Below are 50,223 nucleotides of genomic sequence, written 5' to 3'. Positions count from 1 at the left end.
TCATAAACATTCATACAAAACAAGATAAACAAAGCCTAGATGAATATAATATCTTTATATCATTTTATGGTGTAATCTTACAAGGTGGGATAGAATCTAATAATGATTTATTGTTTGGTAATTTAGATTCCAATAATGAATTACTTGAATCTAAGCCTATTTATTATTTACAAGATTCAATAGATTCTAAAGATTCTACACAAACCTTGCAGGTGTTTTTAGATTCTAAAGTTTTAACGATATTAAATTATTCACTTTTAGAATCTAGTTTAAATATCAAGTTAGAATCTAAAAGCAAAGAAGCAAAAAAGATTCTAAGTAAAGAGTTAGATTGCCACGACTTTTTACAAAAGTCTCGCAATGACGAAAAAGTTATAGAATCTACAGCAATGCTTTGTCCTATCTTAGAAGATAATGAAATAAAATGTCCGCATAATGGAATAGTTAAATTAAAAAGTAATAAAGGTAAAAACTTTAAATCAAACAATAAATCAATGATTTTAGAATCTGATTTGCTAAACTCTCAAATAATAGGCTGTCAAAATACTATCTTAGGAGTGCCAACTCCTTGCAATCTTGTAAGCGTTATATTACCAAACGCTCGTGCGTTAAAAAAATATAATGATGATTATCCTATTATGCAAGATTTAGTATCTGGAAATATATTCACTGATAAAGGCTTCCCATTAATTGCTACACCAAAACCAAACACTTTTAAAATAAACTCACCAAAACCCACATTAGATTCTAAACAAAACTTAGATTCTATAGAATCTAGCATAAATCTAACTAAGCCAAAGCTAGAAATTATCACACCATTTTATGCTCTAGATGAATATTACCTTACTCCTAGTTATTATGAAAATAGAGATATTAATCAAAGTGGATTTTATAATACTTTTAAACAAATAGATTTAGATTTAAATATAGATTCTAATACTACAAAATCCCTAAATGAGATTATAGAATCTATTTATGATATTTATGATAAAAAATATTTTAAACACGCAATCATAAGCATTAGAATAGCTTATAGTATATATGAATATATCTTAGTCATGCCAAAGTATATACCAAAATTTATAGAATCTAAAATAGATTCTAAAGATTTAGAATATGGTTATGGAGACTTTATTGATTTAAAAAGAGATTATATAAGAGAATGTGATGATAAAGAAATAAATCTAAATATACAAGGTAAAATCTTATTAGCACCTAGTAATGCCAGGGTGGTTAGGGTAGTGGTTAAGTAGGGTTACTTAAGGTTACATTTTTTAAAATTCACTATAAACTTTTTCCCATCTTTTACCATTTTTAATAATTTTATGCTTAAATTTCAATTTGAAAATTAAAAATATCAACACGTAAGGATTTCAAATGTTTGGGTTTTTAAAGTCAAAAGGTGAGAGCAAGGGTGAAAATAAAGCAAAAAAAGATATGCTAAGCTTGTATCTTACAAACAATGTAAGTGAGCGGATAAATGACGCCAAAAAGCAAATGGATATTGCCCTTGCTATCGGGTATTCCCTGCCAAATGTGAATCTAGATTCTGTAAGCCGCGAAATAAAGTCAAATCTACCGCAAGATTCTACACTTATTATGGCAAGTTCCGCTGGGCTAATTTGCTCTCGTGATGGTAGCAAGGAAATGGGTAATTTCTATGGCTCTGCTAGTGTGGATAACGCAAGTAGTGGCGTAGCACTCCTACTTTTTTCTAAGCAAATGGTAGCAAATGTGCAAGTTTGCACCATTGACTTAGGGCTAAGTATTAAGGAAAAAGATAAGCAAATCGAGCATATTGCCCGTCAAGTGCGTAGTGTAAGTGTCCCCTTTCAAGTGCGAAGCCGCGATACGCTTGGCTATATGCTAATTGATGGGCTTTGTGGCTTAGAAAATCTTTTGATGGAAACGATTTATGATAATGGAAAGCTGCCCTGCCTTTATGTCGGCGGCTCTGCTGGGGGGAAAATGGATTTTAGTGCGACTTATATTTATGATAATAAGAGCGTGACGCAGGGAAAAGCGGTTGTGACTTATGTAAAACTTAATCCTAGTTATCAATTTGGAATCTTTAAAACGCAAAACTTTCAGCCTACAAGCACGAAATTTATCGTGCTAGATTCTGGTGAAAATAAACGCACACTTACGCAGTTTTTAGATTCTAAAACTTTTCATGCGACAAATTCCATTCAGGCTTTGGCGAAACACTTTAATTGTGAGCCTTCAAAAGTGCCTGAAATAATGGTCGATTACGCCTTTGGCATTAAGATAAAAGATGAGATGTATGTGCGTAGCGTGGCGAAATTTGATGCGGAAAAGGGCGCGATTGATACATATTGTGACATTGATAGTGGTGAAGAATTGATTTTGTTAAAACGCATTGACTTTGTAAATACCACAAGTAGCGACTATGCTAACTACTCGCGGGGCAAGGAAACGCCCATAGGTGCGATATTTAATGACTGCATTTTACGCCGTTTGCATAATGGAAATGAGCTTTCGCGTTTGAAAGTATTTGATAGCTTTCCAACGATTGGCTTTAGCACATTTGGTGAGCTTTTGGGTGTGAATATTAATGAGACATTGAGTGCGATATTTTTCTATAAACAAGCAAGTGGTTTTAGGGATGAGATTGTCGATAATTTCCACCTTTATTATTCACAATTTAAATCATATTTTCTATACAAACAGCTTAATCGCAGTGAGCTAATTAATGGTATAAACGCGCTTATGCTAAGTCAGGTGAAAAACTCTATGCCAACTTTTAAAAATGTAAGTGATACTTTGGCGCAAGCAAGCCATGACTTTAGCGGTATGGAATCTAGCCTAGATTCAGTAAATACGCAGTTTAGCGACTTTGTCAATCAGTTAGAATCTAAAATGCAAGCAGGCAGCCAAGATATGAATTTAGGAGAACAAATACATAATTTGCTAAATCAGATTCAGGATTTAAATAAGGTATTAGATATTATTTCTGGCATCGCAGAGCAGACTAACCTTTTGGCGTTAAATGCGGCGATTGAAGCAGCAAGGGCTGGAGAGCATGGGCGTGGCTTTGCCGTGGTCGCTGATGAAGTAAGGAAGCTTGCCGAGCGAACGCAAAGTAGTTTGAATGATACGAGTGCGTCAATAAAATATGTTATTGAAACCGTGCATAATATCGATAGTAGCGCAAAACACGCTAGCTCAAATATGCAAGATATTGAGGAGAAGTCAAAGTCGATTGCGGATATTATCACGCACATGATTACAAATGGTAAGGTTTTAAGCAAAAATATGAGTGATAAAACAGGCGTAAGCGAGCAAATTGACAGCGAACTAGAAAAGATTAGCACTTATGAAGAGGTGCTAGAAACACTGCAAGAGGGCAGTAAATAGGAGAAGAAAGATTTTAAACTCTATGATTTTATAACAAAATTCTTACAAACATTTGATATAATGCAATGTTATAAAAACTTAAAAGTTATAAATTTCCTAATTTTTAGGGGGCGAAAATGCAGAGTATAAACATCAATAATATCAATTTGCCAAGCAAAAAAAGCTTGCAAAAAAAAGGTATGAAAGCCCTTATGAGTGGGAATTTTAAGGACGCATTTGACATTTTTCAAAACGCATTTTGGCTTGATAGTAGCGATTTAGATTCTAAAATCGGGCTTTACTTGGCTGATATGGGCTTAGATTTTGGGCAGGAGGCGATTGGCATTTATGAGTTTTATCAAAGCGTTTTGGGCTGTGAGCCGCGTGGCAATCGCACTAAGGTGCAGAAAATGATTTTGGGTTTCATTAAGGCTTTTGATAATAAAACTCACGACCTTTCAAACGCTGCAAAGTCCAGCCGCGACGCTATTTTAGAAGGCTATGACGCGATAAATTATAGTGATATTCGCGCGCTTTTAAAGACCAAAAGTTTTAAGGAAGTTTATAGCGCCCTGCCCTTTAATGCGAAGCTTATGTTTGGCAAAAAGGCTGATTTTTACGAGTTTTTATCACTTTTGGCTGATAATGATTATATTGATACGCTTGTGAATTATATCGATTCTTTGCCTATTTACGACCTTGAGATTATGCCTATTATTGAGACTTTGACGAAAAAATTGCAAGAGAAAAATAAGCTAAATGGCAAGGATTACAGCCCTAAACATTTGGCTAACCCTGCGAAAGTTAAAGTTGTAAAAATTAGAACTAAATAATTAAAAAGTTATAAATAATGAAACTAGAAAATATTACAGATGACACTAGAAAACTTACAAAAGATTCTATATTTTTAATAACGCCACAAAATGAGAAGTTTATAGAATCTTTACCGCCGAATATCAAAACCATTACACGTGAAGATTTAAAAAAATACTTTATCGATACTATCGGCATTTCACGCATTAAAATCATCGGCATCACAGGCACAAATGGCAAGACTACGACCGCTGCTGCGATTTACTCTTCCCTGCTTGATATGGGCTATAAAGCCGCGCTACTAGGCACTCGTGGGATGTTTATAAACGATTCGCGTGTGCGTGAAAAGGGCTTAACCACGCCTAGTTTGCTTGAGCTGTATAAGGATATTGCGTTGGCTATTTCACGGGGTTGTTCTTTTTTTATTATGGAGGTTAGCTCGCATGCGATTAAGCAGGAACGCATTTTTGGGCTAAATTTCGCCGCTAAAATTCTAACAAATATCACAAGTGACCACCTTGACTATCATAAAACATGGGAAGATTATGCGAATACAAAGTTAGCTTTTTTGAAAGCGGACAATGATTTAGATTCTAAAAATACTAATAATTTATCTATAAAAATTATAAATATGGATGATAAAAGTGGAGCTAGTTTGCGATTTTTACCAAATGTTTTGGGTTATGGTATAGAATCTAAAAGCAATCTTTTTGTGAATGCGTATAGTTTGAATGATGGAATTTTCGCACATATTAATTTTAGAGAAAGTTCTAAAAATCATAACTTTAAAAATTTGGAAGTTAGCCCTAAAGATTTAGTAGATTCAAAGCAAAATACAAATTTAGATTCTAAAAATTTTGAACTTTCAAGTAAAGATTCTAAAAATACTGAATCTACTAACTTAGATTCTAATCAACTTTCAAAATCTAGCATTAATTTAAATCAAAATATCGAATCTGCTAACTTAGAATCTCCACTATTTGGTCTTTTTAATCTTTATAATTTACTTGCCACAACGCTTACTTTAAAAGCCATCACGCATAAGAGTTTAGAATCTATTTGCACCGCCCTTAGCAATTTTGGTGGCGTGGCTGGGCGAATGGAAATTGTCAGTCAAAAACCGCTAATTATCATTGATTTCGCACACACAACTGATGGTATGCTGCAGGTTTTTGAGAGCTTTAAAAATAAAAAAATCTATGTGATTTTCGGGGCTGGGGGCGATAGAGATGCTAGCAAACGCGAGAAAATGGGGGAGTGCGCCGCCACTTTTGCCACTAAAATCTACATCACAAATGATAATCCGCGAAGTGAAAATCCACAAAAGATTGCAGAGCAAATCTTGCAAGGCGTAGAAAAAATAGGGCGTGTGAAAAAAGATTCTATAAATATAATCTTAGATAGAAAAGAGGCGATAAAGCTTGCTATACACGATATTTTAAGCGATTTAGATTCTAAAAATTGCGTGCTTTTAATACTTGGAAAAGGTGATGAAACTTCGCAAATTTTCAAAGATAAAACGCTACATTTTAGCGATAAAGAATGCGTAATGGAGATTCTAAAAGATTCTAAAAACTAATCCAAAGTTTTAAACAAGATTCTAAAAAATTATGAAATTTATAACTATAGCATTTTGTGCAACTTTACAATAATAACTAGTAAGGATGCAAATTTAGATTCCATAAACAAATTTTGGCTACAATTTAACCTTAAAAACCAAACCAAAAGGGAGAAAAAATGCTAGTAAGTGGGATTGAGATTCTAAGCAAGGCGAATAAGGAAGGCTATGGCGTGGGCGCGTTTAACTTTGTTGATTTCGAGATGTTGAATGCGATTTTTGTCGCGGCAAATGAGAAAAATTCGCCCATTTTCGTGCAGGCAAGTGAAGGCGCGATAAAATACATGGGCATCGAAATCGCGGTAGCCCTTGTGCAAACGATGGCAAAAAAATATCCGCACATTCCTGTCGCACTCCACCTTGACCACGGCACGAGTTTTGAGAGCTGCAAAAAGGCGGTGGATGCGGGCTTTACATCCGTTATGATTGACGCGTCTCACCATCCTTTTGATGAGAATTTGGAGGAGACTAGCAAGGTGGTGAAAATGGCGCACGAGCGCGGTGTTAGCGTGGAAGCAGAGCTAGGAAGGCTTATGGGCATCGAGGATAATATTTCGGTGGATGAAAAGGACGCTGTGCTGGTAAATCCGGCTGAGGCGGAGAAATTTGTGCGTGAAAGCAAGGTCGATTATTTAGCCCCAGCGATAGGGACAAGTCATGGTGCGTTTAAATTTAAGGGTGAGCCGCGTCTTGATTTTGAGCGGCTAAAAAAGGTAAAGGAGCTAACCAAAATCCCGCTGGTGCTGCATGGTGCGAGTGCGATACCTGATTATGTGCGTGCGAGTTTTACGCAAAGTGGTGGCGATATAGGCGCGAGTAAGGGCGTGCCATTTTCCTTTTTGCAGGAGGCGGTAAAAGGTGGCATAAACAAGGTAAATACCGATACTGATTTGCGTATAGCGTTTATCGCGGAGGTGCGAAAGGTGGCAAATGAGGACAAGAGTCAATTTGATTTACGCAAATTTTTTACCCCAGCAATGAAGGCTATGAGCCATGTAATCGCCGAGCGGATGGATATTTTGGGGAGTAGTAATAAGATATAGTTATAACATGATATGTCAAAACATCTTAAATCTTTAGAGTGTTTCAATATATTTTTTTATATCGATACTTTGAATCTAGCCATAAATGTTGTCTTTGAAATTGTAATATTCAATCTTAAAATCGTTAAAAAAGGTAAATTATGAGCTATAAATCTAAAATCAATGCGTTAAAAAAGATTCTAAACGAAGGTTTGCTAGAAAAAGAGGAGGCGATAAGTTTGAGCCTACTTTGCCTTATAGCTGGGAAAAGTATTTTTCTTTATGGCTCACCTGGGAGTGCTAAAAGCCTTGTGGCGCGGCGTGTGTCAAGTGCCTTTAAAAATCATAAATTTTTTGATTATTTGATGAATCGTTTTTCTACACCTGAGGAAATCTTTGGACCATTGAGCTTAGAAAACCTTAGAAAAGATAAGCTAGTGCGGAAAACTTGCGGCTTTCTTCCATCGGCTGATTTTGCGTTTTTAGATGAGATTTGGAAAAGTTCTCCTGCGATTTTAAATTCACTTTTGACAATTATTAATGAGAAAAAGTTTCGTAATATCTTAGCTAGTGATAGTGAGCTTAATTCGCAAAATCTAAGTCAAGAGCAACTTGATAAAGTGCCGCTAAAAGGGCTAATTGCCGCAAGTAACGAGCTTCCAGCTAAAGGGCAGAGCCTAGAGGCGTTATTTGATAGATTTATCATTCGCCTTGTTGTGCCGCGTATTGAATCTAAGGCTAACTTTAGAAAGCTATTACAAATGCGTCCTGCACGCGATTTTATAAGTATAGAATCTAATCTTTGCTTTAGTGATAGCGATTTAGATTCTATAACTTTAGCGACAAAAAGTTGCGAAATTAGTAATGTGGCATTAGACGCATTAGTGAATGTTAAGGATAATATTGAATCTTATAATAGAAATATTTTAAAGAATGAGAGTAGCGATATAGAGAGCGAAAATGCCGAGCCTATCGATATTAGCGAGCGGCGATGGATAAATATTATGGAGCTTTTGCGTTTTAGTGCGATTTTGAGTGATAGAGAGTGCGTGGAGCTTGTGGATTTGGCACTTTTGCGGCATTGTTTGTGGAGTAATTTGGAGCAGATTCCTATTATAGATTCTATTTTGTCGCAATCTTTTGAGCCATTTTGCCCTAGTGTTGAGTTTGATTCTAATGCGTGTAAAAGGCTTGAGCGCGAGATTATCGATAGTGTGACCTTTGGGAAAATGCAGGATATTCCAAGCGATGATGCGTGGATTATGCACAATTGGGGCGATAAAAAGCCCATAAATAAGCACTTGCAAAAGATTTTGCTTGATGAATGTGAGAATTTAAAGGCTTATTTTGATGATACTTTGGAGAAATGCAAGGCTAAAAGGCGAACTTTTAAGGAGGAAAATTCTAATATTTTTATTAGTTCTAAAGATTATAATTTATTTTTCCAAAACTTAGTAAATATAGAATCTAATATCGCTCAAACGCAAACTAGACTACAAAAACTAAAACAAAATCTAAAAAAAGCTCAAATCGTAGGACAAGACAAACAAGGCGTATATTACAATGATGGTATACATAGCAGCTGGGGGGAATGAAATGCTATATGAAGGCAAAGAATGAAAAATAAAAAAATAAATTACGAGTTTAGCGTGGAGGAGTTGGCTAGTCGTGTGGATTATGACTTGCAAAAAGATGAGTTTAATATCAAAAATGAGCTAGATTCTAATATAGAAAAATATTATGATGATATTACAAAAATCCTGCAAAATGATAATGAAGAGCAGCTAAGATATTACAAATACGACTTGCATTATCGGCATAATGTGCAATCTAGTCCTAAGTATCTTAAGCAGATTCTAAATGATATTAGCTACTATAATGATAAGTTTGATATTCAAAAATATTTAGGACCTATAAATAGTATTGAATCTAGTAAGGTGATTTCTGGGATAGATTCTATAATTTCTAATTTAAAACTAAAAAAACGCGGATATTCGCAAGTTAGTAATTCATCACAAAATCAAGTTAATAATTCACCACAAAATAATCAAAATAACGAAATAGATTCTAAAAGTAAGCTTAAAAAACTGCACGCAGAATTGTTGCAAGAATGGAAAGAGAGTATAGAATCTAATTTGCATTCATGGAAAAAAAATCAGGTAAAAAAAACGCAAAATGCGACAATTAAGCGTGTCAAGGGCTATCTAAAGGCGATGAAAGAAGCAAAAGAGACGATGGAAGACACAAAAGAAATAAGCGAAATGTTTGAAGATATGATAATGGAGCAGCTGCGTGAGGGGCTAAAAAGTGGGCAGGATATAAAATCTTATATGAGCGGCGAGATAGAATCTAATGATGAAATTTCGCAAGATTCTATAAAAGAAATATTATTTGAAGTCCCGGAAATGACGCAAGAGGAGAGAGACGGATATTATTTCGAAACGCTACCATATCGTTTATACAATGAATATTTGATGACTAAGAATCAAAGAGAAGCACTTAGCGAGAATAATGAAAATACAGAATCTAAGGCGCAAAATACGCAAATTTCTATCCCAAATCAAATGCAAAATATCCCGCATCTAGGCTATTCTACAAGAATAAAACGTCCTAAGAAGAGCCTACACAAACGGCTTGTAAATTTCAATGAATTTATACGCATTTTGCAGAAAGATTCTATAAAAGAGCTTTGTGATATGCTAGGGCGGCTAGATGATGCGGATAATTTTGTGGAAATGAGCAAAGTTGATACACAAGACTATAATACAAAAATGCCGACAAAATACGCAAATGACGAGCTTAGCGGGCTGCATTTTGCAAGTCAAATTAGCAATATTTTGCCCCAAGAGCTTATGCTAATAAATGACAAAGATTTTAACATACTTTTTGATATGAAATATGCGGAAAATCGCCTGCTGTCCTTTGAAAAAGAGGGCTTTGAGAGTGTGATAGAAAAAAAGGAAATGCTTACAAAAGATAAGCAAAAAGGACCTATAATTTTGTGCATTGATACAAGTAGCAGTATGTTTAGTAGGATTAATGGTGTGAAACCTGCGGTTGTGGCGAAAGCGGTGACATTATTTTTGACAAAAAGGGCTAGGCAGCAGGGGCGAGATTGTTTGCTAATTAATTTTAGTGAGACATTTAGCACACTTGATTTAAGTGGGAAAAATGGGACTTTGGGGCTTTTAGATTTTTTATCAAGTGATTTTAATGGTGGGACAGATTCTATACCTGCCTTTAAATACGCGCTAAAGAAATGTCAAAATGAGAATTATAAAGCTGCAGATATATTAATGATAAGCGATTTTATTTTCGCTCCACATATTATGAAACATTTAAAAGAAATTATGAAAAATAAAGATAAGCAAATCAAGTGCAACGCCCTATACGTCGGTAATCTAAGCCCTGATAATCTAAAAGGCGCCCCCTTTGATAATAACTTTATTTACAACCCAAAAACTAGGAATATAGAATCTTTGGTGGGCGCAACACGCAAGATTTTGGGCTAGATTCTAAAAAACAAACTATTTTAATGCAATCTTAGCTCTATGCCATCACCTACTTTTTGCATATCATAGCAATATCTAATTTTTTGGAGTGTATTAATATACTTTTAGCGAAAAAAGTATTAAAAATAGTAGCTTTTGTATTTACTTCCATAAATTCATAACTCCATTTTAGATTTTTTGTCATTTTTTTAAAATTTTATTGTGTTTTTAGAATCTAAAAAGATACCATATAGTGTTAAGTCAATGGATTTATTGTGTTGAACCAAATAAATCATTTTAGGTAAATTATAGAATCTATTAACGCAAATCTACAAAATCACTTTAGAATACCAAAAAAAATAAAGGATAATAATGCAACCCAACAATATATTTAGTAAAATTACTTTTATTGCTAGTTTATTCCTTTGCTCCTATATTTTATTATTTCATTTTGTATTTAGTTTTGAGGATATTGGAGCTAAGTTACAAGAAATTTTGAATGAAGCTAAAAAAGCTACTTTAGAGCCTTTACCAGAATCTAATAAATTGCTTACACTACAAAAAAGTATGTTTGTGAAAACTCCTATTAATATGAGCAAGGAACAAATTGAGTTAGGCAAGATTCTATATTTTGATTCACGTCTTAGTGGTAATAAATTATTATCTTGTAATTCCTGTCACAATATAGCACTTTATGGTAGTAGCTTTGTGGATATTGGCAAGGAAAAATTAAATGCGCCTACTTTGTTTAATTCACTTTTTAATGATGCTGCACACTATAAGGGTGATATTTCTCGTTTTGATAAAGAAGATAGTGTTATTCCTGCTAAAAATGTCGTAGCAAGAGCCAGTCTGCATGCCTTAAGTGCGGAGAATGAAATGAATGCAGATACAAAAAAGATTGTTTCAATGATTACAGAATCTAGTGAGTATATGAGCTATTTTAAACGTGCGTATGGTGTAAAAGTTAAGGTAAATGCTGAGTTAATCGCACTTAGTTTATCTAGTTTTATCTTAACACTTAATACTTTTAGTAGATATGATGATTTTTTAGCTGGAAATCTTAGAGCTATGAGCGTAGAAGAAGCAGATGGGATGCGTGTTTTTATAAATCGTGGTTGTGTAGCATGTCATAATGGTGTAGGACTTGGTGGTACTATGCAGCCTTTTGAAGTAATGAAAAATTATAAATATTCAAGTATAGGTGGTATGACAAGCAATATAGATAAGATGTTAAAAGTTCCCACATTGCGTAATATAACACTTACTGCCCCATATTTTCACAATGGTGCAATACATAAGTTAGAAGATGCGATACAAGAAATGGGAAATATACAATTAGGTATAAATTTATCAAATAAAGAAGCTAAACAAATTATGATATTTTTTGAAACTTTAAGAGGGCAAGTAGAAATCACAATTCCACAATTACCAAAGTTATAGATAGATTCTATAGATTCTATTTTGCGGGATTTAGTTTTAGAATCTTTGGCACGCCTTTTGCTTAATTCCTTACATAAAGAATTTTAACACTAAGGATAGTGCCATGATGCGTTCATTATATACTGCTACGACTGGGATGTTAGGGCAGCAATTACAGATTGATACGACTTCAAACAACATAGCCAACGTCAATACGACTGGCTACAAGCGACAAAGGGCTGAGTTCAACGACTTGTTTTATCAAGCGTTGCAGTTTGCAGGGACACAGACGAGTGAAACCACGCTCACACCGACAGGTATCGAGGTCGGCGTGGGTGTGCGAACTGGTGCGATTAATAGAATCTTTTCGCAAGGCAGCCCAAAAGAGACTGAAAATCCGCTTGATGTGGCGATTATGGGTAAGGGATTTTTCCCTATTCAGCTGCCTGATGGCAACATCGCTTATACGCGTAGCGGGAATTTTAAGCTTGATGACCAAGGAAATATCGTTACAAGCGAGGGCTATCTAGTGCAACCGCAAATCACCGTGCCACCTGAGGCGCAAAGTATCAATATCGGTGCGGATGGAACCGTGAGTGTTACTTTAGGTAACGATGGACAAGCGCAAGTGCTAGGGCAAATCGAGCTTGTGAATTTCATTAACCCCGCTGGTTTGCACGGGCTAGGCGACAACCTTTATATGAATACGAATGCTAGTGGTGCGCCTATTCAGGGCATTGCTGGGCAGGATGGCTTAGGGCAAATTAGGGCTGGTTTTTTAGAGCTAAGCAATGTGCGTTTGGTTAGTGAAATGACAGACTTGATTACTGGGCAGCGCGCGTATGAAGCAAACTCAAAAAGCATTCAAACCGCAGATTCTATGCTACAAACGGTAAATGGCTTGAAACGATAGAATCTAAATTAGTAGTCTAGACACTCCATTTTACATTCAAAATTAGACTTAAGAAGAGCTATAATGCAAGTTGAAGTGAAATTTTTAAAGTTGGATAAGGATGCTAAGATTCCCTTTTTTGCGAGTGAAGAAGCGGCTGGATTTGATTTTCATTCTTTAGAATCTATTGAAATTAAGGCTGGAAAATCCGCATTTATTCGCACGGGTTTAAGCGTGGAATTGCCGCAAGGTTATGAGCTGCAAGTGCGTTCACGTAGCGGTTTGGCACTCAAAAATAGCATTATGGTGCTAAATTCGCCTGGCACGATTGATAGCGATTATCGTGGGGAAATTAAGATTATTTTAATGAATTTTGGCGATGCTGATTTTAGCGTGAAAGTGGGCGATAGAATCGCACAAGGCGTGGTAAATAAACTCCCAAAAGTGATTATTAAAGAAGTAGATTCTATCAGCGAGACAAAACGCGGCACTAAGGGCTTTGGCAGCAGCGGCGTGTAGGGTTTTAAAAGGGGCATTTATGAAAAAGCGCAATATAGATTCATATACAAATGTGTATTTGCAAAATGACTATAATTTTGAGAATGTAATGGTGGAAATTAGGCGAAAAGAGGTGCTAAAATTTTTGCAGCAATACAAGGCTAAAAACGTGCTAGAAATAGGCTGTGGGCTGCATTCGCTTTTTAATTTTTATGAGGATTTTGAAAATTTTGTCGTGGTTGAGCCTTCAAGTGAATTTGCCAAAAAAGCATTGCAAGATTCTAAAAATTTACAAAATACAGAATCTAAAATTACCATTATAAACGATTTTATTGAAAATCATATACAAACCCTGCAAAATACGCACTTTGATTTTATTATTTTAAGCTCGCTTTTGCATGAGGTGATAAATCCAAAAGATTTTCTAAGTAAGATTCTAAAAGTTATGAAAAATGAAACTATTTTACATATAAATGTCCCAAATGCTAACTCTTTTCACTTACTTTGGGCGTATAAATCCGGGCTAATAAAAAAGCTAGGAAATCTCACAGAAAGGGCAAAATCGCTTCAACAAAATACAACTTTTACATTAGAATCTTTGCAAAATATGCTCTTAGAATCTGCTAAAATTTGCGAAAATATAGAATCTAAAATCAAGATTTTACAAAGCGGCTCATACTTTATAAAGCCCTTCAACCACGCTAAAATGCAAGAATGTCTAAAGCTAAACATAATAGATTCTAACCTTTTAAGTGGCTTAGAAAAAATGATAGAATATATGCCAAATCTTGGGGCTGAAATTTATATCAATGCCACGTTAAAATAAATGCTATAATTTCAATTTCAACCACAAAATAAGGCTTTAAAAATGGCAAAAAAGAAAATAAAAATGCGTATTGTAGATGATTATCGCCCCGATACAAAAGAAGATTTTTATAATAATTCACTGATAAAAAGTCTGCAAGAAAAATTTGACATTGAGTATAGTAGCAATCCTGATTTTATTATTTATTCACAAGAGGGCTTTAAGCATTTAAATTATGACTGCGTTAGAATTTTTTACACAGGTGAGAATATTCGGGCTGATTTTAATGTGGCGGATTATGCGATTGACTTTGATTATATGGACTTTGGCGATAGGCATTTGCGGCATACTTTATTTGACTATAAAAGTGTGGAAAAATCTCGCCCACTAAGTGATAGTAATATAGAATCTAAGAGTAAATTTTGCTGTATGTTGGCTAGTAATTGTATTAGCACTGCATCATTTCGTGGTATTTTTTTTGACAAGCTAAATGCGTATAAAAGGGTAGATTCAGGTGGGGCATATAAAAATAATATTGGGCATAGGATTGAAAATAAAATTGAGTGGCTAAAAGATTATACATTTAATATTTGCTTTGAAAACTCAAGCTATCCGGGATATTTAAGCGAAAAGTTAGCCGATGCTTTTATAGCAGGATGTGTGCCGATATACTGGGGCGATACAAGCCTTAGAGTAGGTGTAAAGCACACAGAGCCTTTAGATTCTATAGAATCTAATAAAGAAGATTCTATGGAATCTAGCATAAACGGGGGGGGGGGGGGTAATGCCTACTAAAGATTCTAACTATATCAAAAATCCAACCGACTTTTTAAAAGAAGCCCAGCTAAACCCTAGCATAACGCATAATCAATATATAGAATCTGATATCTCAATAGATATGCGAGTGCCTGTTATCCCGCAGCATTTAATCCCTTTTAAAGTTAATCCAGCCTCTTTCATAAATGCGCATAATTTCCCAGATTTAGACGCATTAGTAGAAGAAGTAAAGCGAGTAGATTCTAATCCAGAGCTAATCAAAAAAATGCTAAAAGAGCCAGCACTATTAGATATAAATTATAATGAGGCAAGGGATAGTATGCTGCATTTTATAGAATCTATTCTCTCACAAGAGCCAAAAAAGGCGTATAGGCGAGGCAAAGGAATGTTTATACAAGGCTATGTCAATGAACTCACACGCCTGCCAAAAATGCGTAACATCGGCAACCTACTTCGCTACTACAAACTAGCATTATTTATAGAAAAGATTCTATCACAGCGAATGTATTTGCGAAATAAGCTAAAACACTTACGCGAGAAATTTAAGAAGAAATAGAATCTAGATTCTATATTTCCTAACTTTTACACCAAAAACCTAGAAATATCGATATTTAGCTATCACATACGATATAGAGTAAAGTTATAATTATATATTACTTGATTCTAATATTTTTACCCATTCTTTTTTTAGTTTGTCTTGTAAAAGTTTGTTGTTGTTTGCGTGATATAGCTTGTTTATTTTTTTTAATTTAAATGGGAAAGTAAAAATATTTAGTGGATTTTTGTATAGATTTAAAATCTCTTGGCTTAGAACTAAATCATAAGAACGCAGAAAATATGATAAATTAGATTCTATATTTTTAGAATCTATATCGCTAAAATCAAGCTCTAAAGCCAAAAGTCTTTTATTTTCGTTGTAAATTTTAAATAGCGTAAATGGCAGTTTTAATTTATTAAAAAAGCCTTTTTTATGAATACGATTATAGAATCTATATGCTAGAAAATTATTTATCTCTTTTGGTGGAGTTTTCACATAATCGCTTTGCGAAACTTCTATTGCATTATCATTTAAATGCAAGATTTTAAGCGACCAAAAATCAATCATTTCCTTGCTTGGATAATAGATTCTAAGATTTTTACAATGCGTTGAAATAACATCACAAAAGCCCGAACGCATCGATATTACAAACCTGCAAATTAGACTTAAGGCTATTGCATCTTTTAAGCTAAGATTAAGATTTATTGCATACTTACTATCAAACTCTTTTTTGGTGCTATTTAATAGAATCTTATAGCCTAGATTGTGCAAAACCTTGCATTCATTTTCAAAAATTATTTGGCTTAGACTATCTATTGAGTTTGCTTCTGGCAAATACAAAATGATTTTTTCTAATGGAGCAATTTTGCTTAGTTTTAGTTTTAATTCGTCGCTTAAAAGTGGCATATTGCTAGGTTTTTGCATTATAGAATCTATTTCTAGTAAATTTATATAGCTTTGCTTTATATTATTTTGCAAAAGATTATGTTTATTTAGCGGATGAAAGTGAGCTGGGAAAATATGTCCCTTTGTGGGCGTAAGGCAAACTTTGCTACTTTGCATAATCTTAGCCACATCCATATCTTCTAAAATGATGTATTTATCGTAGTTAAAACACTCTAATACTGCTTTATGGCTGGGTTTTATGATGAATATGAGATTACCCCCCCCCCCCCCCCGTATGTTGTGTATATTTTTGCGTAATTGCATTACTAAAAGATAACAAAAAATAAGTATCGCCAAGCCCACACATACTTAAAAAATAGTAGTTTTTAGAATCTAGATTCTGTAATAAAGTTTCTAATGTTACATTTTGTTGCAATATGAAATTGTGCATAAAATTTTACCTTTAAACTTCACACCTCGCGGATGTCTTCTTCTGGTTTTTTGGTGTTTAGAATTAGGCTTATGATGCCTAAAATGGCGGCGATTAGGGATGCGATAAGAATTGAGATTTTTGCTAAATCTACGGCGGCTGGGCTTTTATAAGCTAGATTTGCCACAAACATTGACATCGTAAAGCCGATACCTGCTAAAAATCCAACCGATAAAATGTGCATATTTGTTAGCCCTTCAGGGCGTTTGGCAAGTTTTAGCTTCTCACTTAAAAGCGTAAATAAGAAAATACCGATAGGCTTACCTAGCACAAGCCCCAAAATCACGCCAAGCAAGATTCCATCAATGCCCCAGTCAAGCCCAGAATCTATGCTAACCCCAGCATTCGCAAAGGCAAAAAGCGGCACGATAAAATACGCATTTAGCGGCTGCAAAATAAACTCAATTCGCACAAGCGGATTTTGCGCATATTTTGAATACTTCGCAATCGTATCCAAAATCTCGACACGTTCGTGCTCTTCGTGCATATCAATCTCGCGCTGCATATCACTTTTACCAACGATAAAGTTTTTTACATTGCGATACGCACCGACAAAAAAGTCCTTAAAACCATGCAAGATTCTACCGATAAGATTTGTCTCCTCGATGCTCTCAGCACCCTCAAACTTCGCAAAGTCCGCACGTGTTTTAAAATAAAGCTTGTTATATGCTTCTTTCAATCCCAAATAACTATGACGTGAAATCTGGCTTTTGCCCGGAATTGTAAGGGCGAAAAGCACCGCACCAACGGTCGCATGCACGCCACTTAAAAAAAAGCAAGTCCAAAGCAAGATTCCAACGGCAAAATAAAGCGAAATATATTTAATATCAAGGTAGTTAAAAATAATTAGCACCACAAGCAAAATTAGTGCCAAATAGATAAAAACCCAGTTTATACTAGCGGTGTAAAATATCGCAATAACGCTTATCGCGCCCAAATCATCGGCAACAGCAAGGGTAACCAAAAAAATCTTAATCACATTTGGAATCCGCTTCCCAAGTAGCAAAATCACCCCCAAAGCAAACGCCGTATCCGTGCTCATCGCCACGCCAAAGCCATGCTGACTACCTGTGCCATAATTAAAATAAATATAAATTATGCTAGGGACAATTAGCCCACCTATCGCGCCAAATACAGAAAAACTAACCGACTTAAAGCCGGCAAGCTCGCCATAAAGCACCTCGCGTTTCATCTCTAAGCCAACCATAAGAAAGAAAAATGACATCAAAACGTCATTAATAAAATGCAGCAAACTAATGTGAATGGGGTTAAAACTGCCTATTTTAAAGTCCAAATATGTCTCAAAAACTTCGTTATAAATGACACTAAAATTACTATTAGCAATAATCATCGCCATCAAAACGCAAAAAAATAGCAGCACACCACCAAAAGACTCATGCGTAATAAAGTTTCGCAGGGTGTGGTTTGTATGATTTTTACTAACTTCTATTGCCATTATATTATAAATTTCCTAACTTTTTAATTCTCTAATTTTTTCTTTTTGCTCAGGGTAAATTAGAAACCCTTTTATGTCAATTTTAGATTCTATATCCTTAGAATTTTGCGGTTCAATCCCATTGTTATGGGAGTTTGAATTAGAATCTTTAAACATATTTTTTGCAAAATTTATGTAATTTTCTAGCTGTTCTTTATGTTCTTTTTCTAATTTAGAATCTAAATTGATTGTGCTTTTAAATTCTAAAATATAGAATTTATTACTATCATAAATTACAGAATCTATTCTTTTTGATGAAATTTTGCCATTGTTATTTTGCAAAAATGACAATTCGCATTTTACCAAAGAATTTTTAAAATTAAACTTTTGTATTAAATCTTTTTGAAATTCTTTGCTTAAAAAATCTTGCACATCGTTATAAATTTTTTCAATTTTTTCATTGCTAAGATAGAATCCATACTTTGAAAGCACGATATTTTCGGCGTTTTCGCGGCTTTGTTTGTATCCTAAAAGTAGCTCAAACATTAAGTGCATTGCTAAGCCATCAATTTGCTTTTGCTTCGTTTTGATATCTTGCAAGATTAAATCATTATTTTCCTCTTGCGTTTCAAATTCGCTTTGGAGACCGCTTGAAGTTATAATATTTGAAATAATTTCGGGGTCAATATTAGAATCTTCATTACTTTTGTTATTTTCGTTTAAAGTAGATTCTACATCTCCTTTAGAATCTGCGTTTGTTAAATTTAGTGTTGTGGCTAATGTTGATTTAGAATCTGCCACAATATAAAGTCCCATTTTAGCACGCGTGCAGGCGACATACATTACATTTAGCTCTTCTTTTTTATGTTTTTTTTCAGCTAAAAGTTTTAAATTTTCTAACTTTTTGCTTAAAAACTTATTGCGTTTAAGGCGAATGCTATCCAAATAGATTCCATTATATTCATAAAATAATTTATTTTTATCATCAAACTCGCCAACATCAACATATATCACAAAATCATACTCCAAACCCTTGCTTTTGTGGATTGTAAGCATTGTTATTGCGTGTTCTTTTGCGTGTGTGCTTGTCGCAGATTCTAAGATTTCTAGCAAGGATTCAAAGTCATTAATTTGTGGATTTTCACTTGCTATTTGCAATAAATTCATACAATCTTGCACATATTCTTTATTGTAAAGCTTGTAAGATTCAATAATGTTTTTTATTTTTCTAGCTAATGTATCTTTAGAATCTAAATCTACATTTATTTTTATATCATCGCTGTAAGAATTTCCCATTAATTTATTCAATATTTTTTGTTGCAATTTTTGAAAGTTTTTAAGGCTTAAAATTCTATAATTTATAGAATCTATATTTATAGAATCTTTAGAATCTGCATTTATTTCGCTTAATAATTCCTGCGTTTTAAAGCTATCTTTTAATATAGAATCTAAGTTTTTCTTACTAGATTCTAAATATTGTATTTTATTATGATATTTGATATATTTAAAGATACAAGCTATGATTTTTGTAATTTTTTGATTTGCTAGATTATCAGCATTTTCTAAGTTAAATTCAACATTACAGCCTTTATTTCTAGCAGATTCTATCATAGATTCTAATGTGACTTTTTTTCTAGCTACAATTAGAATATCGCTAGTTTTTACGCCTTTTTGTAATAAATATTCTAACTTTTTTAAAGCCACATTAACGCAGTTTTCCTTTATTTCTTTCGCACTCCCATTAGATTCTAAAATATCCACATTTACAAAACTTTCTTTAATTTTTTCATTCTTATAATTTGGCTTTTTTGCGTAATCTTCTGTGTAATCTTTAAAAATCTTACATTTAAATTCCGCATTTTCCTTTAATTTTTCATAAAAATTTTTATGCACAAAGTCAATAAGATTCTTACCACTGCGATAATTATCAGGCAGATTCTCAATATTTAAGCCAGCTTGCGAAGCCCTAAAAACTTCGCTACTAGCCCCGCGAAACGCATACAAACTCTGCTTAGAATCTCCCACAAAAAACAGGCTTTTCCCACTATCTTGGCTCTTAAATTCATCAAAAAGCGGCTTAAAGATTCTATACTGAATAATGCTTGTATCCTGACACTCATCAAACAAAATATGCGAAATATTAGAATCTAGCCGAAAATAAAAATAATCCGCATTAAAATCTTTAGAATCTGCCTTAGAATCTGCACTCAAACGATTTGTAATAATATCAAAAACTTTGTGTTCTACATCTTTAAAAGTTAGATTATTTGTAAGTTTTTGGTTAGATTCTATCGTATTTTTATAATATTCTATAAGTGCGTGAATAGTTTGTAATTTTAAAGATTCTAAATAAGTTTCATAAATTATACATAAATCATTTAGTGTTTTACTTTCAAAATCAATACTTTGTCTAATTGCAGAATCTTTTATACTTTTGTCAATATGTCCGTGATTACTGCCACTATTTATTAAGGTTAGAATCTTATTATAATCATAACTTTTTAAGTTATTTATTATCTTTTCTATATTTTTATTTGGCTTTGTATTGATAAAATCTTGCAAAATTTTAGCTAGATTTTCCATAGATTCCATCATTTTATTTTTTATAGAATCTATATCGTTTTCAGCGAAATTAAAACCATTTTTCTCTATCAAATCTTTAGAATCTTCCAAAATATATTTACTACTCAACTTCTTATCAAAGTCCCTAGAATCCTTAAACTCAAGCGACTTATCATACAATTCTTCTAGCATATTTTCTAGATTCAATGTGTTTTTATAGCCACCATCTTGCAATTTCAAATCCAAATCTTGCTGTAAAAATCGCATAATCGTAATAAATTTAGAATCTAAATACGCCTTTTTCAAAAAATCATTAAAATTGTGTGCATTTACGTCGATTTCAAAATCCTTATTCATACCGATAAAAAACGCAAATTTCCGCAAAAGCATATTAAAAAACGCATCAATTGTGCTAATTTTTTTATCCGCACTTAAAAAGTCAAAATACACTTTTTCAATGTTAGCTTTTATGTAACTTTCACTTAGATTATATTCGGCTTTTTCTAACTCTTTTAGAATCTTTTCCTTATTTTCAATCTGCTTAGAATCTAGCGCACTTTTACCCTTGCTAAAATACAAATACAAGGCATACAAATAGTTTGTAATGCGGCTTTTCATCTCATTTGCCGCCTTATTTGTAAAGGTAATGGTTAGAATCTCACTCGCACTCGCCCCATTTAAAAGCAGCGAAATATAGCGACTACAAAGCTTAAAAGTCTTCCCACTCCCAGCTGAGGCATTATAAAATGTATGCCTAAACCTCACATTATTAGACTCCATATTTTTCCCCTTAAAAATTGTAAATTATCAAAATGATGATTAAGTCATATGAAATTTTATATAAAGAAAACTTTATTTTCAAGTTTTTATTTAAACTTCGCTTTTTTAGAATCTTCTACGGATTGTTTTGCGATTTGGGCTAGTTCTAGGGCTACTTGCGTGTTTTCTTGCACCATAGTATTGCTTTGCTCATTCATAGATTCTAAGTTGCTTATGCTTTCATTTGTGCTACTTATCTCGCTTGTTTGCGAACTTATAGAATCTGTTATTTCATTTATTGACTGCGTTAGGACGTTTATGTTTGCCTCGATTTCATTTAGCGATTTGCCTGTGCGTTCGGCTAACTTTCTCACTTCATCAGCTACTACTGCAAAGCCACGTCCGTGCTCTCCAGCCCTTGCGGCTTCAATAGCGGCGTTTAAAGCCAACAAATTCGTCTGGTCAGCGATGTCTTTTATAATATTTATCACATTTTTTATATCTTCGCTTTGCCCTAAAATCTCATGCGTCCTATCATTAATATTATTCATAGAATCTGTTAAGCCATTTAAAAGCTGGGTTACGCCATGCAACGCACTTGACTGCTCACTTGAAATCTCGGCTAACTTCTGCATAGAATCTTTTAAAATCTGGCTTTTAGATTCTAAGCTTATCCCAACATCCATTTGAGATTGCAAAATCTTACACACCCATTCGCCCACATGATTTACCCCATCAATTAGAAACTTAACCGTGCCGCTCACATCTGCGGTATCAGCGCGGTTTGTAAAGTCATTTTTAAGATAGCTATTTAGCACATTGCCGACCTTATTGATATTCCCACGGATAGAATCTAGTAGCTCGTTTAATAGCGTCTCAAGTTCAATCAGCTTAGGATTATTCGGCGACTTGTCAATCTTATTATTCAAATGCCCGCTACTAGCGCGTTTCACCACTTCAGTAGTCTGGCTAATCATCGCTTCATCTTTTTTCAGCCCCGTGCTAACCTTTTGTATCTGTGCGTTAAAAATACGCGCAATATCGCCAAACTCATCGCGTGAATTAATATCTATAGGATTTATAGAATCTTTTTCATTATTAATATACGCACAAAATGAGACGACCTCTTCGCCGATTTTCTTAAGCGGCTTTACAATGCTTTGGATAATGATAAGCGAACAAATGCTAAACACAATGAGCGACACGATAAGTAGTGCCACCATCACCTGCCCGATAAAGCTAAAGGCGTCATTTGTCTGCGTATTTAGCGTGTTTGCAAAGTCAAAAAGCATATCGCTAGATTCTTTACGCATTTGCGCGTTGCGTTTGGCGTAGTTATCCATACCGCTTACGCCTTGCTGCTGGCTGGCGTTTTGGCGGGCTATCATCGTCTCATTCAAAGCGTCTTTATAGTCGCTAAAAGCCTTAGTGACCTTGCTTAGATTTGCCCTGTCAGTGTCTTCCCAAAAAGTAGATTCTAACGCCTTTAAATCGCTAAGCATAGAATCTAGCGTGGCGATAAACTCTTTATAAGCTTGCTGGTTGCGATTATTTTGATAGAAAAGCTGTCCGCCGCGAAGGAATTTTATTTGAATCTGCGTTAGCTTTTCATTTTGCTCTAGGCGTTTTGATGCCTTATCGCTCTCGCTTTTAAAGATTCCATACACCGCCAAAAATATCACGATAAACGCCACAGGAAACAATATCAAACGCAGCCGCACACTCAAATTACTAAGCAAAGACATTTTTCTCTCCTACTTGCCTTTTTGGATTTATAATATTATAACAAAGTTTGAAATTAAGTTTTGAAAAAAATGTTGGAAAAATGTAAAAAGGCTTGCGGAATATTTCTAAAATTCTTTAATAATAAGATAAAATTCTTTGCAAAAATTTTTTAAGGAAGAAAAAATGTTAAAAAAAGTTATAGTTTTTCTAAGTTTGTTTGTTATGCTTTTGTGCGGAAAAGATTCTATAAATGGAAAAGATTCTATAAGCACAAAAGATTCTATAAATTTAAGCCAAGATTCCATAGAATCTAATAACGAAAAAAGCCAAAATTTTATAGAATCTATTAGCGATAAAGACTTAGATTCTATGGATGCTGCTAGCCTTAGCGAACTTATCGCAAGTCAGTTTTACACACTAAATTTTGACAGCAAAAACCCACATAAAAAGATAAATCACGCCAAAGGATTTTGCTCTAGTGGTGAATTTGCACCGAGAAAAAATATTACGCAAGATTTTGACATTCCTATGCTAAAAGAAAAAAACATCCCCGCTCTGGTGCGGTTTTCACTTAGTGGTGGCGATTTGAATGCGAGTGATAAAAGCAAAATTCGCTCAATGGCGTTAAAGCTCACAGGCACTGAAAGCTGGGACATTGTGATGACAAATGCTGAGATTAATTTTATTAATAAGCCGCAGGATTTATCGCGTTTTTTGGCGATAAAAATTGATGAAAAGCAGGGCAAAATTAGCGCGACTGAAGCCGCAAATCGCATTAAAAATATAGAATCTATCGCGCGATTTCAAAGCTATGAAAAGCGTGTGCCGCTTACTTCTAGCTATTCGCAGGCGAGTTTCCATAGCGCACACGCCTTTTATTTTAGGAATAAAAAGGGCGAATTTGTGGCTGCTAGGCTTAAGTTTGTGCCTTTAAATTCTAAAGATTCTAAGGGCATTTCGCAGGGCGAATTTGACAAACTTAGCAATGATTTTTTAGAATCTAATTTCAAAAATGAGCTAAAAAAGGGCGAAATTTCCTTTAAATTTATGCTTGTTCTGGCTAGTATTAACGATGATATTAACGATATTAACGCACTTTGGAGCGGGTTGCATAAAGAAATTGAAGTAGGAATCTTACGCATTAAAAAGTATGAAGGCAAGGGCTGCAATGGCGATGTTTTTATGCCAAATATTTTGCCAGAAGGCGTGGGTGAGCCAAGCGACCCCGTGTTTTTGGTGCGAAATCTTGTGTATGCTTTAACTTTTGCACGTAGGCAGTAGTTAGATTCTAAATCTTGCTTTCTAAGTATTCCTCATAAGTGCCGTGGAAGTCGGTTATTTTAACGCCTTTAGAATGTTTAGAAATTTTGGAATCTTTGGAAACGCCCTTAGATTCTATGGAATCTTTAGCGTGTTTAGAATCTTTAGATTCTATAGAATCTACTTCGCTAAGTTCTATGATTCTATTTGCAAAGGAGTCGATTAGCTCTCTATCGTGGCTTACGCAGATTATGCCGCCTTGATAGTTATAAAGGGCTTCGCCAAGTGCTATGATTGCTTCTAAGTCTAGGTGGTTTGTTGGCTCATCTAAGATTAAAAAGTTATTTTTTAAAATCATTAGTTTTGAAAGCATAATGCGGTGTTTTTCGCCCCCGCTTAGTGCGCCCACGCTCTTTTCTTGCTCCTCACCACTAAAAAGCATTCTACCAAGACTCGTGCGTATCTCATTAGAATCTATGCTCTTATCAAAGGCTCTTAGCCACTCATAAAGGCTAGAATCTCCCTTAATAATCTCGCTAGTATCCTGCGGAAAATAGCCCATCTCAATAGTCGCCCCCCACTTTACCACGCCAGAATCTGGCGACATAGATTCACTTAGAATCTTGCAAAGTGTGCTTTTGCCAACGCCATTTGCACCGATGAGCGCGATTTTATCCCCGGGCTTTATCATTAAATCCACGCCACTAAAAATCACCTTATCACCATACGCGTGGCTTAGATTCTCAACTGACAACACTTCATTGCCGATATTTCGCTTTATCTTAAAATTTATGCTAGGCTCGCGGCGACTTGAAACCTTTAAAGATTCCACATTTAGCTTATCTAGCTGCTTTTGGCGGCTTGTGGCTTGACGCGCCTTACTCGCATTCGCACCAAAACGCCTTATAAAATCCTCAAGCTCCGCCTTTTCCTTTAGCTTTTTGCTTCGCTCCATTTCCTGCTGTTTTGCAATCAAATTTGACGCGATATACCAGTCATCATAATTGCCGCTAAACTCACGCAAAGTTTTAAAATCAAGGTCTAAAATATGCGTGCAAACCGCGTTTATAAAGTGCCTATCATGCGAAATCACAACAAGCGTTCCTTCGTGCTTTTTAAGGTTATTTTCAAGCCACGCGATAGAATCTAAATCAAGGTTATTTGTCGGCTCATCAAGCAGCAAAATATCAGGCTTTGGAAATAGCACTTGGGCTAGTAAAATCTTAAATTTATCCCCGCCGGTAAGCGTTTTCATTAGCTCATTATGCGTGTCAGCTACAAAGCCTAAATCCTCCAAAATCTTTTCAATCACCACATCGCACTCATACATCGGGTCTTCTTCTACGCAAATCATTTCTAATTCGCTTAGTCTTTCATTTACTTTATCATCGCTTAAATCGGCTTCTGCATATAGTTTTTCTTTTTCTTTTATAGCATCATAAAGCCGCTTATTACCGATTAGCACGGCATCTTTAAGGCTTAAATCCTCAAATGCGTATTGATTTTGACTTAAAACACCCATTTTTAGATTAGATTCTATGCTAATATCGCCGCTACTTGGCTCAATCTCTTTACTTAGAATCTTAAGAAATGTGCTTTTTCCCGCACCATTTGCCCCGATTAGCCCATAGCGTTTGCCCTTGTCTAGCTTTAGATTTATATCCTCAAATAGCGTCTTGCTCGCGTATTTCATACTGATATTTGTCGCCTGTAACATACATTATCCTTTTTTTAACGTTGAAATTATAGAATCTTTAAGTCAAAATTGTATATAAAAGGTGCGAAAATGTTGCAGTATGTTGTTGATAGTTTTAGTGATAGAATCTTTGGTGGGAATCCCGCTGCGGTGGTGGTTTGCGATAGAATTTTGAATGATTGTATAATGCAAAAAATTGCAATTGAGAATAATTTGAGTGAGAGTGCGTTTTTGTTTGTGGGGGAAGATTCTAAGGATTTGGGGGCTAATTTGCGGAATCTAGATTCTAAGAATATAGCGGATTTTAAGGCGTTAGAAGATTCTAAAAATACCTTTGAATTGCGGTTTTTTACGCCAAAAAATGAGATTGATTTGTGCGGTCATGCGACTTTGGCGAGTAGCTTTGTGGTGATGAATTTGCTTAAGAGCGGCTTAAATAAAGTGCATTTTAGGACAAAGGGCGGGCTTTTGAGCGTGAGTAAAAAACATTTTAACAATAAAGAATTATTTGAAATGGATTTCCCTATTTTTGAAATGAGTGAAGTGGCTGAAATGACGCAAATTAGGGAAGCTTTAAAGCCTTTGAAAGTGCTAAAAGTGCTAAAGGGTCGTGATTTGCTCTGCATTGTGGATAATGCTTTGGATGTGATAGAATTTGTGCCAGATTTGGGCAAAATTGCAAAGCTAGATGGGCTGCTTTTGCATATTAGCGCGAGTTTGGATTCTCAAAATTATATGGAATCTAAGTTGCAAGATTCTATAGAATTTAATAATAAAGATTCTAAAATTTTGGGAAATTCTAATTTAGATTCTAAAAATCTTTTAACCGAGCTAAAAAATAAAAAAGTAGATTGCATTTCACGCACTTTCGCGCCAAAATGTGGGGTAAGCGAAGACCCTGTATGTGGAAGCGGACACTGCCATATCGCGCCATTTTGGGCGAAAATCTTAGATAAAGATTGCATAATTGCCTATCAAGCAAGCAGCCGCGGTGGCTATCTTTATACAAAAATGCTTTGGGCAGATTCTAAAGATTCCATAGATTTCATAGAATCTAACTTGCAAGATTCTAAAACCTTTATGGAATCTAAACAAAATAGAATCTTAATCTCTGGCGAAGCCACCCTTTTTAGCAAAGCCGAAATTTTTATTTAGCAAGATTACAAACATTAGATTCTATATTTTGATATAATTTTGCATTTAAATTACAATAAGGGGAATATATGACTATCAAAGAATACTTGCAAAAAGCAAAAGATGATGATGATTTTTCACCCGGCTGGGAGGCGATTGATAAGGCGTTTGGACAAATTTATGGCGACCAAAAGCCAAAGCACTACGCGACAAATCTAAAAACGCGCGCAAATCTAGGCGGCGACCAATATCTCGATGGCTACAGCATTTATACTAGCCCGCATGGCTATCAGCACATCGTGACTTACGGAATGAGCGAGCTTTACGCAAATGAGGAGAGCTTTGGTGGGGCGTGGAGTGGCTGGGGGTATGAGATGACTTTTAAGCTAGCAGAACGCGATAGCAAGGCGTGTTTGTGGGCGTTAAACACATTAGCCAACCTTGCGTTTTTTACGAATACGCAAAGTAGCCACCTTGAAAATCTGCAGTTTATCGTAGGTGATGGGAAAAGCATTGATAGAAGCACAGATTCTAAGATTACAGGACTAATTATCACTTATGATACTGAGGTAAAAAGTGTGGAGACATTGCATGGGAGGCTTGATTTTATGCAGCTAGTTGGCATAACGCAAAAAGAACTTGAGTGGATAACGCAGTTTCAAAATCTAGAAGAAAATAAGCAAAAAATTCAAGAATTAATATACAAAATGCAAGATGATAATCCATATTTAGTAACTGATATGAAACGCGAAAAAAGTTATGTTTAGAATCTAAGCCTACTCAACCTTTACCCTTGCGATAAGGTAAGGGCGTTTGCGTAAATCAACGCCGTTATTAAAGGCAGCAAGGCGATTCCACTGCCCTAAAGTCACATACAAATAGCCATTTGCGTAAGCCAAACCATCAGGCCAGCCCATCCTAGAATCCGCCACCAGCGTGCTATAAACGCCCTGCCTATCGCGTTTTACCAAGGCTAGCTGCTCAAACGCGCTAAAATAAATATTCCCATTAGAATCTTCGCTCAAACCATCGCACGCAGGACGCTCGCCGTGGTATTTCACCGCCTTTTGTATCGCACTCTCGCTCACACTAAAATCGCTAAGCAAGCGCGACTCAACACTATAAAGCCCACGCCCACTTAGCGCGGTGTAATACACACGCCCATCACTCAAAGCAATGCCATCCGCCCCGCCGATAGGAAACCGCGGATTTGCCTTGCTAAAAGTGTGCGGCTGCCCTTCCAAAAACGCCATAAAATTCTCGTCATTTTTCGTGCTTTCGTGATTAATTAGAATCTCGCGCCACACGCCACTTTCAATATCCACGACAAACAGGCTAGGGGTCATCCCAAAGGATGAATTTGTGATAAAAGCCACGCCTTTTTTGCCCACGTTTTTATCCACACGTAAATCATTCAAATGCACATCATCACGCACGGGAAGTGCGATATTTGCGATGATTTTTTTTGTTTTTATATCAATGCCAACAAGTTTCGCCGCCCCATTTGGAATCTCTTTTATGCCACTGCGTTTGCCATCATCGATAATCCACAAATTATCATCGCTATCAAAAGTAATGCCATGCGGGGAAACAAGCCAAGTATTAAAGTTAGATTCTATGTTACTTTTTTGATTAAAAGTTTTAGAATCTATAACTTGTGTTTGGTTGATTGTTTTAGAATCTGTGGAGTTTGAGCTTTTAGATTCTATGGAATTTGCAATCGAAGTTTTTTGCTCTAAAGTTATAGAATCTGTAACTTCTTGCGTGGAACTTTTTTCTTGTAAAGTTTTAGATTCTATAACTTGTTTTGAGTTAGTGGTTTTAGATTCTATAACTTCTGGCGGATAAACAAACTCGCGATTTGGAAAGGGGATAAACTCACCATTTACAAGCTCTGCTAGGGCAAACTCGCTATGATTATCCGCATGTCTAGGAAAGCTAACAAAAATGCGATTATCGCTACTCACCGCAATGCCAGACATATCAGGCAGCGGCTCATTTAGCGCTGCAATAATCTCTAGCTTAGGACTTTCTTTTTGCGTGGCAAAACCATTTGCGGGGATTTTAGATTCTATATTTTGCGTGGAATTTGCGGATTTTGTATTAGATTCTATATTAGAATTTCTTTTAGAATCTAGTTTAGAATCTTGCGTAATTTGCACCTTAGATTCTATATTAGAATCCACTTTAGAATCTTGCGCAGATTCTGTGTTAGAATCGTTAGCATTATCACAGCCTATAAATATCGCAAATATCGCCATAAAAACATATTTTACACATTTCATATTCTCACCTTTTTTTATATTCACAGGTGATAATTTTACTATTTTTTTGTAAATTGTATTTTTATAGAATCTGGATTGTATATTTTATAGTTTTTTTGGAAATAGATTCTATAATTTGTAATGTCTGGGTTTGGTTTTGTAAATATTTGAAATTTTATTGACATATTTGATTTTTTATGATATAATATTTTTTTTTTTTGTTACTTAAGAGTTTATCAAAATTATCAAAAGGAGAAAAAATGTGGGGTGAGCAAAGGTTTTTTTTAAAGAGTTTTCAGGGGCTTTTTAAGTCGAAAAAGTGGCAGGATTTAAAATCGTATTTTTTAGATTCTTTACTCAATCTAAAATTGCAGGATTTGCGAGTTTTCTTTTTAGATTCTAAGAATTTAGTGAATCTAAAATGGCAGAGTTTAAAGTGTGTTTTTTTAGATTCTAAGCATTCATTGAAACTAGTTCAAAATAAAGATTCTAAGAAATTACAGAATCTAGATTCTATAAATTCACAGAATCTAAGAAATCACAAAATAGATTCAAAAGATTCCAAAAATGAGATTCAGAATCTAAAATTAGATTCTATAAACAAAACACAAAATTTGCAAAAGGCGTTTGGGTGCGATAAAGATTCTAAAATTGATTTAGTGAATCTAAAGGCGGATTCTAAAAATTCACAGAATCTAAATGGCGAGTTTCTACAAAATAAAGATTCTAAAAATTTATGGAATCTAAAATCGTGGAAGTTGGGAATTAAGTCCATAAATTCTAAGATTTCATTGAATCTAGTTTATGACAAAGATTCTAAGAAATTACAGAATCTAAATTACAAATTAGATTCTAAAGATTTAACGCTAAAGGAAAACAAGGCAGATTTTATAAGCAAAATACAGAATCTAGATTCTATAAATTCACAGAATCTAAGAAATCACAAAATAGATTCTAAAGATTCTATAAATAACAATTTAGTGAATCTAAATCACAAATTAGATTCTAAGAAATTACAGAATCTAAATCACAAATTAGATTCTAAGAAACCACAGAATCTAAAAAAAGATTCTAAGAAACCACAGAATCTAAACACCCTTATACTAACCCTATTTCTTACGCTAAGTTTTACCAACACCGCGTATGCGTTAAAAGAGAGTGAAAGTGGGCAAAGAAATGGCTATGTGGGCAATTTTATTTTAGGCTTTGACTATCTCCATCAAGCAAATAACGCATCCCTTTTTTCCACGCCAAATAATAATAATGCCTTGCTTAGCGGCGTGCGAAGTAGCATAGGCGCGGATGTTGGGTGGAATTTCTATGATTATGTCAAATTAGAGTTTAATATCTTGGCTGGATTTGCCCCTACGCGTGTGAATGGGAATTTTCTAAGCGGCTTTGATACTAACATCCTAAATCCAAACTACACAATTAAAGATATTGTTTATTTTAATATGAATATGGGCGGAAAAATCGGCTACAACCTTAGCTCGATTACTAAAAACTTTAGCCACGCGATATTTCTTAATCTTGGCGTAAGCTTTAATAGCGATACTTACGGCAGTGCAGTGATTTATGACGTGGTTGATAATGTGTTATTTTTGGAGATTGAAGGGAGTAAGAAGCTACCAAATCGATTTCGCCTTGAGTATGCGGGACGCATAGGCTTTAATGCTGGCACTCTAGCTATTACAGGCGATATAGGTAGCTATGCTAGAAATGCAAATAATGCCTTTAGTGGATATAGTCTCTTATGCTCTCTTGGCTTTTCATATCGCTTAGGCGATAGCTATAATATCGCCTTTTTTATGCGGCTAAATGTGCTGTATAGATATGTGGGTGGGGAGAAAAGCTCACGTGTGGTTACCACTCCAGCAGATAATACGGATAATGGGCTTTTTTTAGCAGGTGTTAGTAGCAATGTAACTTATCCTGCTACGCACTTGCTTTATAGCGGTGTGCATTTTGGATTTAAGTTTTAAAGGGGGTGGATTATGAAAAAGTTGCTATTAATTATTGCGTTTTTTGGCGTTATGAGTGCTGAATCTAGCCTTATGAAACAAGGCTTTTACTTTAGCATAGGGCATTCGACTAGCTATTTTAACTTTAATGAGTTTGATAAAACAAATAATGACGCCTTTATTATGCGAATGGATACTTTGGCAGTGGGCGTAAATGCTGGTGTGGGCTTTGTGGGGGCTAGTTTTAAAGCGGAGCTAAATATAGATTCTAATATCGGTGGTGGGCTTTATACAGGGGGCGATTACTATACAGGGGCAAGGAAGCGTAGCTATGATTTCCACTCCTTTCATCACGCAGATGTGATTTTGGGGTATAATGTTTTGCGTAGCTTTGAGCGTGTGAGTTTATATTTGCAAAGCGGGGTTAGCTATCTTTTTAGTCGTAATGAAAGCTCGACTTTAGAGCGCGTGCAAGGGTATTTGTCCATTCCTTTTGGCTTGGAAGGGCAAGTGAAGCTAGGAGAAACTTGGAGTTTTGATTATATGGGGAGATACAATCTATTTTTGCTAGGGCATCATATAAGTCGTGGTAATGGCTATGGAATGAATGGCGATTTAAACACACTGCAAAAAACAGGCTGGGGGGCTAAGGCGATGATAGGCTTTTCGCGTGTGAATAAAGATTCTAAAATCACAAGCTATCATTTAGTCTATGAATATTTCTATAAAGATGACTCGCCTGCGGCAAATCTATTTAGCTATGTAACAGGAGTGCCATCTAACCCCCGCGAACCCCGCAGCACACAGCACATTTTCACATTTGAATACACCTGGCGTTTTTAGAATCTAGATTCTATAATATTAAAAATCTCGGTTGTGTCGTAATTTTGTATCTTTTCTTGCATTTTGGCTAGGTAAGTATCGATATTTGCGGCATTTAGGATATGTTCACCTTTGGCAATAGATTCTATATAAATGCTATTCATTTGGCTGTTATGATGGACTACATCTTTGTAATTTGCGATATTATCAGCAAAGGACAGCAAGTCAAAGCCATAGATTCTAACATTGCTAAACTTTTCACACTCTAGCACAAACTCGCGGATAACAGCCGCCCACATACTAAAATACTCACGCCCACGCACAAGGTAATTTGTCCTATGAAACGCGGGGATAACAAGATAAAAATTCGTATCTTTATGCGATTTTATAAAACTAAAAAGATAATTATTTATAGAATCTTGGGAGATTTTTTTAAAAGATTCCATACTCATTTCGCTATGAATCTTAGTTTTTATTTGCTTTAGCTCGGCAATATTTGCTTTTTTTTGCAAGAAATTATTTAGCCCACCAAAATATTCATTACCCTCACTCCATTTCATTTGCGGAGTTTCATAAATATTAATCACTTCGCCCACGCATTTTGGGCTTTTACTCCAAATAATCGCACAAAATATATTTTTTGGATTCATATAAATTTTTAGATTTTTTAACGTTGGATTTTTATATAAAAAGTCGAAATCTTTTGTGTCGTCCGCGACATTAAAGCCATCGATTGAATAGATAATATTATCAATTTTTTTGTGATTAAAAAGATACTCCAAAATCACGGCGCGAGTTTTAAATGAGCCGCCAAGCAAGGAGAGATTTACCCATTTGTTTGTGTTTTGAGTGTGGATTTTAGATTCTATAGAATCTGTTTTATCCGTCATATTGAGCGATGGCGAAATATCTATGTTTGTATTCTTAGAATCTATAGAATCTAGTTTATTTTTAGTTAGATTTTTCGCTTCGCTCAAAATGACGTCTTTATTAGATTCTATAGAATCTATTTTATTCGTCATATTGAGCGGTAGCGAAATATCTATGTTTTTAGAATCTTTATTGCTAAATGTTAGATTTTTCGCTTCGCTCAAAATGACATCTTTATTAGATTCTATAGAATCTATTTTATTCGTCATATTGAGCGGTAGCGAAATATCTATGTTTTTAGAATCTTTATTGCTAAATGTTAGATTTTTCGCTTCGCTCAAAATGATATCCTTATTAGATTCTACATCTTTATTAGATTCTATAGAATCTAGTTTCCTATCGCCCGCCCACCACCCTTTTGTTGGGTTAGATTCTATAGAATCTTGCGACTTCAAGGGCTTTACCCCCCCCCCCCATTCTCATTAATACTCAAATTTGATAATAAAGCATTTGCCTCTTTTGGACTCATATTTACAAAGATTGATGAGCCTAAAATCACGGAATTAAAATCATAAAAATCAATCACGCCCTTATCTTGCAGACGCGAATCAGCCATAAATGAAACAGGACGCAAATAGGGCTTATGAAAGAGCTGTAGCGGGTCGTATAAATACAAAAGTGTGCAAAGTAGGGCGATAAAAATCGGCGGCATAATCACGGTTAATATCACAAATTTTTTATAACTTAGCATTTATTTTCCTGTGTTCTTATAGAGTGCATTATACCACGAATAACCAAAGAAATTATTATGCAAATTCGCAAAGCTAAAAGCAAAATCATCCTTAAGATTCCACAAATATTTTAAGCCATCATTTAGGCGATTTTTCATAGATTTCAATGATGTTTTGATAGGCTAAATCTAGGGGTTTTTCTTTGTTATTTTTATTAATTTGGCTGGGGCTAAAGGCGTAGTGTTTGCGTTTTACTTTCATTTTCTTTAATGCCGACAAAAAAGCTAACATCAAGGGCGATAAATTTGTCATTAATGCTTGGTTTATTGTGTTTAAAATTATTTAAAAAGGCGAAAATTATTACATAGATTCTATATTTTTTGCTTTAGATGTTTGGTTTTCAAATGCCTGATTTTTAAAGGTTTGGGAAAAGTCGCGGTTTTTTTGATTTTTTGGTTGAGATTCTATAGAAAAGTTTTGATTTTCTTTTGGCTCTTGCAAAGTTTCTAGTTTTCTAAGTGGTTAGAATCTATAGAATCTAAATCTGTCATAAGGCAGATTCCACAAACGCAATATCTTTAATTTCCATAAATTTTAAAGGTTAGAAAATAAAAGTCATAGATTCTAAAAAGTATAGAATCTTAGTCTTTTTGCATTCTTTGGTATGTTGGGATGTCTAGGACTTCTTCGGTTATTTCGCTGCCGCTGACCTTTTTTTCATAGTGGAAATTAAATAGATTTTGCGCTCCTTTTTGCTGTGGCTTTTGCTCGCTGCTAGATTCTATATTTGTTTGCATAACTTGTGCGTTTGTGTTAGAATCTGGCGTGGTTGGAATGGACTTTGGCACGCTAATGCCTTGCGATTTTTCAATGCCTGTGATAATGATTGAAACGCGCACCTTATTTTCATCAAAATTATCCTTAGGATTAGTCCCAAAAATGATGTCAGCATCATCACTCGCGGACTCCTCAATCATCTCCATAGAACTCATAATCTGCATCATCGGCATCTTAGAATTAAACTCAAAATACACAATCGCACCAAGCGAACCATTGATTGAAATATTATCAAATAGCGGAGATTCAATAGCACTCTTAATCGCCTGTTGCGCGGCATCCTCACCCTCGCCCTCACCGATACTCATTAACGCCAAGCCCTTGTGGCTCATTATGGTTTTTAAATCTTGGAAATCCACGTTAATACCCATACCTGAGCTTGTCAAAATCACGCTTGAGATTCCATTTACAGCGCGCGCGACAACATCATCTACATAGCTCATACTCTCCGCATAGCTCGTGTTTTTGCCTATCACGCTTAGTAATTTCTCATTTGGAATGACAACGATAGAATCACACACTTCATACAACGCCTTTAAGCCCTCATCGGCAAATCGCATTCGTTTGCTTCCCTCGTGTTTAAAGGGCTTTGTGACTACCGCGACGGTTAGTGCGCCAACTTCTTTTGCTGCCTTAGCCACGATGGGCGCTGCACCTGTGCCTGTGCCTCCACCTAGCCCGGCTGAAATGATAATTAAATCTGAGCCATCTAGTGCGCGTTTAATCTCTTCATAGCTTTCCTCTGCTGCTGCCTTGCCCTGCTCAGGTCTCATGCCAGCCCCTAAGCCCTTTTTGCCTAAGATTATTCGCTCTTTGACAGGGTTATTTAGCATGTGCTGCATATCGGTATTTGCAATAATTAGTCGAATGTTAGAAAATGTCCCGCTGCGAACTAAATGTCCCATTGTGTTGTTACCAGCGCCCCCTACGCCAACTACGCTAATCATAGGAGCGTGGCTTAATTCCTCTTGAATCTCTATTGTATTGTCCATAATTTCACCTTTAAATTTAATTAAAATAAATCTCTAGCAAATTGCTTGACACGCCCAAAAAAGCTTGTCTTTTCTTTTTCTTTATTAATTTGTTGCTCATCAGTTGGCGGCTTATTTTGACTATCAGGTTCATCCAAGTCCGTTAAGTCAATCTCAAAACCTGAGCTTTCTTTGGTATTAGATTCTATCATATTACTTAATGTATTATGTTTATTTAGGATATTTCCTTGTGAATCTTTTTCATAATTAGTAAATCTCCCAGCTCCATATAGAATTAGCCCTACCACAACGCTACTACTAGAATCTTTTAAACTATCAAAAAGCCCACCGATTTCTAAAGGACGTGCTAGTCGCACAGATAAAGGGCTAAACATAGCGGATGCAAATTCTCTCATTCCCTTTAGATTTGCCATTCCACCGGTTAGCACGATGCCACTTACATTATTTCTTAAGCCGCTTCGCTCAATGCTTCGCCCTAAAATCTCTAAAGTCTCTTGCACCCTTGCCCCGATTATAGAATCTATTAGATTTAATTGCACGTCAATTAGCTCATCTTCTTTAGGATTGCCATTTCTTGGCACTTCCAAAATCTGTGATTTATCCGCTTCGCTTGGTAGCAAGTTTCCATATTTTATTTTTATCTCTTCGGCAATGACAATTTTTGTGTTTAACACACGGGCAATATCATTTGAAATATTATTGCTCCCTACGCCCAAAAAGTCGTTGTATCGCATAGAATTACCATCATATATCATTAAATCGCTAGTCTCAGCGCCCATATCAATGCAAACTACACCTAGCTCTTTTTCATCATCATGCAGCACTGCGATACTAGCCGCATAGCTTGATAGCACGACATTTTCTACTTCTATACCTGCTAGCATTACAGCGCGTTTCAAATTCTCTAAACTTGCCTTTTGCACGGTTACAATATGCGCATCAACTTTAAGGCTACTGCCTGTCATACCGATAGGGTCTTCTACGAAATCTTGGTCATCAAGCTTAAATCTAAAGGGCAAAATATGCACCACTTCGGAATCTTTTGGGATACCAGCATTATGCTTTGCCACATCAAGGGCAGTGCTAATCACATCAATTGTCACTTCGCCACGCACGACATTTGCGATACCGCTGCTATTTGTGCCTTTTGTATGTGCGCCAGATAGCGAGATTATCGCCTTTTTAGGATTCACACCTGCCATTCGTTTGGCGTCTTCTAGGCTTTGTCTTATAGCCTTGCTTGCCTGCTCTAAGTTTGTGATTGCGCCCTTTTTTATTCCCTGCGACTTGCATGAGCCTGTGCCTATGATTTGCACTTCTCTATCACGTGTGCCTTTGGCTTCACGTGTCTCCGCAATGATGGAGCAAACCTTAGTCGAACCTATATCTATGCCTAAGATAATTCTACTCAATTTTGCCTCCTATAATCTATAATCTTATATTTACTTTTCGCATATTCAAACATCGCATTTTGCATATCTAATCGTTTTAATTGCTCTATTTCATCGCTTTGCTCATTTGTGATATTTATCATTTCATCAAAACTCGCCATTTTTTGATTATTGATTCTAAAAAATACAGCCTTAGAATCATCGACATACACGACATCTTGTGTTTTTGTGCTTTTTAGAATCTTGCTAATTAAATCGCGCATTTGAGAAATATCAAGCCCTATATTTGCCATTTGCGTATATGTGGCATTGCTAGAATCTCCTAAGATTCTAATACTATCAAGGCTAATTTGCCCTACATTTTCAAAATCATTTGGTTTTATCTCTTTCATTTCATTACTTACAATCGCCCTAAATTGCTCACTTTCTTTTTTATTTTTCAAATCTTGCTTGGCAGAATCTTTTGCATCATCATAGCTTAACTCAGCCTTTGGACTTTTTTCTAGCAAGTATGGAATTATCCAGATTCTAGAGCCATTTTCATAAATAGGGTTTATAAAGCCTTTTTGGCTACTTGGTAGCTTTGCTAGTAAATTTTGATACACCAAAAAGTCATTATCATCAATCTCTACAAACCCCACAGGGATAGAATCTAGGGCAATTTGCACATTATTATCCACCGCATTTTTTAGCGCATTTATAGAATCTTTGTTAAGATTGCTTAACACATTGCTATAAATTTTCTCTTTAGATTCTATATTTTTTTGCATACTTTGCAAATATGCAGACGCCATTTTGATATAGTCTTTTTTATAGTCTTCTATAATCTCATCTCTAGCGGTATTTAGGGCGTTTGCACCATATTGTGCCGCATTGTCATTATAGAATCTAGTTAGACTATTTTCATCAATATCTATATCATCGGTATTAAGGGCAATATAGGCTAGTTTGTAGCTTGCCGGACGCGTATATTTCGCCTTATTACTCTCCCAAAAATTTCGTACATCATTTTCACTTAAAGTTATCGTTACATTTTTTAACGCGCTATCTTTATCAAGGACTTTTAAGGCGACATTATCCTTAATTTTTACCGCGTTTATAAAGGCATTCATCTCCAAAGTACTAGCGGGGAAATTAGGGAAATTCTGCACCTTATTAAGCAGTATATTTTCACTAATATTCTGCTCGAAACGTTCAGCATTTAGCCCATTTTGTGCTAGGGCATTTTTATAAATCTGTGCGTCAAATTGATTTAGCTCATTTGAAAAATACTGCTTATACTGCCCATTTATAAGCTCATCTGCGACTTCATTTGGCGTTACCACGACATCAAATTCATTAGCCAACGCATTTAATAAAGCACGATTTACCACACGTTCAAAGGCTAAACTTTCAATCTCTTTAACACGTCCACCATCGACATTTAACGCGTCAAAATTAGGATAAACTTCGCTTATTCTTTTATATGTTTCGTTGTATTCATTATCGTATTCTTGCACGCTTATGTATTCTTTACCGACTTTTGCGACATTATTCCCACCACCGGTAAAATATGAATAAACATCAGGCAAGTAGAATCCAAAAACTAAGGCAAATGCGCTAATCCACACGGTAATAACAAGCCATTTTTTATGCCTTTGCATCCATTCTAACATTCTAACTTCCCTTTAGCTACAAATTTCAGTATTTTTCAACAAAAAGATTCTATAAAATCTAAGTTTATCCACAAATTAGATTCTATAATGAATTTAGAATCTTACAAAAAAAGTTTTAAGATTCTTAACAAAAACATTAATTTTTGCAATATTTGCAAAAAATTGAAAAAAGATTCTATAAAGCTTAACAATTAATAAAATAATATATCTATGGAATCTTAAATGTTTCATTTGTTTGCACGGCAACTGGTATTTGCTTGCCATTCCACCAGCCATTTTTCATGTCCGGGCAGTAGTCACAGGCTTTATAAAAATCTTGCGCATAAAACTCTAAATAACGCTCTTTACTAGCGTTTGCTAAATCGATAAAATCGCCACTAAACTCATCTAAGCCTTTAAGACGAGAAAGCGAGCTAGCAATAGGACATACAAATACCGCTCCCTTAGGTGCTAAGCTTTGCGTATCCACGCTTTTATCACCACTATCAACGCTCATTAAGCTCACGCATCTAAGCATACAATTTTTAAAATTTTGCCTTATTTCTTCTTTGCTTCTATTTCGCTTATATTTTTCCCCACCATCTACCCATAATTCATCATTTTGCAATGAAAAATAGTATCGAATTTTATAACTTTTTAACAAATTAATTATGGCTTCATGTTTTAAAGGCACTTTTAAATTAGGGCTACGTGTATAATCGCTTATAAAAATCATAGCCTTATGCGTATCTTTAAGGCTTTCTAAAAGCTCATTGCTTGGGATAATCGTGCCATTTGTAACGATATTAAACGCCTTAATTTTAGGATTAGAATCTAAAAATTTTACGACATTGACTATATCTTTATAAAGCAAGGTTTCTCCTCCTATAAGCCGCACAAGGCGTATAGAATCTACTTTATCTAACATCGCGTTTAAAGATTCTATAATATGCTCTGTGCTACAAGTATATTGATTTTTTGCATTAAAATAAGGGACCATAACAGCACAAGATTCACAACGCATTGTGCATTTTAGCGTTAAAACGACTTCGATATATGGAATATCAACTTTTCCAAACAAGATTCTAAATTTTAGATATTTCTTTATAAAAGAATTGTGAATACTATCTAATTTCTTATATTTAGATTCTAATTTTACTAATTTTTGATAAAAATAATATAAAAAACCCTGTTGTCTATATCGCTTAAAAGGCATAAGAAAACGAAATGGACTTTTAGTCTTATACTTGCTAGGGTTGTAGCCAAAAGGTATTTGTTTCATGTATCTTGCGGTTGTTTCCGCTCCAGAGCCTATTTCTATGTAGCGAGAAAAAAATGTATTATTTTTAAGTAGCTTTTTCCAAAATTTATATCTATGAACAAGGCGTGAAAAAATATTTTTAGGTTTTTTAGAATCTTTTGAGTGTTTAAAATCAGATTCTAAAGAGTGATGTAGGTTGTGCTTACCCCCCCCCCCCATTTCTACACTAGATTCCATATTTATAGAATCTATTTTGCTTTTATCTTTTAAATGTTGCATATTTTCTCCTTAAATATCATTCATCGCGAGTAGAAATTCATCGTTGTTTTTTGTGTCTTTGATTTTGGAATATAGGAAATTTAGGGCTTCGATGTCATCCATTTGGCTAATTACATTTCGTAACATCCACACTTTTGTAAGCCGCTCTTGCCCTAAAAGTAGGTCATCTTTTCTTGTGCCTGATTTCAAAATATCAAATGCGGGGTAGATTCTGCGGTCAGCGATGTTTCTAGCTAGGACTATCTCGCAGTTTCCTGTGCCTTTAAACTCTTCAAAAATTACCTCATCCATCTTTGAGCCTGTCTCGATTAGTGCGGTAGCAATAATCGTCAAACTCCCGCCATGCTCGATATTTCTCGCCGCTCCAAAAAATCGCTTTGGTCTATGCAGCGCGTTTGCATCCACGCCACCGCTTAGCACCTTGCCACTTGAAGGCGTTGCCGCGTTATACGCCCTTGCAAGTCGCGTTATGGAATCTAGCAAGATTACGACATCTTTGCCCACTTCGATTCGCCGTTTGGCACGTTCCAAAACTAGCTCGGCAACGCGAATATGATTTGTGCTTGGCAAGTCAAATGTGCTTGAGAATACTTGCCCTTTGACGCTTCGCTCCATGTCGGTTACTTCTTCAGGGCGTTCATCCACTAGCAAGACCATTAGCTCGATTTCAGGGTGATTTTCGCTTATGCCGTGTGCGAGTTCTTTCATTAGCTCCGTTTTCCCTGTGCGTGGTGGCGCGACAATTAGTGCGCGCTGTCCCTTGCCGATAGGGCTAAATAAGTCTAGCATTCGCCCTGTGATTTTTTGGCTGTTGTATTCGAGTTTGATTTGCTCTGTGGGGAAAAGTGGCGTTAGATTCTCAAAAAGTGGGCGATTTTTGATTTCTTCTAGGCTTAGATAATTTACCGCTTCTATTTTCAAAAGGGCGTAGTAACGCTCCTGGTCTTTTGGCGCGCGCACCTGCCCGGTGATAATATCGCCATTTCTAAGGGCGAAACGATGGATTTGACTTTGGCTCACATAGGTGTCGTGCTGGGTATTTGTGAAATTCTCATCAATGCTACGCAAAAAGCCATAGCCTTCATTTGTAATCTCAAGGATGCCTGAAATTAGGATAAATCCGCCCTGACTAACCTGCGTTTTTAGAATCTCAAAAACCAAATCCTGCCGCAAAAACTCTTGTGGATTTTCAATGCCAAGGCTTGTGGCAATTTTGGTTAGCTCCTCAATAGGCTTGCTTCGCAACTCCTCGATTTTATAGCCACTAACAGGCGTGTGCGTGCGTTTTTTTTCATATTGAGTTCGCTCATTTTGGTTACGCTCGTTGAAATTGTTAGAATCTTTATTGTAGATTCTATCGTTGTTGTAGCCATTGTGTGTGTTGTTGTGCGTGGCGTTAAAGTTGCCATTATGATTGCTGTAGCCATAGCCACGCTCGTGCGTCTCGCCATTTTGGGCGTTTCGCGTGTATGTGCGTGGTTTGTATGCTCGCTTTTTATTGTCATCATCTTTTTCAATCGACATATTTTTCTCCTAAGAATTAAGATTCTATCACGTTTTAAAATGATTAAGAATCTAGATTCTATTGTCACAATGGGAGATTAAATTTAAGTTTTAAAATATCTTTCTTTAATCTATTCCCACCCTGCTACCCTTTAAGGTAAGATATTTCGCAGAATCTAGATTCTATAAAAAATAAAATTAATGAAAAAAGTAGATTATTTTCGCTATTTAACCTTAGCAACAAGCGTAGAAAAAGCCTTAGGATTGCTATAAGCAATATCAGCTAGAATCTTCCTATCTAACGCAATATTCGCCTTTTTTAGCGCGTTTATAAACTTCGAATAGCTAATGCCATTTTGCCTGCACGCCGCATTTATCCGCACAATCCAAAGGCGTCTAAAATCGCGTTTCTTTTGCTTTCTATCACGAAACGCATAGCACAAACTTCGCTCTAACTGCTCTTTTGCCTTTCTAAAATGCTTTCGCCTAGCGCTATAAAAACCACGCGCCAACTTCAAAATTTTCTTATGTCTTCGCCGTCTAACGACACCTGTTTTAACTCTCATTTTTTATCCTTTAGTAACTTTACCTTTTTGTTGTTTTTAATTTTTTATCGCAAACTTTTGTTTAAAATGTTTGAAATAAAAAAATAAAATAACGCAAGGTGCAAACTTTATGTTTAATCTTGTCCTATTTTTTATCATTTTCAATCTAAAATAGGAGACTAAATATAGAATCTTTTTATGTTTAAAACTTAAGATTCTATAAACCTACATCCAAATGTTAGAATCTAGATTCTAAATTTCCTAACTTTAAAGCTAAAAAGTTATAGAATCTATAGAATCTAACAAACCATTTAAAGCAAGATTCTAAAATATAGAATCGCTTTAAAACGCACGATTTACGCAACGCTAACCACGACACATCAAAATTCTAATCGCATCAAGATTGCTCTCATGCACATAATGCGGAGAATTTAGTCGTGCTTTGCGTTTTGGCGACTTTTTAGTCAAAATGTGACTTTTAAACGCCGAGCCCCTTTTTACCGCATTCGCTTTCAACTTAAAACGCTTTGCAGCACCACGATTTGTTTTCATCTTAGGCATCCTAAACTCCTTTCAAATAAAATTAAAAGCTGAAATTATACCACAAAATTTCATATTTATTACTTTTATTTATCCCCTTTAAACAACATCTCATAAAGCCTATCATCGTTATTTAGATAATGCAAACTTTTGTGATAGTTTTCAATTATTGCTGGCAGGCGATTTGTGTAGTCTTGTGGCGTGCAAGCAGCCAAAATAGATTCTATATTATCCACATCATTTGGGCGCAAGGTGATAATTCCATCAGGGTTAAAAAACTCCGCGATTTTAGTCGCCCCGATATAAAGCGGCACAGCCATTGAAATAAAGCAGTTTAGAATCTTTTCAGTGAAATAATACTCGCTTTGCATATTTTCCACGACAATATGATAACGATAACTATCAAGAGCTTGAGATGTATAACGCACATAATTATTAACATAAGAGCCAAAAATATCGACACGTGCGTTACTTTTAAGCCGTGAAGCAATCGCATTTCTAACTATATGCAAGGGCGTAAAAGTTTTACCAGAGCAAATCATACTAATATCTTTGCTTTTTTTCTCATATTTAGTCGCACTATGAGATAAAGTATCGCCAGATTCTAAATAACACCACGGCGCAGCACCGCAAAAAAGCCGCGCATTAGGGAATTTCTCAAGCAATATAGAATCAAAAGTAATGATATTTTTAAACTCACTAGCTAGATTTTTCGCCTTGACAAAATCGCTATAAACTTTTTTATTAATCGTGCGTGGTTCGCCAAATAGCGCATATTTCGCATTCGGTTTTCCCATTGTTTGAAAAATATCATTATCAGTATAAAAATGAATGTCAAGCCCAAAATTATATCTATCCCATAAGAAATATCTACTATCATTATATGGACTATACCAAGTAGCCGAGCTACGCAGGAAAAATAGCTCGAGTGGTTCGCCAAACTCATTAAAAATACGTGGTTTTTTAAAGCTAAAACCTTGCTTTTTGCTGTAATATGGATAATAGCACTTGCCATAAATCTTGCTTTGGAAACTTAGGCGATTGCGTTTATTACGCACTTTGTCAATGAAATCTTGTAAGAATTGTATCCGCAAAGTTGCATCCTTGTTAGAATTATATTTGATATGATTCTATACAGCAAGTAAACACCAAAAACAAACGATACATTACCCTAATTTATATTCATTTTCTAGATATTTTGTGTAGATTTTGGATGCTAGAAAATCGGGGTTATCCATCATTTTTATGTGGAATGGAATTGTCGTTTTTATGCCCTTTATGCTAAATTCTTTTAAGCTTCGTTTCATTCGTGCGATTGCCTTTTGACGCGTCTCAGCCCACACGACTAGCTTCCCTATCATAGAATCATAAAACATAGGCACGCTATATCCCGCGTATGCGTGGGTATCAAGCCGCACATTTGCCCCGCCGGGCGCTATCCATTCAGTAATTTTGCCAGGACATGGATAAAATTTCTCTGGGTCTTCTGCTGTGATTCTACACTCGATGCTATGCCCTTTGAATGTGATAGAATCTTGACTAGGCAACTCCTCGCCCTCAGCAATGCGTATCATCCACTCGACTAAATCTAAGCCACTAACCATTTCGCTTACGGTATGCTCGACTTGCAGCCGCGTATTCATCTCCATAAAATAAAAATCTTTATTGTTAGAATCTAGTAAAAACTCAAATGTCCCAGCGCCCACATAGCCGATATATTTCGCCGCTTTTATCGCGGTCTCTAGGAGCTTCTCACGCACACTAGAATCTAGCACCACCGCTGGAGTTTCCTCAATCAGCTTTTGCTGACGGCGTTGCATTGAGCAGTCGCGCTCACCGATATGCAGCACATTTCCATGCTTATCAGCTAAGATTTGCACCTCGATATGCTTTGGCTTATTGATAAATTTTTCCATATAAATTGTGCCATCGCCAAACGCACTCAAAGCCTCGCTTTCAGCCGCCAAATACAAGTTTTTTAGCAGTCCCTTATCAGGCACCACACGCATACCGCGACCACCCCCACCGGCTGCGGCTTTTAATATCACCGGATAGCCGATTTCATCAGCCACTTTCAGTGCCTCATGGTAGCTTTTTAGCGCGCCATCACTGCCCACAATGACTGGCACACCCGCTTCTTTCATACAATCTTTCGCCTTAGATTTATCACTCATTAGCATCATCACTTCTTTACTAGGACCGATAAACTCGATGCCATGATGCTCGCAAATCTCGACAAAATTTTGATTTTCACTCAAAAAGCCATACCCCGGGAAAATCGCGTCAGCTTCGAACAAATCCGCCGCACTCATAATCGCCGGGATGTTTAGATAGCTCTCGCTACTTTTTGCCCCACCTATGCACACTTTGGCGTCTGCGACCTCTAAGTAATGCGTGTCTTTATCGGCGATGGAGCAGATTGCTATGGCTTGTTTGCCCATTTCTTGAATGGTGCGAATTGCCCTTAAAGCGATTTCACCGCGATTAGCAATTAGAATGCGTTGAATCTTTTTTCGCTCTACTTTTTTATTAACGCGTTTAGATTCTATAATTTTGATATTTTTAGTGCTTTTTGTTTTAGATTCTGTAACTTTTTTTGTTCTAGTTGGCTTTTTAGTTTGGCTTATAGAATCTTTAGAATCTGTTTTGGCGGCTCTTGCATTTTGGTATAACTTTTTGATTTTAAAGTTAGGATTTTTAGAATCTATTTTTTGCGTAGAATCTCTTTTAGAATCTCCCCGCATAGAATCTAAAGTTCTAGATTCCATAACTTTTTTACCACTTTTATTAGAATCTACTTTCACATTTTTCTTTTCCATTTTACACTTCCTTTTAAATAGATTCTATATTCGCTCGACCATCACAAGCTTCGTGCCATACTCGACTGGCTGGGCGTCATTGACCTCGATTTCAATGATTCTGCAATTAAATTCCGCTTCAATCTCATTCATAATTTTCATCGCCTCAACAATGCCGATAACCTGCCCCTTTTTCACACTATCGCCAACGCTTACAAATGGTGCTGCCCCCGGACTTGCCGAGCGATAAAATGTGCCGACCATAGGAGAAGTGATAAACTCCGCATTTGCCGCACTTTTAGGCTCACTGACAGGCGAAGTAGTGGCTACTTGCGGGGCTTGGGCTGGGGTAGATTCTATAATTTGTGTGATTTGTGGCGTTTGCGTTGTGGGTGCTGGGGGAGTAATTGGGGCTAACTTTTGCGTATCAAAACTTCTAGATTCTATAACTTTCCCCCCTTTATTAAGCTTAATATTAAAATTTTCACTCTCAATTTTTAGCGATTCTAGGCTACTTTCATCAAACATTTTAATAATTTCTTTAATCTCATCAATTTTCATATTCTCAACCTTTAAGCTTAAAATAACCTTGCTATAATACCATAAAAATTACAATTTTTGCAATTTGTGCGTTTTAAAATGTGGATTATAGAATCTAGATTCTATTATATTCCGTATAAATAGCGTTTAGGAAAAATAAAACATAAACTATGTTAAAATTCTATTTATTTTTAAATCTATATTGTTAAGATTCTGTAAAATTTACTTACGCATTCCTAAAGACTTAATTTATAAGCAATATTAGCTTGAGATAATCTAGAATTGATAATATGCTAACTTTTTTTCATTTTTATTATATTTTTCATAATATTTATAGAATCTATTTAAGGAAAATTTAAGTTTTTATGTGATAAAATTCCGCTTAAAATTTTAAGAAATTCTAGATTCTACATTTAGAGATTCTAAAAAAGGTCGAAATGTAAGAATAAAATTTACAAAGTGGAGAAATACTATGCAAAAAGTCAAAAAAATAACCTTAAGTTTGGTTTTAGTGGCTGGTTTTAGTGGCGTGGCTAGTGCGTATTGCACCACGAATGTGTGTAATAGCGGACTTGTGGCAATCGGTGGCAATTTTAATAGTTTGGGCGGCAGTGCGGCGAATATGAACGCGTATGGCGGGTATTTGCGGCTGGGCTATGAGTCTGTGTTTGTGCGGCGGTATTATGTCGGCACGGATGGCGTGATTGGCGGGGGCGTGAGTAACGCTAGTGGCGGCGTTTTGGGTGCGTTTAAAAAAAGTTCGCCTTTTGTGAATTTCGAGTGGAATCTGCGCGCTGGGCTGAATGTTTTTACCGATAATGCGCCGCTTTTTATCAATGCGCTCGTGGGCGTGGAAAAGTTTATGCGAAGTGGCGTGGAGCGGACGCTGTATTATGTCGGGGCTGAGGCGCGTGGGCAGATTCCATTCAATGCGGGCAAGGGAAATGTGCTGTATGGTGCGGGTTATAGCTTTGTGATTGGCGATTCTTACACTTTTAAGGACGCTGCAAGTAGCGTGAATGCGCCTATTTCTGGCTTTAATTATGGCATTCAGGCACATCTTGGAGTCGAGCATTTGATTGGTGAGCGAATTTCGTTTTTTAGTAAGATTATAGGGAAATATTACGCATTAAATAGTTCTAAAAATGCTAACTTTAATGGTGCAGATATTTCATATCCTGCAACTAATTCATATAATATTATGCTTGAGATTGGGATAAATGGGTTTTAAGATTTTTGTAGAGTTTTGGGATTTTGCAAATATCAAATAACAAGTTCGCTTGTATTCTTGTGTTAAAAAATGTGGATTTTACGAAATCTAATCTGCGTAAAAGATGTTATTTTTGTATAGATGTTTCCATTCGCCGCTACTAAATTGAATGGTTGAATGTTGCGGTGTTTTTATCTCATAAACGCGGTTAATATTTGTGTATAAATACACTACGATAGCCGAGATTAGCGTGGTTTCGCCACTTTCATTTACATAAAAATATTGCGGATAAATCACGCGCTGTAGCTTAAAATTTTTGTCATTTTTTATCATAGAATCTAGCTTAGATTCTATATTTTGCGGAATTTTTGCACTGATAGAATCTAGACTCGCACTCGGCACGTCATAGTATTTTAAGCCATTTTTAAGCTTTGGTGGAAACGCCTTATTTATAGAATCCACAATAAAAAGTCGCTTCGCATTTTTAGGATTTTTATAGCCGCTTAGACTAGCAGCGATATTTTCGAAACGCGCCTTAGAATCTAGCCAAAGTTGCGTGGTTTGCGAGTTTTTATTTTTTAAATTAGATTCTATATTCTTTTGCAATTGCAGTTTAGAATCTTTATTTTGGGCTTCAATTTGCGTGATTTCATCATAAAGATTTTTGTCAAAAATGTAGATTCCGCTGTAATTTTTGGCAATTTTTTTGGCTTTATAATAATTAGTATCAAAAAGATAAAAGGTGCATCCGCTAAGAAAAAACGCGACAAACACACTAAAAAAGATTCTATAAATTCGCATAAATTTCGCCTTAAAATCAAATTAAAAACAAAATAATAACACATAAATGATATAATTTTCGCAAAATTTTAAGGAGAAAAAATGAAAAAAATGGCTAGTTTTTGGGTTGGTTTGGCGATATTTTTTGGCATTTTTAGTGGGATTTTGCGGAGTGAAGATGCCTTTAGTGCGTTAGAAGAGGCGCGGCTGCGTGTGTTTGAGAGCCTTTATAAAGCCGAGCTAAATAGCGTTGAGAAAAAACGTGCGTTTTTAGAAAAAAACTTTGAATCCGCCACAGAACACGATATTTACACCTTTCCAAATGCCACGATAGCACAGGCTTATGAGGCGTATTCTAAGGCGAATTTGAACGCAAAATCTGGCTTTAGCCTGCCGCAAAGGGCGTTGCCTAGCGAGAATAAGGCGTTTAAGGTTGAGCCTACTAAGAGTGAGCCTGGCTATGTGATTTCTTACATTTGGGGTAATAATAAGAAAAAGTTGGTGATTACAAGCACGCAGATTGTGCAAAAAGATTCAATTTGTGCTAAGGAAGTGCTGGAATTTGAGCAGTTTGCAAAAAGCGTGGTGCTAAAGTCAAATTATGAGCAGTATTGTTTTGAGTAATTTTGTGGCTAAAAGGTTATGAAATGCCTAATGTTAAAAAAAGTAAAGTTGCGAAATTAATAATAGCGAAAACAAAAAATGAATTAGAAAATGCGCTAGATTCTAAAAAAGATTCTATAATATTGCAACGATTACAGAATCTAGATTCTATAACTAATATTAAAAAAAGTTCTAAAAATGATAATATAGAATCTTGCTTGGGTTCTAAAAATATGGATTCTAAATTTATGGATTCTAAAGATTCTAAAAGAGATTCTAACAAGGATTCTAAAGGGGCAATAAATTCTAATATCCATAACTTAGATTCTATAAAAGCTATAAATAACATAACTATCGGCTTATCTCCTACAATGGGCGCACTGCATAATGGGCATAAAAGTTTAATACAAGCAAATGTGAGCGAAAATGATATTTCAATCGTTAGCATTTTTGTGAATCCTACGCAATTTAGCGCGGGTGAAGACCTTGCAAATTATCCGCGCACGATTGAAAGTGACTTAAAAATGTGTGAGAGTTTGGGCGTGGATATTGTGTTTTTACCTGAAATTAGCGAGATTTATGAAGTGGATTTTTTGCAAGATTCTAAAAAAAATTCTAAAGTTGATTTCAAAATAGATTCTAAAGAGAATCTTAAGGGAAATTCTAAAACAGATTCTAAAGAGAATGTTAAAACAAATTCTAAAGATTCTAAAACAGATTCTAAAAGCAATAAAAAAAACAAAAACCCTTTTGAATCCGATGAAATCACCCTAAATCCACCTAAAAAAATGGGCTATATTTTGGAGGGATTCTACCGACCTACGCATTTTGCAGGCGTCATTCAAGTCGTTTTGAAACTCCTAAATCTAACACAGGCAAACAACGCATATTTTGGCAAAAAGGACGCCCAACAACTGCTAATCATTCAAAAAATGGCACGCGATTTGCGATTAAAAACGCGCATCATTCCCATTGACATTGTGCGTGATAGCGACACTTTAGCCCTTAGCTCGCGAAATGTTTATCTAGATTCTAAGACGCGACAAAAGGCGTTAGCCATCCCAAAAACAATCTTTCATATAGAATCTTTAATAAAAAAAAATGTGCGTGATATAGGCACTTTGAAGCGCGAAGCTTTAGCAATCTTAAGCGGTTTAGACATTGATTATATGGATTTTTTCACGCATAATTTAAGCCTTGCAAAAGAGGCAAAAAATTGCATTTTTTTAATCGCTGTGCGTTTCAAACTCCCGCAAAATAGCCACAAAAACGCTCCAAAAGAAGTGCGCCTACTTGATAATTTATGGATAGAATAAATGTTAATATACCACCACCCTAACCACCCTGGCATTACTAGGTGCTAATAAGATTTTACCTTGTATATTTAGATTTATTTCTTTATCATCACATTCTCTTATATAATCTCTTTTTAAATCAATAAAGTCTCCATAACCATATTCTAAATCTTTAGAATCTATTTTAG

General features: G+C 35.5%; 45 protein-coding genes and 2 pseudogenes. 23 read left to right on the top strand and 24 right to left on the bottom strand.

What is annotated here, in order from left to right:
• The 14 genes and pseudogenes from LS64_RS12550 to LS64_RS10150 form a co-directional block, all read left to right on the top strand.
• Positions 1–1,253 (top strand): annotated as a pseudogene (locus LS64_RS12550) (hypothetical protein); the annotation flags it as partial.
• Between the two features lie 124 nt (positions 1,254–1,377).
• A pseudogene (locus LS64_RS14030) lies at positions 1,378–2,547 on the top strand (FIST signal transduction protein); the annotation flags it as partial.
• Between the two features lie 183 nt (positions 2,548–2,730).
• Positions 2,731–3,378 carry a methyl-accepting chemotaxis protein gene (locus LS64_RS14025; protein ID WP_419879995.1) on the top strand — a complete coding sequence of 216 codons (648 nt, stop codon included), beginning with the start codon at positions 2,731–2,733 and terminating at the stop codon, positions 3,376–3,378.
• Positions 3,379–3,494: 116 nt separating this feature from the next.
• Positions 3,495–4,190 (top strand): hypothetical protein, encoded by a 696-nt coding sequence (locus tag LS64_RS10200; protein WP_064773715.1) that lies wholly within the window; start codon positions 3,495–3,497, stop codon positions 4,188–4,190.
• Positions 4,191–4,207: 17 nt separating this feature from the next.
• Positions 4,208–5,749: a UDP-N-acetylmuramoyl-L-alanyl-D-glutamate--2,6-diaminopimelate ligase gene (locus LS64_RS13400; protein WP_034571821.1), complete on the top strand. Its 1,542-nt coding sequence runs from the start codon at positions 4,208–4,210 to the stop codon at positions 5,747–5,749.
• A 158-nt stretch (positions 5,750–5,907) separates the two neighbouring features.
• Positions 5,908–6,831, top strand: coding sequence for a class II fructose-bisphosphate aldolase (locus LS64_RS10190; RefSeq protein ID WP_034571818.1), 924 nt, complete (start codon positions 5,908–5,910; stop codon positions 6,829–6,831).
• Positions 6,832–6,971: 140 nt separating this feature from the next.
• On the top strand, positions 6,972–8,405 hold the full coding sequence (locus LS64_RS10185; protein ID WP_052062478.1) for an AAA family ATPase: 1,434 nt from the start codon (positions 6,972–6,974) through the stop codon (positions 8,403–8,405).
• A gap of 21 nt (positions 8,406–8,426) precedes the next feature.
• Entirely contained in the window at positions 8,427–10,322 is a 1,896-nt protein-coding gene (locus LS64_RS10180; RefSeq protein ID WP_034571816.1) for a vWA domain-containing protein, read from the top strand.
• 351 nt (positions 10,323–10,673) lie between these two features.
• Positions 10,674–11,744 carry a cytochrome-c peroxidase gene (locus tag LS64_RS10175; protein WP_034571814.1) on the top strand — a complete coding sequence of 357 codons (1,071 nt, stop codon included), beginning with the start codon at positions 10,674–10,676 and terminating at the stop codon, positions 11,742–11,744.
• Between the two features lie 103 nt (positions 11,745–11,847).
• Positions 11,848–12,636 carry a flagellar basal-body rod protein FlgG gene (gene flgG / locus LS64_RS10170; RefSeq protein WP_034571811.1) on the top strand — a complete coding sequence of 263 codons (789 nt, stop codon included), beginning with the start codon at positions 11,848–11,850 and terminating at the stop codon, positions 12,634–12,636.
• A 63-nt stretch (positions 12,637–12,699) separates the two neighbouring features.
• Positions 12,700–13,134: a dUTP diphosphatase gene (dut, locus tag LS64_RS10165; protein WP_034571807.1), complete on the top strand. Its 435-nt coding sequence runs from the start codon at positions 12,700–12,702 to the stop codon at positions 13,132–13,134.
• 19 nt (positions 13,135–13,153) lie between these two features.
• Positions 13,154–13,939 (top strand): class I SAM-dependent methyltransferase, encoded by a 786-nt coding sequence (locus LS64_RS10160; protein ID WP_237416241.1) that lies wholly within the window; start codon positions 13,154–13,156, stop codon positions 13,937–13,939.
• 42 nt (positions 13,940–13,981) lie between these two features.
• On the top strand, positions 13,982–14,713 hold the full coding sequence (locus LS64_RS10155; protein ID WP_237416240.1) for a glycosyltransferase family 10 domain-containing protein: 732 nt from the start codon (positions 13,982–13,984) through the stop codon (positions 14,711–14,713).
• On the top strand, positions 14,703–15,251 hold the full coding sequence (locus tag LS64_RS10150; protein ID WP_034571605.1) for a hypothetical protein: 549 nt from the start codon (positions 14,703–14,705) through the stop codon (positions 15,249–15,251). Before LS64_RS10155 ends, LS64_RS10150 begins: the two co-directional genes overlap by 11 nt.
• A 90-nt stretch (positions 15,252–15,341) precedes the next feature.
• Here LS64_RS10150 and LS64_RS10145 read toward each other — a convergent pair whose 3' ends face one another.
• The 5 genes from LS64_RS10145 to LS64_RS13700 all read right to left on the bottom strand — a co-directional run bounded on the left by LS64_RS10145 (position 15,342) and on the right by LS64_RS13700 (position 23,109).
• Complete coding sequence (locus LS64_RS10145; protein WP_138127331.1) at positions 15,342–16,442, bottom strand: hypothetical protein; 1,101 nt, start codon at positions 16,440–16,442, stop codon at positions 15,342–15,344.
• The gene (locus tag LS64_RS12545) at positions 16,393–16,569 is read right to left on the bottom strand and encodes a hypothetical protein (RefSeq protein WP_160662245.1); all 177 of its coding nucleotides are present in this window, start codon (positions 16,567–16,569) and stop codon (positions 16,393–16,395) included. Before LS64_RS12545 ends, LS64_RS10145 begins: the two co-directional genes overlap by 50 nt.
• 19 nt (positions 16,570–16,588) lie before the next feature.
• Positions 16,589–18,064 (bottom strand): Na+/H+ antiporter NhaA, encoded by a 1,476-nt coding sequence (gene nhaA, locus LS64_RS10140; RefSeq protein ID WP_034571596.1) that lies wholly within the window; start codon positions 18,062–18,064, stop codon positions 16,589–16,591.
• A 15-nt stretch (positions 18,065–18,079) separates the two neighbouring features.
• The gene (locus LS64_RS10135) at positions 18,080–21,385 is read right to left on the bottom strand and encodes a UvrD-helicase domain-containing protein (RefSeq protein WP_034571593.1); all 3,306 of its coding nucleotides are present in this window, start codon (positions 21,383–21,385) and stop codon (positions 18,080–18,082) included.
• A gap of 86 nt (positions 21,386–21,471) precedes the next feature.
• Entirely contained in the window at positions 21,472–23,109 is a 1,638-nt protein-coding gene (locus LS64_RS13700; RefSeq protein WP_138127329.1) for a methyl-accepting chemotaxis protein, read from the bottom strand.
• 163 nt (positions 23,110–23,272) lie between these two features.
• Between LS64_RS13700 and LS64_RS10125 the strand changes: the two genes are divergently transcribed.
• Complete coding sequence (locus LS64_RS10125) at positions 23,273–24,370, top strand: catalase (protein WP_052062459.1); 1,098 nt, start codon at positions 23,273–23,275, stop codon at positions 24,368–24,370.
• Positions 24,371–24,377: 7 nt separating this feature from the next.
• Here LS64_RS10125 and LS64_RS10120 read toward each other — a convergent pair whose 3' ends face one another.
• A complete protein-coding gene (locus LS64_RS10120; protein ID WP_034571590.1) occupies positions 24,378–26,066 on the bottom strand; it encodes an ABC-F family ATP-binding cassette domain-containing protein in 1,689 nt (562 codons plus the stop codon).
• 69 nt (positions 26,067–26,135) lie between these two features.
• Here LS64_RS10120 and LS64_RS10115 point away from each other — a divergent pair, with 69 nt between their 5' ends.
• Both LS64_RS10115 and LS64_RS10110 read left to right on the top strand, forming a co-directional pair.
• Complete coding sequence (locus LS64_RS10115; protein WP_052062458.1) at positions 26,136–27,200, top strand: PhzF family phenazine biosynthesis protein; 1,065 nt, start codon at positions 26,136–26,138, stop codon at positions 27,198–27,200.
• Between the two features lie 68 nt (positions 27,201–27,268).
• Positions 27,269–27,946, top strand: a complete 678-nt coding sequence (locus LS64_RS10110; RefSeq protein WP_034571588.1) for a suppressor of fused domain protein — start codon at positions 27,269–27,271, stop codon at positions 27,944–27,946.
• A 9-nt stretch (positions 27,947–27,955) separates the two neighbouring features.
• Here LS64_RS10110 and LS64_RS10105 read toward each other — a convergent pair whose 3' ends face one another.
• Positions 27,956–29,464 carry an L-dopachrome tautomerase-related protein gene (locus LS64_RS10105; RefSeq protein WP_052062457.1) on the bottom strand — a complete coding sequence of 503 codons (1,509 nt, stop codon included), beginning with the start codon at positions 29,462–29,464 and terminating at the stop codon, positions 27,956–27,958.
• 239 nt (positions 29,465–29,703) lie between these two features.
• Between LS64_RS10105 and LS64_RS10100 the strand changes: the two genes are divergently transcribed.
• The gene (locus LS64_RS10100; protein ID WP_118988387.1) at positions 29,704–31,425 is read left to right on the top strand and encodes a hypothetical protein; all 1,722 of its coding nucleotides are present in this window, start codon (positions 29,704–29,706) and stop codon (positions 31,423–31,425) included.
• A 12-nt stretch (positions 31,426–31,437) separates the two neighbouring features.
• Complete coding sequence (locus LS64_RS10095) at positions 31,438–32,247, top strand: hypothetical protein (RefSeq protein ID WP_034569484.1); 810 nt, start codon at positions 31,438–31,440, stop codon at positions 32,245–32,247.
• Here the strand turns inward: LS64_RS10095 and LS64_RS10090 are convergent.
• Positions 32,244–33,437: a hypothetical protein gene (locus LS64_RS10090; protein ID WP_160662243.1), complete on the bottom strand. Its 1,194-nt coding sequence runs from the start codon at positions 33,435–33,437 to the stop codon at positions 32,244–32,246. The two genes, LS64_RS10095 and LS64_RS10090, sit on opposite strands and share 4 nt — an antisense overlap.
• A 1-nt stretch (position 33,438) precedes the next feature.
• Here LS64_RS10090 and LS64_RS12540 point away from each other — a divergent pair, with 1 nt between their 5' ends.
• Positions 33,439–33,582 carry a hypothetical protein gene (locus LS64_RS12540; protein ID WP_160662239.1) on the top strand — a complete coding sequence of 48 codons (144 nt, stop codon included), beginning with the start codon at positions 33,439–33,441 and terminating at the stop codon, positions 33,580–33,582.
• On the opposite strand, the gene LS64_RS10085 is transcribed toward LS64_RS12540, so the two are convergent.
• The 15 genes from LS64_RS10085 to accB form a co-directional block, all read right to left on the bottom strand.
• Positions 33,557–33,847 carry a hypothetical protein gene (locus tag LS64_RS10085; protein WP_118962156.1) on the bottom strand — a complete coding sequence of 97 codons (291 nt, stop codon included), beginning with the start codon at positions 33,845–33,847 and terminating at the stop codon, positions 33,557–33,559. The genes LS64_RS12540 and LS64_RS10085 overlap by 26 nt on opposite strands.
• Positions 33,848–33,985: a hypothetical protein gene (locus tag LS64_RS12535; protein WP_160659314.1), complete on the bottom strand. Its 138-nt coding sequence runs from the start codon at positions 33,983–33,985 to the stop codon at positions 33,848–33,850.
• Positions 33,966–34,139 carry a hypothetical protein gene (locus tag LS64_RS12530; RefSeq protein WP_160659313.1) on the bottom strand — a complete coding sequence of 58 codons (174 nt, stop codon included), beginning with the start codon at positions 34,137–34,139 and terminating at the stop codon, positions 33,966–33,968. The genes LS64_RS12535 and LS64_RS12530 overlap by 20 nt, the downstream gene beginning before the upstream one ends.
• 48 nt (positions 34,140–34,187) lie before the next feature.
• A complete protein-coding gene (locus LS64_RS12525; protein ID WP_160659312.1) occupies positions 34,188–34,328 on the bottom strand; it encodes a hypothetical protein in 141 nt (46 codons plus the stop codon).
• A 140-nt stretch (positions 34,329–34,468) separates the two neighbouring features.
• Positions 34,469–35,656, bottom strand: a complete 1,188-nt coding sequence (gene ftsZ / locus LS64_RS10080) for a cell division protein FtsZ (RefSeq protein ID WP_034571399.1) — start codon at positions 35,654–35,656, stop codon at positions 34,469–34,471.
• Positions 35,657–35,676: 20 nt separating this feature from the next.
• On the bottom strand, positions 35,677–37,068 hold the full coding sequence (ftsA, locus tag LS64_RS10075) for a cell division protein FtsA (RefSeq protein WP_034571402.1): 1,392 nt from the start codon (positions 37,066–37,068) through the stop codon (positions 35,677–35,679).
• A complete protein-coding gene (locus tag LS64_RS10070; protein ID WP_034571405.1) occupies positions 37,065–38,702 on the bottom strand; it encodes a SurA N-terminal domain-containing protein in 1,638 nt (545 codons plus the stop codon). The genes ftsA and LS64_RS10070 overlap by 4 nt, the downstream gene beginning before the upstream one ends.
• Before the next feature lie 208 nt (positions 38,703–38,910).
• Positions 38,911–40,221 carry a GTP 3',8-cyclase MoaA family protein gene (locus tag LS64_RS10065; RefSeq protein ID WP_052062441.1) on the bottom strand — a complete coding sequence of 437 codons (1,311 nt, stop codon included), beginning with the start codon at positions 40,219–40,221 and terminating at the stop codon, positions 38,911–38,913.
• Positions 40,222–40,230: 9 nt separating this feature from the next.
• Positions 40,231–41,745, bottom strand: coding sequence for a transcription termination factor Rho (rho, locus tag LS64_RS10060; protein WP_118949203.1), 1,515 nt, complete (start codon positions 41,743–41,745; stop codon positions 40,231–40,233).
• A gap of 203 nt (positions 41,746–41,948) precedes the next feature.
• The gene (gene rplT, locus LS64_RS10055; protein ID WP_034571407.1) at positions 41,949–42,290 is read right to left on the bottom strand and encodes a 50S ribosomal protein L20; all 342 of its coding nucleotides are present in this window, start codon (positions 42,288–42,290) and stop codon (positions 41,949–41,951) included.
• A gap of 217 nt (positions 42,291–42,507) precedes the next feature.
• A complete protein-coding gene (locus tag LS64_RS12520; protein ID WP_160659311.1) occupies positions 42,508–42,648 on the bottom strand; it encodes a hypothetical protein in 141 nt (46 codons plus the stop codon).
• Positions 42,636–42,830 (bottom strand): 50S ribosomal protein L35, encoded by a 195-nt coding sequence (gene rpmI / locus LS64_RS10050; protein ID WP_034571106.1) that lies wholly within the window; start codon positions 42,828–42,830, stop codon positions 42,636–42,638. The genes LS64_RS12520 and rpmI overlap by 13 nt, the downstream gene beginning before the upstream one ends.
• 65 nt (positions 42,831–42,895) lie before the next feature.
• Positions 42,896–43,903 carry a glycosyltransferase family 10 domain-containing protein gene (locus LS64_RS10045; RefSeq protein WP_034571104.1) on the bottom strand — a complete coding sequence of 336 codons (1,008 nt, stop codon included), beginning with the start codon at positions 43,901–43,903 and terminating at the stop codon, positions 42,896–42,898.
• Between the two features lie 72 nt (positions 43,904–43,975).
• Entirely contained in the window at positions 43,976–45,628 is a 1,653-nt protein-coding gene (locus tag LS64_RS10040; RefSeq protein WP_237416239.1) for an acetyl-CoA carboxylase biotin carboxylase subunit, read from the bottom strand.
• Positions 45,629–45,652: 24 nt separating this feature from the next.
• Positions 45,653–46,168, bottom strand: coding sequence for an acetyl-CoA carboxylase biotin carboxyl carrier protein (gene accB, locus LS64_RS10035; protein ID WP_034571102.1), 516 nt, complete (start codon positions 46,166–46,168; stop codon positions 45,653–45,655).
• Positions 46,169–46,619: 451 nt separating this feature from the next.
• On the opposite strand from accB, the gene LS64_RS10030 reads away from it, so the two are divergent.
• Positions 46,620–47,378: a hypothetical protein gene (locus LS64_RS10030; protein WP_034571100.1), complete on the top strand. Its 759-nt coding sequence runs from the start codon at positions 46,620–46,622 to the stop codon at positions 47,376–47,378.
• An 87-nt stretch (positions 47,379–47,465) separates the two neighbouring features.
• On the opposite strand, the gene LS64_RS10025 is transcribed toward LS64_RS10030, so the two are convergent.
• Complete coding sequence (locus LS64_RS10025) at positions 47,466–48,158, bottom strand: hypothetical protein (RefSeq protein WP_034571098.1); 693 nt, start codon at positions 48,156–48,158, stop codon at positions 47,466–47,468.
• Positions 48,159–48,239: 81 nt separating this feature from the next.
• Between LS64_RS10025 and LS64_RS10020 the strand changes: the two genes are divergently transcribed.
• Entirely contained in the window at positions 48,240–48,761 is a 522-nt protein-coding gene (locus tag LS64_RS10020; RefSeq protein WP_052062408.1) for a hypothetical protein, read from the top strand.
• Positions 48,762–48,784: 23 nt separating this feature from the next.
• The gene (locus tag LS64_RS10015; RefSeq protein ID WP_052062407.1) at positions 48,785–50,056 is read left to right on the top strand and encodes a pantoate--beta-alanine ligase; all 1,272 of its coding nucleotides are present in this window, start codon (positions 48,785–48,787) and stop codon (positions 50,054–50,056) included.
• Positions 50,057–50,223: the final 167 nt, after the last annotated feature.

Source organism: Helicobacter saguini (assembly GCF_000762875.2).
Lineage (GTDB): Bacteria > Campylobacterota > Campylobacteria > Campylobacterales > Helicobacteraceae > Helicobacter_A > Helicobacter_A saguini.
This window is presented reverse-complemented; position numbering and strand designations above follow the sequence as displayed.

What these genes read in the sequence shown, in the direction of transcription:
- LS64_RS14025 (WP_419879995.1), top strand. Translation starts at nt 2,731, where the DNA reads ATGCTAAGTCAGGTGAAAAACTCTATGCCAACTTTTAAAAATGTAAGT.
- LS64_RS10200 (WP_064773715.1), top strand. Translation starts at nt 3,495, where the DNA reads ATGCAGAGTATAAACATCAATAATATCAATTTGCCAAGCAAAAAAAGC.
- LS64_RS13400 (WP_034571821.1), top strand. Translation starts at nt 4,208, where the DNA reads ATGAAACTAGAAAATATTACAGATGACACTAGAAAACTTACAAAAGAT.
- LS64_RS10190 (WP_034571818.1), top strand. Translation starts at nt 5,908, where the DNA reads ATGCTAGTAAGTGGGATTGAGATTCTAAGCAAGGCGAATAAGGAAGGC.
- LS64_RS10185 (WP_052062478.1), top strand. Translation starts at nt 6,972, where the DNA reads ATGAGCTATAAATCTAAAATCAATGCGTTAAAAAAGATTCTAAACGAA.
- LS64_RS10180 (WP_034571816.1), top strand. Translation starts at nt 8,427, where the DNA reads ATGAAAAATAAAAAAATAAATTACGAGTTTAGCGTGGAGGAGTTGGCT.
- LS64_RS10175 (WP_034571814.1), top strand. Translation starts at nt 10,674, where the DNA reads ATGCAACCCAACAATATATTTAGTAAAATTACTTTTATTGCTAGTTTA.
- flgG (WP_034571811.1), top strand. Translation starts at nt 11,848, where the DNA reads ATGATGCGTTCATTATATACTGCTACGACTGGGATGTTAGGGCAGCAA.
- dut (WP_034571807.1), top strand. Translation starts at nt 12,700, where the DNA reads ATGCAAGTTGAAGTGAAATTTTTAAAGTTGGATAAGGATGCTAAGATT.
- LS64_RS10160 (WP_237416241.1), top strand. Translation starts at nt 13,154, where the DNA reads ATGAAAAAGCGCAATATAGATTCATATACAAATGTGTATTTGCAAAAT.
- LS64_RS10155 (WP_237416240.1), top strand. Translation starts at nt 13,982, where the DNA reads ATGGCAAAAAAGAAAATAAAAATGCGTATTGTAGATGATTATCGCCCC.
- LS64_RS10150 (WP_034571605.1), top strand. Translation starts at nt 14,703, where the DNA reads ATGCCTACTAAAGATTCTAACTATATCAAAAATCCAACCGACTTTTTA.
- LS64_RS10145 (WP_138127331.1), bottom strand. Translation starts at nt 16,442, where the DNA reads ATGCAATTACGCAAAAATATACACAACATACGGGGGGGGGGGGGGGGT.
- LS64_RS12545 (WP_160662245.1), bottom strand. Translation starts at nt 16,569, where the DNA reads ATGCACAATTTCATATTGCAACAAAATGTAACATTAGAAACTTTATTA.
- nhaA (WP_034571596.1), bottom strand. Translation starts at nt 18,064, where the DNA reads ATGGCAATAGAAGTTAGTAAAAATCATACAAACCACACCCTGCGAAAC.
- LS64_RS10135 (WP_034571593.1), bottom strand. Translation starts at nt 21,385, where the DNA reads ATGGAGTCTAATAATGTGAGGTTTAGGCATACATTTTATAATGCCTCA.
- LS64_RS13700 (WP_138127329.1), bottom strand. Translation starts at nt 23,109, where the DNA reads ATGTCTTTGCTTAGTAATTTGAGTGTGCGGCTGCGTTTGATATTGTTT.
- LS64_RS10125 (WP_052062459.1), top strand. Translation starts at nt 23,273, where the DNA reads ATGTTAAAAAAAGTTATAGTTTTTCTAAGTTTGTTTGTTATGCTTTTG.
- LS64_RS10120 (WP_034571590.1), bottom strand. Translation starts at nt 26,066, where the DNA reads ATGTTACAGGCGACAAATATCAGTATGAAATACGCGAGCAAGACGCTA.
- LS64_RS10115 (WP_052062458.1), top strand. Translation starts at nt 26,136, where the DNA reads ATGTTGCAGTATGTTGTTGATAGTTTTAGTGATAGAATCTTTGGTGGG.
- LS64_RS10110 (WP_034571588.1), top strand. Translation starts at nt 27,269, where the DNA reads ATGACTATCAAAGAATACTTGCAAAAAGCAAAAGATGATGATGATTTT.
- LS64_RS10105 (WP_052062457.1), bottom strand. Translation starts at nt 29,464, where the DNA reads ATGAAATGTGTAAAATATGTTTTTATGGCGATATTTGCGATATTTATA.
- LS64_RS10100 (WP_118988387.1), top strand. Translation starts at nt 29,704, where the DNA reads ATGTGGGGTGAGCAAAGGTTTTTTTTAAAGAGTTTTCAGGGGCTTTTT.
- LS64_RS10095 (WP_034569484.1), top strand. Translation starts at nt 31,438, where the DNA reads ATGAAAAAGTTGCTATTAATTATTGCGTTTTTTGGCGTTATGAGTGCT.
- LS64_RS12540 (WP_160662239.1), top strand. Translation starts at nt 33,439, where the DNA reads ATGATATCCTTATTAGATTCTACATCTTTATTAGATTCTATAGAATCT.
- LS64_RS10085 (WP_118962156.1), bottom strand. Translation starts at nt 33,847, where the DNA reads ATGCTAAGTTATAAAAAATTTGTGATATTAACCGTGATTATGCCGCCG.
- LS64_RS12535 (WP_160659314.1), bottom strand. Translation starts at nt 33,985, where the DNA reads ATGAAAAATCGCCTAAATGATGGCTTAAAATATTTGTGGAATCTTAAG.
- LS64_RS12530 (WP_160659313.1), bottom strand. Translation starts at nt 34,139, where the DNA reads ATGACAAATTTATCGCCCTTGATGTTAGCTTTTTTGTCGGCATTAAAG.
- ftsZ (WP_034571399.1), bottom strand. Translation starts at nt 35,656, where the DNA reads ATGGACAATACAATAGAGATTCAAGAGGAATTAAGCCACGCTCCTATG.
- LS64_RS10070 (WP_034571405.1), bottom strand. Translation starts at nt 38,702, where the DNA reads ATGTTAGAATGGATGCAAAGGCATAAAAAATGGCTTGTTATTACCGTG.
- LS64_RS10065 (WP_052062441.1), bottom strand. Translation starts at nt 40,221, where the DNA reads ATGCAACATTTAAAAGATAAAAGCAAAATAGATTCTATAAATATGGAA.
- rho (WP_118949203.1), bottom strand. Translation starts at nt 41,745, where the DNA reads ATGTCGATTGAAAAAGATGATGACAATAAAAAGCGAGCATACAAACCA.
- rplT (WP_034571407.1), bottom strand. Translation starts at nt 42,290, where the DNA reads ATGAGAGTTAAAACAGGTGTCGTTAGACGGCGAAGACATAAGAAAATT.
- rpmI (WP_034571106.1), bottom strand. Translation starts at nt 42,830, where the DNA reads ATGCCTAAGATGAAAACAAATCGTGGTGCTGCAAAGCGTTTTAAGTTG.
- LS64_RS10040 (WP_237416239.1), bottom strand. Translation starts at nt 45,628, where the DNA reads ATGGAAAAGAAAAATGTGAAAGTAGATTCTAATAAAAGTGGTAAAAAA.
- accB (WP_034571102.1), bottom strand. Translation starts at nt 46,168, where the DNA reads ATGAAAATTGATGAGATTAAAGAAATTATTAAAATGTTTGATGAAAGT.
- LS64_RS10030 (WP_034571100.1), top strand. Translation starts at nt 46,620, where the DNA reads ATGCAAAAAGTCAAAAAAATAACCTTAAGTTTGGTTTTAGTGGCTGGT.
- LS64_RS10025 (WP_034571098.1), bottom strand. Translation starts at nt 48,158, where the DNA reads ATGCGAATTTATAGAATCTTTTTTAGTGTGTTTGTCGCGTTTTTTCTT.
- LS64_RS10020 (WP_052062408.1), top strand. Translation starts at nt 48,240, where the DNA reads ATGAAAAAAATGGCTAGTTTTTGGGTTGGTTTGGCGATATTTTTTGGC.
- LS64_RS10015 (WP_052062407.1), top strand. Translation starts at nt 48,785, where the DNA reads ATGCCTAATGTTAAAAAAAGTAAAGTTGCGAAATTAATAATAGCGAAA.